Source organism: Pedobacter kyonggii, assembly GCF_004310665.1.
Classification (GTDB): domain Bacteria; phylum Bacteroidota; class Bacteroidia; order Sphingobacteriales; family Sphingobacteriaceae; genus Pedobacter; species Pedobacter kyonggii.
Genome location: NZ_SIXF01000032.1, coordinates 1 through 57,367 on the forward strand (window position 1 = coordinate 1; position 57,367 = coordinate 57,367).

Genomic DNA, 57,367 nt, shown 5'->3' on the forward strand with positions numbered 1-57,367 from the left:
ACTAGCTATAAAGATATGATAGACTGCTTTCTAAACCTTGCTTGGGAAAACCTGCTTTAATCAGTGTGCGGCTATCTTTTAAACTGTTTATTAATAAATACTTGCGGCAAATTTAACGACCGCTAATAGGAGGATATAGCTAAGTTTTTATACTTTTATAAAAAAAAGCTTCTGAGAGGCGTTAATTTAACTAAATAGAAACCGCAAATTCTCAGGACAGGCAACTTCTTTTGCCCATAAAAAAAGAAAAAGCTTCCAAAGCCACTTGAAAAAGGGTTTTATTCATAGGAGGTTTATTTCACAACGGATTGTGATTCTTTTGCTGCTGAAAACTTACATTTGAAAAAAGAAAAGAGATGAAAAAAATAATATTTGTATTAGTTCTTGGTGTATTTGTAGTTGCTGCAAATGCTCAAACTGCTCCTAAAAAAGCTGAATCAGCAAAAGTAATCACCAAACAAACGGTAGATATTGCTTGTGGCGAATGTCAGTTTAAAATGAAAGGTAAAGACTGCGAGTTAGCAGTGAAAATAGATGGCAAATCTTATTTTGTTGATGGAAAAGGTATTGATGATTTTGGTGATGCCCATGGCGAACATGGTTTTTGCAATGCCGTGAGCAAAGCAGAAGTTACCGGCGAAATTGTAAATAACCGTTTTAAGGCGAAAGAAATAAAGTTGTTGGCGGTTAAGAAGTAATGGTTTTACCGCAAAGAACGCAAAGCTTTTCGCAAAGTGACGCAAAGCTAGATTAACCTATGCACCCAACTTTGCGTTCTTCGTGCCTTTTTCTCTGTGCGCTCCGGTTAAAAAAGCAGGCTATTCAAATTCCTTTCCCAAACCCTGTCTTAAATCGAAAAGTAACCATTGTTTGCTTTTCACATCTGCCTGTCTGGTTTTTAATAACTGGATAAAATCTTTCACACCGATTTCTTCATTCCCGTTACCGTGGATCAATACAATACTGCCCGTATTAGGCTGTTGTCCTTTGGCAAGCCAGGCATCACTGCCAATAGGAATTAATCCGTAGTCCTCGATCTTTTCTACAATGGTCTTATCCGATACCAAACCGGGGAAACGGAAAAATACAGATGGGGTTAAACCATTTTTGAGCATCAGTTTTTCATTCTCCAATACTTCCACATCTAAATTGGTTCCAGGTGCCAATAGAAAGTTTTCAGCTAAGGGCAACTTATTTACTTCGTGGTTGTAGGTATGGTTTACCCAGGTGATATTCAGCTCTTTTTTCTCTACCAGACTTTTAAGCCAGTTCAGGTCATCCTGATGTTTCAGCATCCATTTACCAGAAACAGAAATCGCGAGTGGGGCAGGTTGCTCTATCTTTTTAAATTCATCGAAAACAGACTGGAAAATAATTCTATCCAGGGCTTTATGCGATGGACAAAGATCGATCGTTAAGGCAATGCCCTTTTCGTTCGGAATGGCATGATCAATCCCTGCATTTTGAAGTTGTAGATCTTTAGCGGCCGCGGCTTCTATTGATTTAACATAGGCTATGTTTTTGAAAATCGCCAATACATTCTGGAACTGTAAGCCGCTTGTGGTATAATTACTGGCAAGATCTACTTTGGTATCTAAAGTTTTTGGATTCACCAGCAATAAATATTTTTGATTATTTGCTAAAAAACTTCTGATTGCAATCAGCTTCTCATTAGCGCGGGCGGCTGTAGCAAAGTTCACCTTGTAACGCTTGATATCATCAAAATTCTGTGCAAAAATTTTAACATCAAAAAAGCAAATGGAAAAAATAATGAGGAGCAAAGATTTAGATAGCTTCATATTTCCTTATTTAAAATCTTTCTAATTTAAGGCAAATCCATTATCTTTACAAACATCGCCATGAACAAAGAAAAAGTAAAATTATGGTTTAAGCGGGTGGGGCTAGTTGGGTTTTTATTCTTCCTGATTAAAGGATTAATATGGCTCGTGGTGTTCTATTTTATTGGCAAAAACGTCACTTAAATTGGTTCATTTGTTCACTGGTCATTAGTTCATTAATCCGCGCAAACTGCATAAAGCCACCGTCGTGCTGATTTCTCTTAATGTTCTTAATCTCTTAATGGTGAAGAAATCTACCTAAATGTAAACAGCATATTCGCTAAGAAATTCCAAACAAAAACAATTACAATCGCGAAGAATTTGGCTACGTAAAAATTGGTGCCGTTTTTCCTTTGGTGAAACAGGTAAATAATAAACGTATTTAATCCTAAACCAATTAAACTCACTACCAAAAATTTACTAAATTCTGTTCCCCAATGCGTATTGGTGCTTTCGAAAGTCCAAACCCGGTTAATCAGGTAATTATTGGTTACAGCTAAAGTAAAGCCAATGGCATTGGCAATGTATTTGTTTATTTTGATTTTCTCCTTACACAACCAGGTTGCACCAAAATCTATGGCCATCCCAAGGAAACCTGTTAATCCAAATTTTAAGATGCGGGAAAATAAATCCATGTCAATGTATTTTAACCAGATAAAAGTGCTCTAAAACCTGTGGGCGTGTTTTCACGTTTAAAAATTTACCCGTTAATTTCGTGGTATGAAAATATTCAAACGATTTTAGAATTTCAGCATGGTACTCGCTTTTTAGTTTTGCCAATTCCTGCTCTGGAATGTATATAACCAAGTCTTTTAGGCTTTTTGATTTGTCGAGATCTGTATAATTATGGAAATATTTTACTTCCCCAGGGGCATAAAAATCAAAAGAGAAGGCATCTATATAGTTTAATACTGCAGGTTTAGCCGTGGGATAATTTTGCTTTAACCAATTACCGGCCTGCATACCTGATTGATATTTTAAAAGGGCCGGGTAGAAAAAAATGAAGAGAAATATCATTAATCCAACTGATAAAAATGCACTTCTGGCAATGATGGCTTCCAATAAAATGCCTTTAAACAACAAGAATGCGATAACGAGAACAACGATCAGAATCCCGATAATTAAATATGGGTTTTCAAATCCAAAGAAAAAGGCTAAGACAGAAAGTAAAGCAATAACCAAAATGAAAATGATATTCTGTATAAAAAAGAAGGCTTTTAAACCTTTGCTGCCAAGCTTCCTTAAATACAAGGCTGTGATGATCGAAAACTGAGGAAAGATGATCAGGATATAATGCGGCAACTGAAATTTAGAAAGCGAAAAGATCAGAAAAGTAACCGCTGCACTTGCCCAGATCATAATGCTTTCGGGAGCTAAAGCAATTCTATTTTTTCTTTTAAACAGATTTACAACGGCCGTATAAAATAATACAGACCAGGGGAGAAATGCCCAAAGGGTGGTATGCAAGAAGAACGAAATATCCCCTTTACCTTTAATTGGCCCATTGTTAAAAAACCGTCCAAACTGGCTGTCCCAAAAGAAAAATTTTAAACCCGAAACACCTGTTCTCTCGAAAACAATTTTTTCGGGATGCATATCGAATTGCATGTAAAGCGAATACAGCTCGGGGGTAATAAAAACAAAAATTAAAAGGATAGCGACATACCATTTTGGTTTTATAAGTTGCTTGTATTGTTTTGTAAACAACCAATAGATGATAAAGCCTGCAAATACAGGAATCAGTACAAAAATACCTTTGATCAATATCGCACACGCCGCAAAAAATGAGCCTGCTACAATGTGCCAGAAAGAATTTTGATGTGCTTTATAATAATGGTAAATAGATGCTAATGTAAAGGTGGTAATATAAATTTCGGCCCTAACATCAAAAGTAGAGGTGATGATATGTAATGCACTTAGGAAAATTACCACACTGATCAATCCGGTTTTTTCATCGTATATATCTTTGGCTAATTTGTATAAATACCACGCGCCCAGTAAACCGAACAGAAATGATGGTAATTTATAGGCGAAGGATGAGATTCCGAAAATTTTAAAGGATGCTGCAGAAATCCAAAATGTGAGGTGGGGTTTATCCAGCCAGTCGGCCCCACGGCCATAAAGATTAAACCAATCTTTAAACAGAATAATGTTTTTAGACATGGAAGCATACAATGCACCATCGGGCTCCATCACGCCACTAAAAAGCGCTGGTATACTCGCAATTGCAAGTAAAACGATCAGGAATTTATATAGGGTTGTATCTTTTAAGTTCATTTATAAGAAGCAAATATGAGCAAAAAAAAGTCAAATTTTTTCAAGGTTTAAGATTAACAAAGGCAAAGCCTTATCTTTGCTACATGACAAAGTTATCGGTTAATATCAATAAAATTGCTACACTCCGCAACAGCCGGGGTGGTAATAATCCTGATCTGGTTAAAGTTGCATTAGATTGTGAACGTTTCGGTGCGCAGGGAATTACCGTGCATCCACGCCCTGATGAACGCCATATCCGCTACCAGGATGTTTACGATTTAAAGGCTGTTATTGCTACAGAATTTAATATTGAAGGAAATTGCAAAGAAGATAAATTTGTTGATCTGGTTTTGGCCAACAAACCTGCCCAGGTTACACTGGTGCCTGATGCCGAAGGTCAGATTACCTCTAACCACGGTTGGGATACAGTTAAACATAAAGACTATCTGAAAGAAATGGTTGCTGTTTTCCAAAAGGAAGGCATTCGCGTTTCTATTTTTGTAGATCCAGTTGTGGAGATGGTTGAGGGAGCGGTAGAAACCGGAACGGACCGGATTGAATTGTATACCGAGGCTTACGCACATAATTATTTTGCCGATCGCGAAAAAGCCGTTATAAGTTATATTGCTGCGGCACATCATGCCAACAAATTAGGCTTGGGAATTAATGCGGGGCATGATCTCGACTTACACAACCTACATTATTTTGCACAGAGCATCCCAGGTTTATTAGAAGTTTCTATTGGTCATGCGCTGATTAGCGATGCGCTTTATCTGGGCTTGGAAACTACCATTCAGAAATATTTACAACAACTGGTTTAGTTTTTAACCGCAAAGTACACTAAGAAGTGCACAGAGAAACAGAGCCTCTGCGTACTCGGTGAAAAACTCTTTTTCTCTGTGGTTAGATAATGTACATATGTTAAAAGGAATTCTCCTTGTTTTTTTTGGTGCCTGCAGTTTTGGTATCCTTTCTACTTTTGTTAAACTGGCTTACCACGAAGGTTATACGCTGGGTGATGTTACAGGAGCTCAGGCTTTCTTTGGTGCCGTAATTTTATGGGTGCTATTTTTCTTCCAAAGCAGAACCGCTGGTTATAAAGCCAAAGCAATCGTGATAAAAACTCCTTGGTGGAAAATGGTGCTGGCTGGAACATGTACAGGCCTGGTAAGTATATTCTATTACCAATGCGTAAAGCTTGTGCCCAACTCAGTTGCGATTATTCTGTTAATGCAGTTTATCTGGATGAGTATTTTAATAGAATACCTAATCTTTAAAAAGAAACCAACGGGCTTGCAGCTTCTGGCTATTTTATTGGTTTTAGGCGGAACGGTTTTGGCCAGCGGAATGGCAGAAACAAGTATCAGGAGCATGGATTTAAAAGGGATTGGTTTCGGTTTATTGGCTGCAATTTCTTATGCAGGCTTTTTGCTGTTAAGTGGACGGATTGGAAATGAATATGCTCCACTGCAAAAAAGTGCCTTGATGATTACCGGTGCCTGTATATTGATCTTCATTATTTTTCCGCCAACATTCTTGTTTAATGGTGCTTTAAATGGTAGTTTATTAAAATGGGGATTGATTATCTCAGTTTTTGGTACGGTTATTCCGCCTTTATTCTATGCAGAAGGCGTGCCCAGAATCGGAACAGCCATAAGTTCGATACTAAGCGCTGCAGAGTTACCTGTTGCCGTAATGATGGCGGGTTTTGTCTTACAAGAGCAGGTATCGTTTTTAAGGTGGGTTGGCGTTGTAGTAATTTTATCAGCGATGGTTTTGCCGAATCTGAAATATTTAAAAAAAAATAATCTCGTTTTTACCACAAAGTACACAGAGTGAAGGCGCAGAGGGCACAAAGCCGGGCTATTATTTTTAACAATTAAGGATGTAAGGTGCTTGAAGTCTCTGTTTTCTCTGTGAAAACTTAGTGCGCTCTGTGGTTTATATTGGTTCTATATCAAAAAATTAAATATCTTTAAAAAGCATAAAGCATATACACATGAAAAAACTTACTATTTATATTTTATCCTTTATCATCATCGGATTAGCCGCATGTAAAACCAAAACTACCATCAATCAGGACGAGGCTGCTGAAGTAATTACCGATTATTTAAAAGCCAATCCCGAATATAAAACCGCTAGGTTTAATTTTGGGGAGATCAAATTCAACAGCACAAACGATATGTTCGAGCTTGGGAAATATAAATCCTTAGCGAGTAAAGGCTTGGTGACATTAGATTTGAAAACAGCTAAAAAGAAGTTCCTTTCAAAAGATAGTAGTTTCGTTTACCAAATTACCTTAACCGATAAAGCGAGCCCATTAGTTTTAAAGCAAGATGGCGATAAAGCGACGGTAAAAGTTGTTGAATATGTTTTAGCAGATGAAAAACCTGTAGATTTTGCTCAGGTAAACTCAAGTACTGCAAAGGTTACCGTATCACTTAAAATGACTACTACTGATTTTGAACCTTTTGATAAAGATGCCAATAAAAACAGCAACTTCATTACCAAAACTTATAAATTAAAATTGAGTAAAGATGAGGGCTGGAAGGTGCAGAAGTAGATTTAAAGACTAAAGACCAAGGATAAAAGTGTAATACCTATTGCGCCCTGCAACATCTATTTCTTGTAGGGTCAGAAGTTTTTAAACCCGACAGCAGTAGAAATCCTTTTTGTTTGCATCAACCTTCAATATCAGCATGACAAGGGAGTAACAAAAAGATTGTAGCGGATGGCGGGAACACACTTGAATTTTAGCACGGCCATTGCTTTCCAACTAATAAGATATACGAAAATTAATTACGAATTCTTTTTCTGAAGATAGGTTTTAAGCTTCTTAAAAAAATCTACTTTTTTAGGCCTTTCCTTACCGTTATGGGTTAAATTGTTGTCGTAATGGTTTAGCAATTCTGCAGCGTAATCTTTTTGAGGTTGACTACCCGACTTTAATACCTCGATAAACCGAATGGCATTGTGATTTAATGTACTGTTAAATGAAACGGCATAATACTCGCTACGTTCAGTTGGATTTCTATTATTGTTGATTTCCGCTGCACCGTTTTCTGCAAAGTAATCGGCGTGAAGAATAAGCGGGTTTATTTTTTTCAATCTCTTCGTACCTTTGCGCTCATTCCGCCATGGATGTTCTTTTTTATAAAGCTGTGCAAGAAGAAAATCTTTTTTCCAAAGGGTAATCTGGTGCGACATTAAATAATTTGACGCCTCATTATCGATCTCTGCAATATTAAATCCTTCGATAAAATTAGTGGTTTCTTTAGTTTTGTAAACACTAGAACTGTGGAGTTTTACCTGTTGCCAATCGTTTTTAATTGCCTGTTCGAACAGCGCTGTAAAGAACATAGGATTTACGGGTTTACTTAACCACATATCTTCCTGGAAGTAGAGCACATATTCTTCGTCTATATTACCTAACAACGTTACCAGGCGATCGGCCCATTCGCCTTTGCCCGATTTGATGTTCGTAAAGCCATTCACATCAGCGTTTTTTGCTTCTGTAGCGAAATAATAATTGCAAGGTATTTTAAAATCCCAGTTTTCTGAGAAAGTGTAATCAAAACCTTTATAAAGAAATTCATAACTATCGCAGGCATGAACTAAAAGTGCGACGTTATTTTTGCAAGTTGACATAAAAGAACACAGGTAAGTAGGTTTCAAATTTACGAAAATGCTTTTTTCTTTCCTTAGGTAGCTGATATTTTACGTTGCAGCTGCTTATTGTTTCGGCTCAGCAGGATGCAAAAAGATTGAAGTTAAACCTGGCGACAAACTTAAATTTCGGGACAGCCATTGCTTTCCTAATAATGAATTATTCAAATAAAAATGAACAAACGTTTGTCTTCTTGTTTGTGCACAAAATCTACCTATTTTGTCGCTTTTGAGTATAAATAGGACACCTTTTTTACACTGATTGATAGTGAAATACAGCTTCGTTTTTGCTACCTTTGCACGCAAATTTATTATTCATACCGCATGAGCTTAAATATCCATTACAAGGAAGATTTTCAAAATCGTCATATTGCACCAAATGAGGCAGATACAGCCGAAATGTTGCAAGCTGTTGGCGTAAATTCTATCGATGAGCTGATTGAACAAACTGTTCCGACGGCAATTAGGTTAAAACAACCTTTAAACTTGCCTGCAGCAAAATCAGAAACTGAATATCTTGGTGCTTTAAAACAAACTTCATTGTTGAATAAAGTTTTCAGAAGCTTTATCGGACAGGGTTATTATGATACCATTACCCCAGGTGTAATTTTACGTAATGTATTCGAAAATCCAGGATGGTACACACAATATACACCATATCAGGCAGAAATTGCACAGGGCCGTTTGCAGGCTTTGTTAAATTTCCAAACCATGGTTATCGATTTAACCGGAATGGAAATTGCCAATGCATCTTTATTGGATGAAGGCACTGCTGCTGCAGAGGCGATGTTTATGCAATATAGCTTGCGTAAAAATCAGGCGGCTAAAAAGTTCTTCGTTTCGGAATTGCTTTTCCCTCAAACGATCGATATTTTAAAAACACGTGCTAATCCTTACGGCATTGAACTGGTGATCGGAAGTCATTTAGATTTCGTAGCTACTGAAGATTTCTTTGGTGCAATTGTTCAGTATCCTGCAGGAAACGGTGAAGTTTTCGATTACAAAGACTTCGCATCGGCATTGCACAATCAAAATATTAAATTAACTGTAGTTGCCGATATTTTAAGCTTAACCTTGTTAACGCCTCCAGGTGAGTGGGGAGCTGATGTGGTAGTAGGTACTACACAACGTTTAGGTATACCAATGGGTTTTGGTGGGCCGCATGCTGCATTTTTTGCGACTAAAGAAGAATATAAACGTAACATCCCTGGTCGTATTATCGGTGTAACCATTGATAGTCACGGCGATTATGCTTTACGTATGGCTTTGCAAACCCGCGAGCAGCACATTCGTAGAGATAAAGCAACATCAAATATCTGTACTGCGCAGGCATTATTGGCCATTATGGCTGGTTTTTACGCAGCTTATCATGGTCCGAAAGGATTAAAAGCAATTGCAGAACGTACACATGGTTTGGCTATCAGCTTAGCTTCTACGTTAAAAGGTTTAGGCTTTGAACAGTTAAATTCTGCTTATTTCGATACGATCCGTTTCGATTTAGGCGATTTAAAAGGTGGTATCCACTCAGGATGTATCGATAACGAAATCAACTTAAATTATGTTGGTAATGTTGCCACCATTTCTTTCGATGAAACCAGCACTTTCGAAGATGTAGCGTTAATTGCTAAAATCTTTGCTAAAGTAAAAGCTATAGCGGCCGATCAGGTTGAAGTGGTAGAAAATGTAGACACAGTTATCCCTGCGTCATTACAACGTACTTCAGCTTATTTAACACACCCAATCTTTAATCTGCACCATTCAGAACATGAAATGTTGCGTTATATCAAATCATTAGAAGCAAAAGACTTATCTCTTTGCCACTCGATGATTGCTTTGGGTAGCTGTACCATGAAATTAAATGCTACAGCCGAGATGATTCCGGTTACCTGGTCTCACTTTGGTCGCATCCACCCGTTTGCACCTGCCGATCAGGTATTGGGTTACTATTCTGTTTTTAACGAACTGGATAAATGGTTAAGTGAAATTACCGGTTTTGCCGCAATGAGTTTACAGCCAAATGCTGGTGCTCAGGGCGAATATGCAGGTTTAATGGTTATCCGCGCTTATCACCACGATAGAGGCGATTTCCACCGTAATGTGGCGTTAATTCCTGCTTCGGCACACGGAACAAACCCTGCTTCTGCTGCAATGGCCGATATGAAAATTGTTGTAGTAAAATCTTTAGAAAACGGTAATATCGACGTTGAAGATTTAAAAGCGAAAGCAGAATTACACAAAGACAACCTATCGTGTTTGATGGTAACTTATCCATCTACTCACGGTGTGTTCGAAGAAAGCATTATCGAAATCTGCGAAACCATTCACGCTAATGGCGGACAGGTTTATATGGATGGTGCTAACATGAATGCACAGGTAGGTTTAACAAGTCCGGCCAATATCGGTGCCGATGTTTGTCACTTAAACTTACATAAAACTTTCTGTATCCCTCACGGTGGTGGTGGTCCTGGCATGGGCCCAATCGGTGTGGCAAAACACCTGGTTCCTTATCTTCCGGGTCATGCAGTGGTTGATATTGATAAAGGAAAATCTATTTCGGCTGTTTCATCTGCACCATGGGGTTCGGCTTCGATCCTGATTATCTCTCATGCTTATATTGCCATGATGGGGGCTGAAGGATTAACCAACGCTACCAAATATGCTATTTTAAACGCAAACTACATGAAAGCGCGTTTAGAGCAACATTATCCAGTGCTTTATTCAGGGGCTCAGGGGCGTTGTGCACACGAGATGATTTTAGATTGCCGTTCGTTCAAAGCTTTCGGAATCGAAGTAACTGATATTGCTAAACGTTTAATGGATTACGGTTTCCATGCACCAACGGTTTCGTTCCCGGTTGCGGGTACCTTGATGGTTGAGCCTACAGAATCAGAGCCTAAACACGAGTTAGACCGTTTCTGTGATGCCTTAATCGCGATTAAAAACGAAATTACCGCTGTAGAAAACGGTACTTTAGATAAAATAGATAACCCATTAAAAAATGCACCTCATACGGTTTCGGTAATTACCGCTAACGAGTGGGATCATGCTTATAGCCGTCAAACAGCTGCGTTCCCACTTCCTTACGTGTTAGAACGCAAGTTCTGGCCATCAGTTGGTCGTGTTAACGATAGCCATGGTGATAGAGCATTAATCTGTGCTTGTCCGCCAATTGAGAGTTATTTAGAAGAGATAGTTCCTTAAGGTTGAGGGTAGAAAGGTAGAGGGTTTAAGGTTTTCCTTTCCATCGCCTTAGTCCAAATGCCTAGGTTTGTGTCCTCACAAACATTTTGATCTGCAAGTTTTATGAATTAGTTTCATAAAGCTTGCAGATTTTTTTTGGAAATGAATGTCACTTTTCCATCGGAGGCAGCAGCCCTGCCACTCGCTTCAATCTTTTTGTGGATTCCCCATTATCGTCATTACAAAGAGGAACAACGAAGCAATCTTTACAGTGGTTTGTGCAGTGTAACCACAAAAGAAATTCCTACGTCTAAGGACATAAACAAAAAATATACGATGAAGATTTTTTTTAAACTCACGGTGATATTCGTCCTGGCAGCTACTTCGGTGCTTGCGCAAAATCCAGAACCTAAGATAGACAGTTTGCTCAATAATTTGTTTAAAGATAAAAATGGGCCAGGGGGTGTTTTTATGATAGCAAAAGGAGGGGTGCCAATATATCGGAAAGCTTTTGGAAAGGCCAATTTGGAACTTGCATTTGATATGACACCTGAAAATGTATTTCAGCTAGGTTCTTTAACCAAGCAATTTACAGCTGTAGCAATTTTGCTTTTAGAAGCACAGGGGAAATTAAATACAGCGGATCCTATTGCTGAATATATTCCCGACTACCCTTTTGGGGATGAAATTACTATTCACCATTTGTTAACACATACTTCCGGTATAGCTGATTTTACAAAGATGAAATCGCTCCCGGAAATTGCTCAGCAGGATTTGACTCCAAAACAAGTGGTCGATTTCTTTAAGAATGAACCAAGAGCCTTTAAGCCAGGAGAGAAATTTGAATATAATAATGCTGGCTATGTAATTCTAGGTTATGTTATTGAGCTGGTTTCCGGACTTTCTTACGAAAATTTCATCACCAAAAATATATTTGAAAAAGCAGGTATGATCAGTTCGCGCTACGCCAGCGATATTGCCATTATAAAGCACCGGGCCTATGGTTATCAAAAAAAAGAGATCGGATACCAAAATAAAAAGAATATCAGTTTTAATATTCCCTTTTCTGCAGGCTCACTAATGTCTACAGTTGATGATATGCTAAAATGGCAAAATGTCTTAAACCAAAATTTAATTCTTAATGTCGCTGTTCTTAATAAAGCCTTTAAAAAGTATAAATTAATTAATGGCGATAATATTGACTATGGTTATGGTTGGCATTTAAAGGAAATTAACGGAATTGCTGTGAGGGAGCACGGTGGGAGCATTTTTGGATTTAAAACTATGAGCGTTTACTTTCCTAAAGAAGATATTTTAGCAATTGGATTAAGTAATTGCGATTGTAATTCTCCAACGCAAGTTACCAGAGATATCGCATTTTTAGTTTTGGGAGCGCGAAGAATAAACAAAAAATAGATTAAACCATGCTATAATAATGCAGTCAATAGAATGACTTTAAATAAATCCGAATATTTTTGAAAAAACTTAACATAGGTCAATAACAGTAAATCGGGAGTTAGTCTATATTTGTATCAAATTTTAAAAAACCAGAAAATGAAATTAAAAATTAGCTCAATTTTTTTATTAGTGGCAGTAGTAGCATTGTCAGCTTTTAAAAACCCTACTAAACCAGTAACTTATACTGTAGATGCAGCAAAGTCAACCATTACTTGGGTTGGTAAAAAAGTAACCGGTTCTCACAACGGAACTGTAGCTTTACAATCAGGTACCTTAGCCGTTAACGGTAAAAGTGTAACTGGCGGTACATTTGTAATTGATATGGCTTCAATTAAAGATGCTGATGGAAGCGCTAAATTAGAAGGTCACTTAAAAGCAGACGATTTCTTCGGTACAGCTAAATTCCCAACTTCAACTTTCGTAATTACTAAAGTTGCTGGTTCAGGTGCAAACGTAACTGTAACAGGTAATTTAACCATTAAAGGCATCACTAAACCATTAAGTTTTCCTGCAACTGTAACAGTTAATGCAGATGGTACAGCTTCGGCTTTAGCAGGTAAAATCGTTGTTGATAGAACTAAATATGACATCAAATATGGTTCTAAATCATTCTTCGATAGCATTGGCGACAAAGCAATTGATGATAACTTTGAATTAGCTGTTAAATTGGTAGCTAAAAAATAATTATTTCCGTCTCAGAAAAGGAGAGCTCAGGCATTTGTCTGGGCTTTTTTTGTTTAACCGCAAATAGTGCTAAGTTTTTACCACCGAGTGCATCGAGTTTTACACAGAGGAGCACTGAGACTCTATAGCTATAAGCATCCAGCTCTGTGTGCTTTTGTGTCTTTCTCCATGGCCTCTGTGGTGGTAAAAAGATTCTCTTTTGTTTAACCACAAAGAGCGCTAAGTTTGACGCGAAGGAGCACGAAGTTTTTATCACCGAGCCACTGAGTTTTACACAGCGTTTTAAGTTTAGATATGCACCCAGCTCTGTGGTCTTTGTGTCTTTTCTTTGTGATCTCTGTGGTAAAAAGAAACTCTGCGTGCTTTGCGCTTCTTCTTTGTGCGCTTTGCGGTAAAAAACGAGTGGGCTTATCTAATCCTAAATCCGCCTTCAACAGCATCAACAAAACCAGTTGCTGCGCTTTTGCCATGGTAGAACAAACATTCCCAGTTTTCTTCGGCTGCTCTTTTACCAAACTCCTTGCGTAATTCCATTGCCTTACGGCCATCGAAATCATATTTGGCAATAAAGTTTTTAACCAGTTCTTCAGGTTCAGGCAGTACATCGCCACCAAAAAATATCTTTTGTTTACCTTCGGTTAAAAGGAAAACCTGGTGGTTGGGACAGTGTGCACCTGTAAATTCGTAAGCAATGGTTTCATCCAATACGCCATCACCCTCTACAAATTTTAATTGTGCATTGCGTTGTACAAAATCGAAAATATCGGTATGGTAAGAAGATGAAGTGCTGCTAAATGCCGTTTCCCACTCACCACGGTTAATTATATATTCAGCATCAGGGAAACTTAATTCAACTTTATCGTTGCCCTGTTTATGGATCATGCCCCCAGAGTGGTCGTAGTGTAAGTGCGACATTAACACTTTGGTTACATCAGTCGGATCAAAACCAGCGTTGCGGATGTTTTTGTGCAAAATCAGTTCGCCATGGTCGTCACTAAATCCTAAACCCGTATCAAAAAGTACGAGGTCGTTCTTCAGCTCAACCAAAAAAGGCTGAACGTTAATGAATAGCGATGCGGGTCTGTCTTTAAAATGATGTACGGCGGGGTCGAAAGGAACAAATTTCTTTGTTGCATCAACAGAATAGGTACCTTCGAATAGGGTGTGGACTTGCAAAATGTAGATCTTTAATGTTTCTACAAAGGTAACAATCTAAACTTGAGTATTTGTTTTGGTAAAAGCTTGGATACTTCCTTTTTTTGTAAAATATGATGCTTAAATTTCCAGCATGAATTTTCGAAGTTTAATTCTTCTGCTGGGTGTAAATTTTTCTACACAGTTAAAAGCACAGCAAAAACCAAACATAATTATTGTATTGACTGATGATATGGGTTATGCCGATATTTCGTGTTATGGAAGTCCGCTGATCAAAACACCATTTTTAGATGGAATGGCCGCCAAAGGTATAAAAGCTACAAACTTTGTTACCACTTCACCAACCTGTACGCCATCAAGAGCATCATTGCTCACTGGAAGATATTGCAGCAGGATGGATTTGCCATGGCCGATTGGTCCGGGCGATAAACGTGGCATACCTGAAGATGAAATTACTATTGCACAAATGCTTAAACAATCAGGCTATGCAACCGCTTTGGTCGGTAAATGGCATTTGGGCGATCATGGTGTTTCGCTGCCAAATAAAAAGGGTTTTGATGAGTTTTATGGCCTTTTATACAGCCACGATTATAGAGCACCTTACGTTAAAACCGATACAACGATCAAGATATTTAGAAATACCAAACCAGAAATCTATAAACCGCACGATAGCATTTTAACGAGTTCTTACACCCGCGAATCGATCAAATTCATTAAACAAAGTGCTACAGCTAAGAAACCATTTTTTCTCTACCTGGCGCAAAATATGCCACATTTGCCTGTTGCTTTTGCGGCACAGAAAAGTAGAAAAATACCTTCGGCAGGCGGCGAACTTGGCGATGTGATCGAAGATATGGACGCCGGTTTAGCTGCAATCTGGAAACAGGTTGTCGCTTCAGGACAGGTAGATAATACCATTTTTATCTTCACAAGCGATAACGGTCCGTGGGTTAATGCACCACAGCGAATGTATGAGGATGGTTTTACCAAATTTTACCATGTTGGCTCTGCAGGAATTTTTAGGGGTTCGAAAGGGATCTCTTACGAAGGTGGCCATCGAGTTCCATTTATTGTGTATTGGAAAGGGCATACCCTTAACAATAGCCAGTTAACCCAGCCCATTTCAAATCTGGATGTTTTTCCTACACTGGCTGAATGGACTAAAAGTAAATTACCTCAAAAAGTGTATGACGGGGAATCTATTTCAGCCTTGCTAACCAGTAAAAACAACACTAAACCTCACCGCCCGATTTATTACCACAATTATGTTTTAGAAGGTGTAAAAGATGGCGACTGGAAATTGAGGATTACCAAAAAAGACAATAAAGAACTTACAGAGCTATACAATTTATCGTGGGATCCGGCAGAGCGCGTAAACTTAATTGATGATGCGAAATATGCAGATCAGAAAGCACATTTGATAAAGCTTTATCAGGAGTATCCCGGAAATTCCAAGTAAAATATAAATTTTGTTTTTGGAGGTTTTGCTCATCACTCCATCAAAGAATGCCAGCATCATATCCAATTAAAATGTATATTTACTGTTCGGAGACAGAATAAATGGAAAAAAGATGGGTGCTGGCATCAGATTGCAATGATGCTGCGATAACAAAAATAGCAGAACAACTTAATATAGATCGCTCACTTGCACAAATACTCGTACAGCGGAATATTTGTGATTTCGATCAGGCCAAAGATTTCTTCAGGCCAGATCTTGACCATCTTCACGATCCTTTTTTAATGAAGGATATGGATGTTGCTATTGCCCGCATCGAAACCGCATTGTCCAATCACGAAAAAATACTGATCTATGGCGATTATGATGTAGATGGTACAACTTCGGTTGCACTGGCTTTCAGTTTCTTTTCGCAGCTCACCAAAAACATCGAATATTACATTCCCGATCGCTATCTGGAAGGTTACGGAATTTCTACCGTAGGGATTGATTATGCCAATGAAAATGGATTTTCTTTGATTATTGCCTTAGATTGTGGAATAAAATCTATCGATAAAATTGATTACGCCAATACCCTGGGCGTTGATTTTATTATCTGTGATCACCACTTACCGGGAGACGAATTACCTCAAGCCATTGCGGTTTTAGATCCTAAACGATCAGATTGCCCCTATCCTTTTAAAGAGCTTGCCGGTTGCGGCATAGGCTTCAAGCTTGCGCAGGCTTATGCGCAAAAACATCAGCTTCCGAAAGAAACCTATCTGCAATATTTAGATTTAGTGATGGTAAGTATCGCTGCTGATATTGTTCCGGTAGTGGGAGAGAATAGAATTTTAGCCTATTATGGATTAAAAAAATTAAATACCAATCCATGCGAAGGTTTGCGTGCCCTGATGGAAGTGTCGGGCAAAACCGAAAACTATAGTATTACCGATGTGGTTTTTACCTTAGGTCCGCGGATTAATGCCGCCGGAAGGATAGACCATGCTAAACATGCAGTTGCCATGTTGCTTTGCCAGGTAGATGGAAACGCATTAGAACAGAGTGAACTGATTAACCTTAAAAATACTGAGCGTAAAACCTACGATCAGGACATTACCCGAGAGGCTTTGGCTTTAATTGGTGAAAGCGATATCCTGATCAACAAAAAAACGACCGTTGTATTTAACGAAAACTGGCATAAAGGGGTAATCGGGATTGTGGCCTCGCGTTTAACTGAGAAATATTATCGCCCAACAATCGTATTAACAAAATCTAACGGACATGTAGCAGGTTCTTGCCGATCGGTAGTTGGTTTCGATTTGTACGAAGCTTTAAGCGGTTGTGCCGATTTACTGGACCAATATGGGGGGCATAAATTTGCCGCAGGTTTAACCATGCAGCAGCATAATGTAGATGCCTTTGCTGATAAGTTTGAAGAAATTGTATCGGCCAGTATTACAGAGGAGTTGCTTACGCCTATGATCAGGATTGATGCCGAAATTGAGCTGGCGCAGATAGACGGTAAATTCTATCGCGTTTTATCGCAGATGGGACCCTTCGGACCAGAAAACATGGCGCCTATTTTTGTTACTCACAATGTATATCTTGCACAGCACGCCATGGCTGTTGGTCAAAATCATTTAAAAATTAACATAAAACAACAAAATTCGCCTATTTTTGAAGGCATTGCATTCGGGTTGGCAGAATTTCAAAATCTTTTACAACCAAAGGTACCGTTTTCGGTTTGTTATACGTTAGAGGAAAACGTGTGGCGTGATAAGAAACGTTTGCAATTAAATATTAAAGGAATAAAAGTTAATTAACTATAAAATAAATCGTCATGCTGAACTTGTTTCAACATCTAATTAGAAGGTCCTGAACTAAATTCAGGATGACGAAGCAATCAATATATGATATTAAGAGCCGAAAATCTGGTTAAAAAATATAAGCAACGTACCGTTGTAAATAATGTTTCTTTTAATGTAAGCCAAGGGGAAATTGTTGGTCTTTTAGGCCCCAATGGAGCCGGAAAAACAACTTCCTTTTACATGATTGTTGGTTTAATTAAACCAAATGAAGGCCGTATCTTCTTGGAAGAAGAAGATATTACCGAAGATCCGATGTACCGCAGAGCTCAAAAAGGAATTGGTTATTTAGCCCAGGAAGCATCTGTTTTTAGAAAACTTACCGTAGAAGATAATATCCTGGCCATTTTGGAAATGAGCAAATTGACCAAGGAAGAACAGCGCGATAAACTCGAAGAACTGATCAACGAGTTTAGTTTACATAAAGTGCGTAAAAACCGTGGTGATTTATTGTCAGGAGGTGAACGCCGCCGTACCGAAATTGCACGTGCTCTAGCCGCCAATCCTAATTTTATCTTATTGGATGAACCTTTTGCAGGGGTAGACCCAATTGCGGTAGAGGAAATCCAAAGTATTGTTGCCAAACTGAAACATAAAAACATAGGGATCTTAATTACCGATCACAACGTACAGGAAACACTGTCGATTACCGATAGGGCATATCTGCTTTTTGAAGGTAAAATTTTGGAACAGGGTGTTCCAGAGGTGTTGGCCGAGAATCAGATGGTAAGAAAAGTTTATCTTGGATCGAACTTTGTGCTGAAACGTAAGAAATTTGATGTTTAATATTAACCAATTCTTGTCCCGTTTTTCGGGAAAAAAGATGATAAACACAGCTAAAACTATTTCAGGTAAAGAGATCGGATTATTGTTGCAACAAAAACAACAGTATCTGTGTTTATCTGTCAACAGCGGTGGTAAAAATCAGCTGTTTATTTTTTAATATGGCATTTGTAAATTCAATTTTTACCTGGTTAATGAAAAAGCGGATCCACCAGATCGAGCTTTTTATGAAATATCCGTACGATGTTCAGGAAGAGTGGTTCCATAACTTGATTGATAGTGCCGAAAATACCGAATGGGGCAAACTGTACGATTATAAATCAATCTTAACCCCACAACAATATCAGGAGCGTGTTCCAATCCAAAACTACGATACACTAAAGCCCTACATTGAGCGTATGCTTAATGGCGAACAGAATATTCTTTGGCCATCTGATATCAAATGGTTTGCAAAATCATCAGGTACCACAAGTGATAGAAGTAAATTTATCCCGGTTTCTCAGGAATCGCTAGAGGAGTGTCATTTTAAAGGTGGTAAGGATATGCTTTCCATTTACTGCAATAACCGTCCCGATAACCAGATGTTTACCGGGAAAGGTTTGGTTTTAGGTGGAAGCCATCAGGTTAACCAGTTGAACGAAGATTGTTTTTATGGCGATTTATCTGCGGTGTTGATCAAAAATCTGCCCATCTGGGCCGAATATTACCGCACGCCCGATATGTCTATCGCATTGATGGATAATTACGAAATTAAGATGGATAGAATGGCTGAAGCCACCATCAACGAAAATGTAACCAGTATTTCGGGAGTGCCCACATGGACCATCGTATTGGCCAAAAAAGTACTCGAACTTACTGGGAAGCAAAATTTACTGGAAGTTTGGCCAAATCTCGAGCTGTATATTCATGGTGCAGTAAACTTCGCACCCTATCGCGAACAGTTTAAACAGCTCATCCCATCCGATGAAATGTATTATCTGGAAACTTATAATGCATCCGAAGGATTTTTCGGAATTCAGGATCAGGATCATTCAGAAGAGATGCTGCTGATGCTAGATTATGGTATTTTTTATGAGTTTGTGCCAATGGAGAATATCTGTGAAGAAAACCCAAAGGCATTAATGCTGGGTGAAGTAGAACTGCATAAAAATTACGCCATTGTTATTTCTACAAATGGTGGCTTATGGCGCTATATGATTGGCGATACCATTCAATTTACCTCGCTTTCGCCCTACCGTATAAAAATTACCGGACGTACCAAACATTTCATCAATGCCTTTGGCGAAGAAGTAATCATTGACAATGCAGAACAGGCCTTAACCAAAGCTTGCCAGGAAACCGGTGCCGAAATTAAAGATTATACCGCCGGGCCAATTTACTTCAAGGATGAAAAAGCTGGTGGGCACGAATGGATCATTGAATTTGATAAACAGCCCAATGATTTTGAAAAGTTTGTAGATATTATGGACAACACACTACGTGCGGTGAATTCCGATTACGATGCCAAACGTTTTAAGGATATGGCCTTAGCGCGCCCTATGGTACACAATGCACCTGCAAATACCTTTTACAACTGGTTAAAAGCAAAAGATAAACTGGGCGGACAACATAAGGTGCCACGCTTGGCCAACGAGCGTAAATACGTTGATGATATTTTGGAGATGATGAAGTCTGTATAACTAACAGATCAATTTCTCAAGATTATGCCGTGACAATTATGGTGCTTTTGGCCGTTAATTTGTAATATAGTTAACTATGAAATTGAATAGGGAGAAAATACTGGGTTTCTTTAAAAAATCGCAAAGCAAAGCTTCAGTAATCTTAGGTGATAAGGCCAAAGCCAGCAGTACGATTAAAGATGCACTGGGAAAGGCAGTGACCAATAAAGGTGACCTGGAAGGTGTTTGGTCGAAACTGGTGTTGTTGTTTGCTGTATCAAAAGATTATGTGAACGGCGATTATACCGAAATTCCGAAAAGATCGATCATTGCTATTTTGGGTGGTTTGGTCTACTTCTTGTCTCCGGTAGATGTGATCCCTGATTTTGTGCCGGTTTTAGGTTTTGTTGATGATATCTACATCTTAAACCTGGTGTATAGGCAAGTGCTTAAAGATCTGGAAAAATATAAAGTTTGGAAAGATGCACAGATCAAATTTATTGGCGATATAGATGGCTCAACCGCAACATAGTTTTCTCGATTGGGTTGGAGAGCATCTTTTTACCTGCCCATTTAGAACCCATTTTGGATTTGATTGCCCGGGCTGTGGCTTTCAGCGTTCGGTTTTGGCTTTATTTCGGGGCGATTTAATCGCATCATTTAAGTTTTATCCTGCAACAATTCCGCTGATTTTTGTCGTGCTGTTTACCATTGTCCACCTTAAGCTCGATTTTAAGTTTGGGGCGCAGCTGATAAAAATCGTTTTCGCAAGTGTTGCAGTAATTATTTTAATCAATTACATTTACAAAATATACACTCACCAATTGATCTAAATATAGCTATGTCAGAAGAACAGGAAACCCCTCAAGAAAATAAACCAATTGATCTTTCAAAAGATAAAAATCAAGAACCTGCACCATTTCAGCCGTTAGGTAATGGTCCGGTAACCCCGCCACCATTTCAGCAACCGCCGCCATTTGGACAGTTTGGAGGAGGAGGTTTTGGTCAGCAGAATTTGCCAAACTCCACAGCTTCGCTAGTATTGGGTATTTTAGCTATACCAGCATGTTGCTTTTATGGGATATTTGGATTGATTTTTGGCGTAATTGCTTGGATATTAGGCGCAGGTGATATGAAAAAGTATCAGCTTAATCCAAGTTTGTACACCGAATCATCGTACAAAAATGCTAAGGCAGGTAAGATCTGCGGGATGATTGCGACGATTTTAAGTGCATTGATGGTGCTTATGTTTATACTTATCATTGTAGGTGTGGTTGCAAATCCACATATGTTTGAGAATTTTTTAAGAGATCTGAAATAGGCTGAATTTAATTTTACCTTAAAAATATAAATCGAATGGTGCATGCCATTCGATTTTCTTATTTTTGTAGGATTGAAATTGTAAATAAAAAACTAAGATAATGTATCCAGAATATTTAGTAGAGCCAATGCGTAAGGAATTAACTAACGTGGGTTTTCAAGAATTAAAAAACGCAGAAGACGTAGATCAAGCTATTAAAGGCGAAGGAACTGTGTTGGTAGTAGTAAATTCGGTTTGCGGTTGCGCAGCAGCAAATGCTCGCCCAGCTGCCAGAGCTGCAGCAGCACACGAAAAACACCCTGATAAATTGGTTACTGTTTTTGCAGGAATGGAAAAAGAGGCGGTAGATCAGGCAAGAAATTACATGATGCCTTTCCCTCCATCTTCTCCGGCAATGGCGTTATTTAAAGATGGTAAATTGGTTCACATGATCGAGCGTCACCAGATTGAAGGCCGTCCGGCACAAATGATTGCTGATAACCTGATCGGTGCTTTTGAACAATACTGTTAAAAATTGATTACACAGATTATTGAATTACACCGATAAGAAGGTGATTTAAATGATAATGAGATGGTGAATGGGAACATTCACCATTTTGCGTTTATGAGTTTCGTTAATTTGTCATCCTGAATGCAATGAAGGGTCTAAGTAGCCGATATACAGGCAAATAACTATATCTATTTTATTGAATTTAAGGTGCTGTGTGTCCAGTTAGAGATTCTTCACTGCGTTCAGAATGACAACGCCCTTATCTGTGTAATCACCTAAAATCCGAAAATCTGTGGTTACTAAAAATCCTTATTCAGTAATTTCTCTAATTCTCCAAACGAAACATTCATCCTTACCCTACCTTGTTTGGCGTACGATATTTCCCCGGTTTCTTCTGATATAATTACTGCAACGGCATCGGTTGTTTCAGAAACGCCAATGCCCGCTCGGTGCCTTAAACCAAACTGTGAGGGTAATTGGTCGTTATCTGTTAAAGGCAGAATACAGCTCGCACTTTTAATTTTGTTTTCAGAAATAACCACAGCGCCATCATGCAGCGGACTGTTTTTCTGAAAGATACTTTCCAGTAAACGTTTCGATATTTTAGCGTCAACAAGTTCACAGCTATTGGCAAAAAACTGCTCATCGTAAAATTTAACGAATACCATTAATGCTCCTGTACGCGTTTTCTTCATGCTTTTACAGGCATCAATAATTGGTTTTATACGGGTTAAATTATTCCTTTCAATTTCTTTTCTACCAAATAAATATCCCCACCAGGCCTTATTCTTTTGTAAAAAAGCATTTTTCCCGATCAATAAGAGAAAACGCCTGATCTCTGGGTGAAAAATTACAATCAATGCAATAATCCCCACACTCATAAATTTCTCTATTATGGCCGTGAGTAATTTCATATGCAAAGCATCAACAATATGATAGAATATTGCGATGATGAGCATTCCAACCAGTAGATTAACAGCTAAGGTGTTGCGGATTAGCGTATACACGTAATAGATTAATAGTGCTACGAGCACGATGTCTACCACATCGGTAATGGTGAATTTTACGAAATCAAAATCTAATCCTTTCATTAGTGGCAAGATAGCAAAACGGTTTTCAGTTTACAAGCAAGATAGGTTAACTGTTTAAATTGGTTGAAAAGAGGTTAACTGTTTAAACTGGTTATTAATGATCGTCACCCTGAACTTGTTTCAGGGTCTTTATCGGGAAAACAGATGCTGAAACAAGTTCAGCAGGACGAATTTAGTGTGAAGTTGCAGCCTTGTGCCGATTTTATATAGGATCAGGGCTAAATAACAAATAGCTTGCACCTGCATTAATCTAGCATCCCAACTAAATGCACACATTCTACCGCTTCCTTAACATCATGTACCCTTAAAATACCTGCACCTTTCTGTAGTGCAATCGTATTGAGTACAGAGGTTCCGTTCAGCGCTTCAGCAGCCGAATTGCCGAGTGTTTTGTAAATCATTCCTTTACGCGAGAAGCCTACTAAAATGGGGAGTTTGAAAATTTTAAAAGCTTCCAATTGGTTAAGCAGCTCATAATTATGTTCGATTGTTTTTCCAAAGCCAAAACCAGGGTCAATAATTACGTCGTGAACATGAAGTGCCCTAAGCGCCGCAACTTTTTTCGCCAGGTAATCAATTACTTCCAATAACACATTGTCATAAACAGGGTTTTGCTGCATATTTTGGGGCGTACCCTTCATGTGCATAATCATATAGGGTACCTGTAATTTAGCCACAGTTTCGAACATCTGGTCGTCCATATCTCCTGCGGCAATATCATTAATGATGTGCGCACCAGCCCGAATCGTTTCCTCCGCTACTTTGGCCCTGAAGGTATCGATAGAAATAACCGCTTCGGGAAATGTTTTTACTAAACTTTCTACCACAGGCACTAAACGGTCAACCTCTTCATTGGTAGAAATATCTTTTGCTCCTGGTCTGGATGAGTATCCGCCTATATCAATAAATGTAGCACCTTCATTAAGGAATTGAGCTCCTTTAGTTAAAGCTTCGTCTATTGATTTTGTGCGGCTACTGCTGTAAAAAGAATCGGGGGTTATATTTAAAATACCCATCACTTTTGGGCTGCTTAAATCGATAAGCTTACCTTTAATGTTTAAGCTTTGTTTGGGCTCAAAAAAGTTTTTTTCTGCCATAATAAACCCTTTCGGGATTTGGGTTTCGCTTTAAAAATGTATCTTTAGCTTTTGTTTTTTCACGACAAAAATACACTAAAAACTAAATAATTATTGGCTTTGGCACAAACAAATACCTCTACCGAATTTGATGAAGTGATTGCAGTTTGCAGATCATTATTTTTAAAAAAGACTAAAGATTATGGCACTGCATGGCGGATTTTAAGACCAAGTTCGATAACCGATCAGATCTTTATCAAAGCACAACGCATCCGTACCCTCGAAGAAAAGAAAGTAAGTAAGGTAGGAGAGGGCGTAATATCTGAATACATCGGGATTGTAAATTATTGTATTATAGCCATGATGCAGCTCGAACTGACAGAAAGTGATCCGAACGAGATGCCTTATGCCGAAGTTGAAAAAAGATTTGAAGAAAAGGTAACGGAAACCAAAGATTTAATGTTTGCTAAAAACCACGATTATGGTGAGGCGTGGCGCGATATGCGCATTAGCTCGTTAACCGATCTGATTTTGATGAAAATTTTTAGGGTAAAACAGATAGAAGACAACGAAGGGCAAACCCTGGCTTCGGAAGGTGTTAATGCGAATTATCAGGATATGTTGAACTATTCGGTTTTTGCACTGATTAAACTCGGCGTTAAATAAATGGCGTAATAGCCTTTAAAAAAAAGATACATACAGATGCGAAACATACTTTTAAGATTTTCCAGGATTTTTGTTGGTGCTTTATTTATATTTTCAGGATTAATAAAGGCAAACGATCCACTTGGTTTTGGCTATAAACTACAGGAATATTTTGAAGTTTTTCACATGAATTTCCTGAGTGGAATGGCCACTGGTATTGCCATTTTACTTTGCACTTTAGAAATTGTTCTCGGTGCCTTATTGCTATTGGGTTTCTGGAGTAAAAAGGTAGCCTGGGGTTTATTGCTTCTTATTATTTTTTTTACCCTGCTAACATTTATATCTGCAACGTTCAAAGTAGTGACCAGTTGTGGCTGTTTTGGCGATGCCATTCCGCTTACCCCATGGCAGTCGTTCAGTAAAGATCTGATCCTTTTAGCACTTATCATTGTTATTTTCTTAAACAAGAACCTGATCCAGCCTTTATTTAAAAAAGAAACTACCCAAAGAAATATTGCCATTGTAGTAACGGTTATATCTTTAGGTTTTGGTTTGTATACTTACAATGTTTTGCCGATTATCGATTTCCTGCCTTATAAGGTCGGTGCACATCTTCCATCATTAATGGTGATTCCTCCGGGAGAAAAACCAGATGAATTTGAGATCATGTATCACTTAAAGAACAAGAAAACCAATGAAGAGAAAGATATGAGCGATAAAGCCTATCTTAAAACAGAGATCTGGAAGGATAACAATTGGGAAATTATCGGTGAACCGGCAAAAAGGCTGGTTAAAAAAGGTTTTGAACCTAAAATTAAAGACCTGAACATTACAGATGCTTCGGGTACCGATTATACCAAAGAACTGATCGAAAACCCTTATTATAATTTGATCTTTGTAGCCTACGATCTTCATGCTACAAACGAGGCCGCTATTGGTAAACTAAACGCCTTGGCTTTAAACGCTACGCAGCAGTTTAATATCCGGACAGTATTGCTTACTTCCAATTCGGCTCAGGATGCACAGGCTTTTATCAAAAAAAACAACCTGTTTTCGGAGGTTTTTTATGCTGATGCCGTACCTTTAAAAAGTATGGTAAGGGCAAATCCTGGTGTTTTATTGATGAAGAACGGCGTGGTAATCAATAAATGGCATTTTCACAACGTACCCACTTTCGACCAGCTCAGTCGAAAATATTTCGATAAATAAATATGATCGGATACGCACTAAAAAAACTGATGTATGGGCTGCTGGTAATGGGCGGTGTAATATTGGTTGTTTTTGTGCTGTTTAATATTTTACCTGGTGACCCTGCACGGATGACGATGGGACAAAGGGCTGATGTGCAATCGCTCGAAGCCGTTCGCAAAGAATTTGGCTTAGACCGATCCAAACCTGTTCAGTTCATTTTATACATTAACGATTTATCGCCAATTAGCATTCTGGATAACGATAGTACCAATCAACAAAAATATCATTACGCAAAACTGATGGCCTTTGATAATAAGGTGCTGGTGATAAAATGGCCTTATCTCCGTAGCTCTTACCAGACCAAACGTGATGTAACAGCTATACTTTCCGAAACGGTACCGAATACTTTTATCCTGGCTTTAACAGCGATGATTTTCGCCACAATAATCGGTGTGTTTTTGGGTGTTTTATCAGCCGTTTATAAAGATTCGTGGATCGATAAATCGGCCAATGCATTTGCCATTCTGGGTATATCAGCGCCTTCTTTTTTTGCAGGGATTATTATTGCCTGGCTTTTTGGCTTTGTGCTGAGCAATTTTACAGGTCTAAAAATGAGCGGCAGCTTATATTCTTACGATCCCTTTAATGGTGAGGTATTAACCTTAAGAAACCTATGGCTGCCAATGATTACCCTTGGTTTAAGACCTTTAGCGATTATTGTACAGTTAACCAGAAGCGCAATGCTGGATGTTTTGGCGCAGGATTATATCAGGACCGCAAGAGCCAAAGGCTTAAGTAGAAATGCCATAATTTATAAACACGCTTTAAAAAATGCTATGAACCCAGTAATTACGGCCATTTCAGGATGGTTTGCCTCATTGCTGGCGGGGTCTTTTTTTGTAGAGTACATTTTCGGTTATAACGGATTGGGCAGAACAACAGTAACCGCTTTAGAAATGTCTGATTTTCCGGTGGTGATGGGTTCTATTCTTTTTATCGCTTTCGTATTTGTGGTCATCAACATTCTGGTTGATATTTTATATGCCTATGTTGATCCTAGGGTTAAATTAAGTTAAACCATGCGCGAAGAAGAAATTATAAATTATACTGAACTCGCCGATCAACGCATCATCGAAATATTTAAGATTGCAACAATCGATATGCCCGATGCAGAGCGATTGTTTAGCCATGTGCTTAATGCGCAACATATATGGGCGCAACGGATTTCAGGCAAGAAGCCACTTTATGGTGTTTGGGATGTTCATCATAAGGGAAACTTTGAGCGTATTGCTACTGAAAATTTTAAGTTGATCAGGGCGGTACTGCAAGACAATCCTTTAGATAAAAAGATTCAGTACAGTAACTCACAAGGTGTTCAGTACGAAAACCGATTAGATGAAATTTTATTTCATTTATTTAATCATTCTACTTATCATCGCGGACAGGTTGTAACTTTATTGAAAAAAGAAGGTTATACCCCACCTGTAACCGATTATATTATGTTAAAACGTGACCAGTTGCTGTAGATTGGTTAAAATAGAAACACACATGAAGATTTTCCTTGTCGGATATATGGGCTGCGGCAAAAGTACAAAAGCTAAACAGCTGGCACATCGTTTAGAATGCCCTGTGATTGATCTGGATGCTGAAATTGTTTCAAAAACAGGTAAAAGCATTGCCGAATATTTTGCAGAATATGGAGAAAGTGGATTTAGGGATTACGAAAGCGAAATGCTTAAAACCTTCGATTATCCTGAAACCTGCGTGGTAGCTACTGGAGGCGGATTGCCATGCTTTTTCGATAATATGGAATGGATGAATGCAAATGGTGAAACCGTTTACCTGCAAATGGAGCCAGCTGCATTGGTATCACGTTTACATAACCGTCAAAAACGTCCGTTAATTAAGGATTTAGATGATGAACAGCTTTTAGCATTTATTAAAGAAAAACTCGAAGAACGTGATCCTTTTTATACCAAAGCTAAGTTAATTGTAGATGCATTTGATCTGGACGGAGAAAAACTAGAGGAGGCAATTAGAAGCAGAAATTAAGGGCCATTTTCTCGAATTTATTTCTGTTGCATAAATAACCATTCAAATAAACCAGGCTCTTTGTAGGCAAGACTCCAGCTAGCATGTTTAACGTTTGGGTATTCTGTATATTTAGGATTACCACCATGTTTTTTTAAAGCCTCGATCATTATCCTCGAATATTTAACATTATTCACATCATCTAAACTTCCATGAAAAGCCCAGAGTGGAATGTTACAGATAGACTTTGCTTTTGATGTATCAGAGACCGAACATATAGGAACAGCTGCTGCAAATAAATGAGGATTGCGTGTTAAAAAATCGATTGAACCTTCTCCACCCATAGAATAGCCGGTTATGTAAATGCGCCGCTTATCAATAGATAACTCTTTTTCTAGTTTAATCAAAAGGTTATTTGTTAATTGTGCACTAACTGTAGGCTCGGTGGTTGCCTGTAGGCCTGTAGGGAAATTAGGGAATTTAACCCATACATCTTTTCTAGCACATTGTGGAGCCAAAATAAAACATTTATATTTCTTTCTTCCGCTAGCATTGGTTAATGCTTCTGGTACCCCTACTAATTGCGATTTATTATCATTTCCACGTTGCCCAGCTCCATGTAAGAAAAGTACAATGGGGTATTTTTTCTTTTTGTTATAATTTTCAGGGTATAAAATTCGGTAAGGAAGTGTATCCTGATCAGCTACATATATTTTTTCATCAAATGTATTACTGGTCTGTGCTAAAAGTTCCGAATAGCCAACGAAAATTAATAATAGCAGGGCAAAACTTATTTTCATAACCTAATATAGCTAAAATTGAAGGCAGTTGTTTTTAATGGATCTCGTCATCAATTATTTTTGCTGACAGTAAGGCCAACGGAATTCCACCACCTGGATGTACGCTACCTCCACAGAAGAATAAATTTTTTATCTTCGAACTGAAATTAGGATGCCTTAGAAACGCAGAAAACTGATTGTTGGAACTATTGCCATACAGCGCACCTTGATAAGAACCGGTTTTGCTTTCGATGCTTCTGGGGTCTAAAATCTGCTCACAGATAATATCTTTTTCAATATTTCTGTTTAACAATCGACTGATCTTTTTGATAATATTTGTCCTGGCTTCTTTTATCAACACATCCCAGTTTTGACCGTTATTAGCCGGAACGTTTATCATTACAAACCAGTTTTCACTGCCTGCAGGCGCATCTCCTCTAATGTGTTTGGCGCTGATGTTAATGTATACTGTTGGATCGCTGCTAATGGTTTTATCTTTCCAGATGGCATTAAACTCCTTTTGGTAATCCTCCGTAAAAAAGATATTGTGCAAGCCCATATCGCTGTAATTCCCATCCATACCCCAGTAAAAAATCAAAGCAGAGCTACTTCGTTCCTGGTTTAATAACTTTTTAGGTTGAGCTATGTTTTTAAGCAGATTTTTATAGGTAAACCAGATGTCGAGGTTCGAAACAACAACATCAGCCTTATAGATCTTATCGTTAACTTTTACGCCCTGTACTTCGGGTTTACGTTCATTGGAATATATAATTTCTTCAACTTTTTGGTTGTAATGAAACCTTATTCCTAATTCTTCTGCCAATTTTACTAAGGCAGCAACAATACTATACATCCCGTTTTTTGGAAGAAAAGCTCCATAATGGTATTCGAAATGTGGAATTATATTCAATGTGGCCGGTGCCTGATAGGGATCGGAACCATTATAGGTGGCATAACGGTTAAAAAGCTGCGCTATTCTATCGTCCTTAAAGAACGATCGGTTTGCTTTTGCCTGTGTTCTAAACGCATCAATCTGGCCAAAGCGGAATATAGACTTTAAGGTGTCCCAGTGCAGGTAGCTTTTAATTTTATGCAGACTTCTTTCCAAAAATACACGGTGGGTAGCTTCATAAATGGTTTGACTTTTGTTTAAATAGCGCTCAACCTCTTTTGCAGTTGAATCTGTTTTTTCTTCTATTTCCTTAGCAAATTTATCCAGATCTGCGCTCGCATTTAATCTCAAACCATCTTCGTAAAAATAACGGCAAATTTCTTTTAGTTTTTGATATTCGAAATAATCTTCAGGGTTTTTACCTGCCAGTTTAAAGAGCTCATCCACGTACTGGGGCATGGTAAAAAGGCTTGGTCCGGCATCAAACCTGAAACCATTCATTTTTATTTCTGCCAGTTTGCCTCCTGGTTTTGAATTAGCTTCAAAAATATCAACCTCATAGCCCTTTACGGAAAGGCGGATTGCCGATGCAATGCCTGCAATTCCGGCGCCGATAACTATTGCTTTTGGTTTAGGCATCAATCTATTTCAACTCCTCTAAATATACCTTCGTTTGTTTTTCGATCTCGTTGGTCGCAAATTTAATGGACGAACCAACTCTTGTAGTTTCGGATTTTACGGGCATTTTGTTTATCGTTGCCAAAGCATCTGTGTACCATTTGGCCCACACTTCGATAATGTGTTTCTCATCCGTTATGGTTTTCCCTTTTGCAATTTCTTTTTTGCTCAGTTCAAATTCAGTTTTTAAGCGGGTTAAAGCATCTATTTTGACCTGCGAAACAGTGGCTATCGCAGTATTTTCATCTGCAGAAATTAAAGTATAGGCAGCAGTTAAACCACTTATCCCAACATTTTTCATTTCAGTTGGCGAAACTTTATCAATCCTATCATTGTCCGTGTGGTAGAACACATCGGTAAAGTGCCACATCAATAACCCGGGGATTTTATTTTGCAAGAATGGTGTATGGTCGCTACCACCTTCGAACGGATTATAATTAACCGTCCAGTTGGCAAATTTCCCCTGTGTTTTGCAAATATCGAAAATGAAATCGTTAAAATAATGAGGAAAAAGATCTTTTTCGGTAACATCACCAGCACCCCATTCAGTATGTTTATCTGCTCCCCTTGTCCAGATGGCCGATGGATCTGGCATTTTCTCAATCAGGAAAGAACCGCCGGTTTTTTTAGTGTCCTCACCAACCATATCCAAACTCATTCCCCACATAATGCCTTTGGCCCGGGTGGTATCTTCGGTAATATATCTTCTTGTTGATACAATTTCGTCACCCCATAAAAAAGTAAGGGTGCGCTTTGGGCTTATCTTTTTTGCTTGATATAATGCTGCTGTTAATCTTGCCATTTCGGCTAATGTACCAACGCCGCTTGCATTATCGTTTGCACCAGGCTCCTGAACATGGGCACTGAACACAAAACGTTCATTAGGGTTTACACTGCCTCTAACATTTGCTACTATGGTTAATTCTTCGGAGGTATAAATTTTAGTCTGAATATTTACTTTCAATTTGGTCTCGCCTTTTAAGCAGGCCGCTTTTAACTTTTCTTTGGCAGCATAAGATAAAAGCAGTGTCCATACCTCACTATTGGCTTTCATGCTCCCAAACTGGATAGAAGTTTGGTGTACCTCTGGTTGAGTATAATTTGGCATCGAATAGCCCAGCACACCAATGGCTCCCGCTTTTGTGGCTATTTGAAGTAAACGTGATGGACTGTTCTCAGAAAATAGGATTTTCCCTTTCAGATCCATTTTTTCTATTTCGGCAGGTAATACGTTGGCAATGTAAACCACATTAGCCGTAACACCTCCTGCAACTGTTGATCCGCAATTGATTGGAATCATGTTGCGGTTAGTTTTGTAAGAAATGAGCGGTTGTTTTTCGCCAACAATATCAATATTGGCATCAACGGGCTCCCAGGTGCTGTTTTTCATCGCTCTTTTTTCGATGCGATAAGTTAAAGGAGCTTCAAACTCATTCTGTCTCTGCTCTATAAAACCGGCCTTTTTAAGAATATTTTCTACATAATGGATACTGGCATTAAAGCCTGTGTTACCGGGTACACGGAAGTATTTTTCTACAAAAGCAGTGGTTTCGTAGGCGTTTTTTTCTATGAAACCAGCCCGCGTTAGTTTGAAATATTCATCTGTCGAATTTTGTGCATAACATCCCAATCCCGCAAAAAGCAGTACAAAAAGTATCTTCGTTTTCATTATCGTTAGTAAAAGCGAAAGATACTAAGAATATTTAATGTTGTTTAGGCGTACCGCTTGCCAGTTTTGCGTTTCAACCCCTCATCAACCGATAATGGGCCTGAACCTACTACCCAAAACATAATGAGCAGAAACAGCACCAATACCGAAAACCACAATTCCGAATTCGGTGTGGAGAAACCCGGTGTAAGGTTAACAAAAAATACGGCAAACAATAAGATTGGAATCTGAATTACAACAGCAAAGCGGGTAACTAAGCCTAATGTAATTAAAACACCCCCAACCAAATGCGCAAATGCAACAACATGAATGGCGACACTGATGAGCATGCCCGAAAAACCAAATACGTTGTTTTGTGTAATCATATTCTGAAGAACCGAAGTGTCGCTAACAAAAGAAACACCTTTTCCAAAAATGATCAGGCCAAGTACAATCCGAAGATAGTCCAGCCATTTTGAGTGATGAACATCTCCCCAATGTTCAATTTTACGGATAACGTTCATAATGAACCTCCATTTTTATGTGAATGATACTTTAAGTTACGGATTTTTATTTAGTTATCAAATAAGGAACTGAAAATCAATAGATCGCAATTGTAATTGTTGTAAAAGGAGTGGTTTAACCATTTGATGTAAAATTAACATAAAATTAATTTATACCGTTTTGGTTTTTGGTATGAATTTAGTATTATTGCTTAAATAGATGGTTTTTTTATCATGAGCAAAGAAATATTAGAGTTTTCTGTACTGGTAGATGAAAAATTTGACCTAAAATTTAATTGGTTAGATGGCTTTTGGGGCGCGGCATTTAAATTTTTTGGAAAATAATTTTAAATCGAAAAATATGCTAAATCAGTCGTTTTTGACTGAGCGAAAAAATATTGCCTAATCTTTCTGGTAAATCATTTATCTATCTGGATCATTTATTCTACTTTGGTATTTAGCTTTTCAGTTATTTATATTCATTCTGATTTTTGCATTTCAGCTTTAGTGTTTAGCCTTTGGTCTTTCCTCTTTCAGCTTTTAGCCTTATCTTTGCAAAATAATGAGTAGAAGAAAACCTGGTACGGTAACCATTGTTCCAAACGTACATATAATCGATATTGCTGAAGAAGGAAAAGGTGTTGGCAAAGCTGACGAATTGGTCATTTTTGTTGATAAAGCCGTTCCGGGTGATGTGGTGGATGTTCGGTTGACCAAAAAGAAAAAGAATTTTGCTGAAGCAATAATCGATCAGCTTCATGAAAAATCGGCATTGCGTACTGATCCTTTTTGCCCTCATTTCGGAACCTGTGGCGGTTGCAAATGGCAGCATATGGGTTACGATTCTCAATTAAAGTTTAAACAGAAAAATGTTGAGGCGGCTTTACAGCGTTTAGGTAAAATAGATACCTCAGGAACTGAACCGATTTTAGGCTCAGAAAAAAACAGATATTACCGTAATAAATTAGAATTTACTTTTTCGAACAAACGTTGGTTAGAAAAAACCGATGTAGAACGCGATGAAGATTTTGATATGAACGCACTGGGTTTTCACGTACCACTGCGTTTCGATAAAATTTTAGATATCGAGCATTGTTATCTACAGGATGAGCCTTCTAATTCGATCAGAAACGCAGTACGTAAATATGCTTTAGAAAATGGCCTGTCGTTTTACGACCTGCGTAACCATGAAGGCGTTCTGCGTAACCTGATAATCCGTACTTCCAGCACAGGAGAGGTGATGGTTGCGGTGGTATTTGCTTACCCGGAACAGACACAGGTTGATGGTTTGATGGGTTTTCTTCAAAATGAGTTTCCACAGATTACCTCTTTGCTGTATATCGTTAACCAAAAAAAGAATGATACCATTTTCGATCAGGATGTGGTGGTTTTCTCTGGTCGCGATCACATTTTCGAAGAAATGGATGGCATCCGCTTTAAAATTGGAGTGAAATCTTTTTATCAGACCAATTCTGAGCAGGCCTTCGAATTATATAAAATCACCAGAGATTTTGCCGGATTTAAAGGCGATGAGCTGGTTTATGATTTATACACTGGCGCCGGAACGATTGCAAATTTTATTGCCAAAAACGTAAAGCAGGTGGTTGGGGTAGAATATGTACCAACCGCTATTGAAGATGCAAAGTTTAATTCAGCGTTAAATGGCATTGATAATACGATTTTCTATGCTGGAGATATGAAAGATATTCTTACTTCAGAATTTATCCTGGCGCATGGTAAGCCAGATGTGGTCATTACTGATCCGCCGCGCGCTGGTATGCATGCCGACGTAGTACAGAGATTGTTTGAAATGGAGTCTGAAAAGATTGTTTATGTAAGCTGTAATGCTGCCACACAGGCAAGAGATTTAGAGTTATTGAAAGAGAAATACGATGTGGTGCGCATTAAACCTGTAGATATGTTCCCGCATACGCAGCACGTGGAGAATGTAGTATTGTTAAGGTTAAAGGCGTAAGGCAAAAAGTTAAGACTATAGCCTTAAAATCAAATATTAAACCTTATATCTTAAACCATAAACCTTTTACCTTAAAATGGATAGAGAAGAATTATTAGGCGCAACGCCGGAAGAGAACGGAACACCACAAAAAAAGCAGGAAAGTCCGCTGGTAAGTTTAGAAAAAGACTTAGCATTTTATGCTGATGCGATTAAAGAAGTAGCAATAGAGATTATGGTTGAAGGCATTTCAGCCCACCCAATTTTTATTGCACATCAACATGAGGTGAACATTGGCGAACTTATCTTAAACAAAGAAGAACTCAATACCGATTGGACTATACAAGCTTCTACTTTAGAAGAATTTGTAGAAAAAGGAATCATCAGCAAAGAGAAAAAAGAACCCTTCTTAAAAGTGTATAAAAAACCGGAAGATTTTATGTGCGTATTCGTAATTGTTCCAGAAGGGGCCAACTTTATTTATTATCCCTATAAAAAAGGTAGGGGGTAGAAAGACTGAAGGTTTAAGGTTTCCTCGTCACAGCCTTTAATGACCTGAATCGGTGTAATCATTTCATCTGTTAAATCGTTTATAAAAAAAAACGCCGCTTTGTATCCACAAAGCAGCGCATTATTATTAACTAAACTAAACTTTTAATTTACGTGGTGCACATCTCCACTTTTTGAGCTTGATGTTTTCTTAAGTGAAGCATTTCCCTTATAACTTACATCACCACCACCGCTTGCACTGGCCTCGAGGCCTTTATTTACATAAAGATTTACATCAGAACCACCAGAGGCCTGCACCTTTGCATAATCTGTAATTAATTCGTACGCGTCGATATCGCTACCTCCACTAGATTGGATGGTCATATTTTCTGCTTTGCCTTTTAAATCGAGATCGCTGCCACCGCTTGATTGAATAGATAAATCGTTGCAAACAACCGTTAATTTTAAATCCGATCCTCCTGAAGAGCGAATAGCAAGCTTATCTGTTTTAATTTGGTTTTGTGTAAAAACATCCGATCCTCCCGATGCCGCAAGGGCATTTAATGTTTTAAAACTTACATAAGCTTTAATGGTGCGGTTTTTAAACATGCCGCTCCAATTGATGCCGTCTTTAAACTTTATGGTAACATTGCTGCCGCTCTGCTCAACAACAATATCTTTTAATGTTTCCGAATCAGATTTTATACTCACGCTTTCGCTACCGCCCTGGGTGAGGTATAAATCTATACCACTGCTTACCCCAATGCTATTAAAGTTTTTAACCGTGAAACTTTTAGTTTCTTGTGCCTTGGCCATATAGCTGGTTATGATGATAAACAAAATGGCGGATGATTTGATAAGGGTTTTCATAGTCGTTTTTTCGTTAAATGATTCTGAAGCTATCATTACGTAGCATTTAGGCAACAATGACTTCGATTTTGTGTTTTGGTTATAGATTAGACGCATCTCTGATGAAAACGTTGCAAACAATCGAAATTATTTTTCAAATAGTTTGAATTTCATCCTTAAAATCGTTCTTTTTGTATTCAATCCTTTTTATACAATGGCATCGCAATTACTTATTCTCAACAAGAAACAAATTCAGCAGAAAATAGATCGTATCGCTTATCAGATTTTAGAAGATAACCTGAATGAGAAAGAAGTGGTGCTTGCCGGTATTTGGGACCGTGGTTACAAACTAGCGCTAAGATTAGAAAAAGTGCTTAAAAAGATTTCGGGCTTTAAATTAACCTTATTGCGTATCGACCTGCAGAAAGAAAGCAGCAAATTGGTTGCTTCGACAGATCTGGATGAAAGCCATTGGAAAAACAAGGTGATTATTATCGTTGATGATGTGTTGAACAGCGGTAAAACGCTTGCTTATGGTTTAGGCGTTTTCTTAAATACCCCACATAAAAAAATCCGCACAGTAGTTTTGGTTGATCGAAGCCATAAAATTTTCCCTATTGCCACCGATTTCGTTGGCCTTGAACTGGCTACCATCTTAAAAGAACATGTAGATGTGGTAATGGATGTGGAAGGTGAAGAAGATCGGGTTTATTTGAGCTAAGTTGTTGCTTTATAGTAACGACTTTTGAAATAAATAATCTGTAATTGCTTTAAGTATTTTTAATATTTTCAATTTATTTCGGGTTATGAGTGAAAATTTCGTTATCATTCCAAAAACGGATAAAATAATCCTCTACTCATTATTCTCCCTACCATTAATATTTCTTATTGTCGTGTTTTTCTCAGGGCTTTTTGGGAAAACAAGAAAAGAGTTAATGCTGGAGGATTGTTTGTCAGAAAATTTTACAGGCAGGGTAGATTCTTTATTTTGGGATAAGCAAAATCATAATGTAAAAACGGCTATTTTGAGTAATGGTTATAGATATCAAATATTTCCTAATTGGGAATTAAAAATTAAACATGGTGATTCACTGTCTAAAAAAATTAAAACTCTTCATGTAGAGTTATTTCGAAATCATAAAAGAGTTGATGTTTTAGACTATAATCAGCAAATTAATAATTTCATAGAATAACCTCCATATTTGCAATTCACCTCAATTTTTTGCAATTTCCCGAAATGTATCAGCCCAGAAAAAATAATTTGATCTTCAGCTTTTTCTCCTGGTACATCCAGTTTATCATCAAAAAAGATTTTTCGGCTTTTAAATATGGTGAGGTGGAAATTAAACAAGATGCTGCTATATTGGTTTTGGCCAATCATTTTAGCTGGTGGGATGGTTTTTTCCTCTTTTACATCAACAAAAAAGTATTTAAGAAACAATTTCATGTTCTGGTGAATGCCGAAAACTATACTAAAGTTGGTTTTCTAAAGTATCTTGGTGCTTTTGCTGCCGAAAATAAAGGCAAAGATGTTTTAGAAACCCTGAATTATGCAGGCAAACTGTTAGATAACCCCCAAAATTTGGTGCTTGTATTCCCTCAGGGTAAATTATACTCGAATCATCTAAAAAATATCAGTTTCGAAAAAGGCGTGATGCAGATGATCAATGCCAGTCAGAAAAAAATCAATATTATTTTTGCCGCCACCTTTATTGATTTTTTTGCGAAAAGAAAGCCCTCAGCCTATACTTACTTGCAGCATTGGGAGAATGAAGAATATGTAAGTTTGCAATTGCTGAAAAGTGCCTATAATAAACATTACGATCAATCGGTTGTTAAACAAACTCAGCTAATTGGATGACAATTTTTATTTACGCCGTTTTAATTTTCCTGGTGATCAGATTTTCGGTTACTGTTTTCAATTTCCTTTCTAACCCTAAGTTGCCGAGAGTGGTTAAACACTATCATGATAAGGTTTCGATCCTAATTCCTGCAAGAAACGAAGCAGCGGATATTTTAGAATTGCTCGTTTCAATAAAAAATCAGGATTACACCAATTATGAAGTTATTGTTTTGGATGATAGCAGCGATGACAATACTTTCGGTATAGTCGAAAATTTTTGCCGTACGAACCCGCAATTTAAAGTGGTAAGCGGTAAAGCGCTGCCTCAAAACTGGCTGGGGAAAAATTATGCCTGCCACCAGCTTAGCGAATTGGCTACGGGGAAATATCTTTTGTTTATCGACGCAGACGAATCAGTAAAAAGAGGATTGATCAATAGCCTGATCAACCGGATGGAAATAGGTGGCCTGGCTTTGTTAAGTGTTTTTACCAACCAAACTATAAAATCGATAGGCGAGTGGTTAACGGTGCCCTTAATGCATTTTATATTGCTAAATTTATTGCCCTTGCGATTGGTTAAACTTTCAAAAAAACCGGCATTTGCAGCGGCAAGCGGACAGTGCATGTTTTTTAATGCCAATAATTACAAAGAAAACCGTTGGCACGAGCGGGTTAAACGCCAGGTTGTAGAAGATGTGGAGATTATGAAGTTGGTAAAACATGAAAAACTGAATGCCGAAGCCCTTTTGGCCAACGGACTGATCTATTGCAGGATGTACAAGAATTTAGGAGAAGGCTTAAACGGTTTTAGTAAAAATTTACTGGCAGGTTTTGGTAATAACATCATAATATTATTACTTTACCAGCTTTTGGTAACTGTAGGGCCAGTAATTTTAATCTTAAACTTTAATATTGCTTTACTTGTATTACCATTAACTTTAATAGTATTAAGTAGAATGATGATCTCCTATTTATCGGGACAAAATGTTTTAATAAATCTGATTTTACATCCCTTACAGATGTTGTTCTTCTTAATAATTTCATTCATTTCTATAAAAAAACATATTTTTAAAACGAGCACATGGAAGGGCAGAACGATCAAAACGATTTAAAGGTTAAAAGGATTGCAGTTGCGATAATTGTCGTTTTTCACATGGTTGGTTTGCTTGGCTTTTTAATTCCAGTTGCCCAGCCTTATTTTATCAAACTGGTTCCCTTTCATTTGTTGCTGATGTTTGCTGTAATTGTTTTTTCGTACAATGCCGATGTGAAACGTTTATTGTTGCTGGTTTCGGGTGTATTTCTCTGTGGTTTTTTAGTCGAGGTATTGGGCGTACATACGGGAAAGATATTTGGTAGTTATTATTACGGCGATACATTGGGATATAAAGTTGCTGCAGTTCCGTTATTGATGGGTGTAAATTGGGTAATCCTTATTTTCAGTGTTGGACAAATGATGAAAAGTATGAAAATCAGACATAGTATTCTGGCTTCTGTCCTTGGCGCTTTTATATTGGTAGGTTTCGATTTCTTTTTGGAGCCTGTAGCCATGAAATTTAACTACTGGCAGTGGGACTGGCATGAAATCCCTGTTCAGAATTATGTGGCCTGGTTTATTGTTTCGGTAATTTTGTTAAAGTTTTACTATGCTTTGGGCCTAAAGCAACAGAAATATATTGGTACTATAATGTTTGTTTCACAGCTAATCTTTTTTGTTGTCTTATACATGACAACCGGAACAAATATTTTTGCTTAATTTTGTAAGGTTATTTAATTAATTTTATAATATGGAAACACTAATCGTACAGCCTAAAAATAAAAAACAGCTTTTGGCAGTTGAGGCCGTGTTACAAGCATTGAACGTAACTTTTAAAAAAGAGAAAGGCTACAGTCCTGAATTTATAAATGAAATAGCTAAAGGGGAAGAAGATGTAAAAAATGGACGTTTAACAAGGGTTAAGGATGTTCAAAATATATGGAAAAGTATTTTGTAGACATTACGGATCAGGCTAAAAAACAATTGGCTGAGATCCTTAAGTCAGGAGATAAAGCTTCCATTAAAAAACTCCAGTAAATTTTATAGAATTAAGTATTCATCCGGCATCAGGCGTAGGTAAGCCTGAAAAGTTAAAATTTGAATTTTCTGGCTATTGGTCAAGACAAATAAATAAAAAAGATAGATTAGTCTATAGAATCGATGAAGAGATTATTACTGTATTTGTAATTTCTGCAAAGGGACATTACCACGATAAATAACTAATCCTGAGAAAAAATGAGTAATTTAAACTTAGAGGTCAACATCGATAAATCATCAGGCTTTTGTTTTGGCGTAGTATATGCCATAGAAATGGCCGAAGATATTCTGGATAACGAAGGTTATTTATATTGCCTAGGCGATATTGTGCATAATGATGAAGAAGTAGAGCGTTTAACCAATCGCGGATTAAAAATTATCGATCACGAAGTGTTAAAAAACTTAAGAGACGAAAAGGTTTTAATTAGAGCTCATGGTGAGGCGCCCTCAACCTATCAACTGGCTTTAGAAAATAACCTGACTTTAATAGATGCTTCATGCCCTGTTGTGCTGAAATTACAGAACAGGATTAAAAATTCGCATGATGACGATGAGCAAGTACTTATTTTTGGTAAGCATGGGCATGCCGAGGTAATCGGATTACAAGGCCAAACAGATGGTAAGGCAATTGTTTTTCAGGATCTGTCCGAGCTGGATAATGTAGAATTGCCTGCTAAATTTACCCTATATAGCCAAACCACTAAAAGCACCGATAAATTCTATCACATTAAAGATGAATTATTGAGCCGTGGTTATGAAGTTAAGGCCAACGATACCATTTGCCGGCAAGTATCTAACCGTTACGAAGAGCTGGAAGATTTTGTAAGTCATTATGATAAAATCGTTTTCGTATCAGGCAAGAAATCGTCTAATGGTAAAGTGCTCTACGATGTTTGTAAAAAACACAACGATGATTCTTATTTCATTTCGAATGTTGAAGAGCTAGATCAAACTTGGTTTAATGAAAACGATAAAGTTGGCATCTGCGGTGCTACATCTACACCAATGTGGCTGATGGAAAAGGTTAAAGCCGCTTTGGAAAAATACTAGATTTATCAAGAGAGGCGTCACCCTGAATTTAGTTCAGGGTCTATACATCGAGTAAAGATGCTGAAACAAGTTCAGCATGACGAAATAAATAAAAGCCATTGAAAACTATAAAACCACATACCGGAATTCTGGTTGCGTTAACCGTAATTGTTTGTTGGTTTGTTTCTCTTTATTTCTTGCTTACATGGAATTTTGCCTGGAGCAATCCCTTGGTTTATCTGATGATTATTGTTCAGATGCATTTGTATACTGGTTTGTTTATTACAGCCCACGATGCTATGCACGGAACGATATCGCCGAACAAAAACGCAAATAATGTTATTGGCTATCTTTCTGTTTTTCTCTACGCAGGCTTTTTTTATAACCGTTTGTATGCGAAACATCACCAGCATCACCGTCATGTACATACCGAAAACGATCCGGATTTTGCACCACATGGCTTTTGGAAATGGTATTTCCGTTTCATGCTAAATTATGTCACGATAATTCAATTGGTAATTATGGCGATAGCTTATAATGTGTTGAAAATCTGGATTGATGAAAAGAACCTGTTGTTGTTTTGGGTATTACCATCCTTATTAAGCACTTTTCAGCTATTTTATTTCGGAACCTATTTGCCGCATAAGGGAGAGCACGATAATGAATATCATTCTTCTACCTTACGGAAAAATCATTTTGTTGCCTTCATCACCTGTTACTTTTTTGGTTATCATTTAGAACATCATCAAAAACCAGGCATGCCCTGGTGGCAACTGTATAAAGCAAAAGATTGATTTTATCCGTGATGTTGGATGTTACCATTTGACACTAACTAGTTTCCTAATAATATTTTACTTGTTCAAATTGCCAGATAGTAAAATCTACAGCATGCTGATGAATTCACTGACTATTGCTCGATAGCCTATGGAAGTATGAAATAATATTTTTTGACTAAAAAATGTTTGCAATCACATTTTAAGCATAGGGAAAAAACAATAAAAAGGCGATATTTGCGCCACGAAACATATTCTTTATAGATGAGCAAAAAGGGAATTTTACTGGTAAATTTAGGAACACCTGATAGTCCGGCAACGGCAGATGTGAGAAAATATTTAGATCAATTTTTAATGGACGAGCGGGTAATCGATATCCCTAAGTTAAACAGGACATTATTGGTTAAAGGTATTATTGTTCCTTTCCGTAGCCCTAAAACAGCTAAATTATATAAAGAAATCTGGAACGAAAATGGTTCACCGCTTTTGTATTACAGTAGGTTACAGGCTAAAATGCTGCAAGAAAGATTGGGAGACGATTATCATGTAGAACTTGCCATGCGTTATCAAAGTCCGTCAATCGAATCGGCGCTGACAAACTTAAAAGCAGGTTTGGTAGAGAGCATTCAGGTTATCCCGATGTTTCCTCAATATGCCTCTGCAAGCACAGGCTCGGTAATGCAATTGGTAATGGAGCTGGTGAGCAAATGGCCAACGGTTCCACCAATATCGTTTGTTAATTCATTCCATGATAACGAACTGATGATTAAAGTTTTTGCAGAAAATGCTAGAAAACATCAGGTAGAAAGCTACGATCACGTGTTGTTTAGCTTCCATGGCTTACCTGAGCGTCAATTGCTAAAGTGCGATCATACTGGAAGTTACTGTTTGAAAAGTGCCGATTGCTGCCAGACATTAAATGATACCAATAAATTCTGTTATTCTGCACAAGGACATGATACGGCCAGATTAATTGCCAAAGAATTAAATCTGTCAAAAAATCAATATACCGTTTGTTTCCAATCGCGATTAGGTAAAGAGCCATGGGTACAGCCCTATACTACCGATGTGCTGAAGAAATTAGCTGGCGAAGGCAAAAAACGTCTTTTGGTTTTTAGTCCTGCTTTTGTGGCCGATTGTTTAGAAACGCTTTACGAAATCACGGTAGAGTACCATGAAGAGTTTAAGGCTTTAGGTGGCGAACATGTTCAGCTGGTTGAAAGTTTAAACGATAGTCCTGTGTTTATCGAGGCTTTGGCCGGAATAGTTAAATAGTTTAGATATGGCGAGCTTTATTATTTTAATGGGCGTTTCTGGAAGTGGTAAAACAGTAGTTGGTAAAGCTTTGGCCCTGAGAATAAATGCTGAATTTATAGATGGGGATAACCTGCATTCGCAACGTAATGTAGATAAAATGGCTGCCGGAATTCCACTAACAGATGCTGATCGTTTAGATTGGCTACAACTGATTGCGAAAGTTGGCCGTGAACATGTTGCTCATGGAGCAACATGCATTATTGCCTGTTCTGCACTTAAAAAATCTTACCGTGATCTGTTGAGAACTGATAATGAATCAATCCGCTTTGTTTATTTAAAAGGAAATTTCGATTTAATCCACGATCGGATTGCTAAGCGATCTCATCAGTACATGCCTTCCAGTTTATTGAAAAGCCAGTTTGAAACATTGGAAGAACCTCAGGCTGATGAACAAGATGTGATAGCGGTTTCGATTGATCAGGGTATTCCCCAAATTGTGGAAGAAATTGCTAAGGCTGATCTGATTTCGTAATCATCGAAATAATCTGATCGGTTGCCCCTTTTTTATCTGCAACATATTTTTTGGCTTGCGCTGCGGCATCTTCATTTTTGGCAAATCCCTCAAAAGCACCAATCAATTCCTCAACAGTAGAAATGCTTTTGGCTGCACCTATGCCAATTAGATCTTTCGCCTCCTGAAATTTATCGTATTTCGGGCCGAAAATTACAGGCAAACCAAACGCTGCAGCTTCTAAAGTGTTATGTATTCCTGTTCCAAAACCGCCACCAATATAGGCCACATTTCCGTATTGATAGAGAGAAGAAAGCATGCCGATGTTATCTACGATGAGCGTTTGGTGTGCGGCGTTTGGCGTTTGGTTAGACGAACTGAAAATTGAAAACCGCACGCTGCCAACTGAAAACTGTTTCTCGATACTTTCGATGTGGCTTTCGTGGATCTCGTGTGGCGCGATAATAAACTTCCAGTTAGGGTATTTTTCAGGTAAAGCCGATAATATTTTTTCATCTTCAGGCCAGGTACTTCCACAAACTAATGTGGGGAAGTTGCCGATAAAGCTTTCAATCAGGCTAAGCTGTTTAGGCGATTGCGCATTTTCGTAAACACGATCGAAACGGGTATCGCCATTTATCGTGACATTATTTAACCCGATCGATTTTAAAAGATTTTTACTTTCTTTATTTTGCACAAAAAAGTAAGTGACAGATTTTAGAATATTGCGGTAAAAGCCACCGTACCATTTAAAAAATGCCTGACTTTCTCTAAAAATGCCAGAAATCACATATAAAGGAATCTTGCGGTCTTTTAATTCTTTAAAATAGAAATGCCAAAATTCGTATTTGGTAAAAATGGCCATTTCAGGATTGATCATATCAATAAACCGCTTCGCATTGCCAGCAGTATCAATGGGAAGATAAAATACATCTGCCAAGGCATAATTTTTCCGGATTTCGTATCCCGAAGGGGAAAAAAAAGTAACTACGATTTTTTTAGCTGGATAAAGCGATTTTAGTTTTTCTAAAACGGGTCGCCCTTGTTCAAATTCGCCTAAAGAGGCAAAATGAAACCATATATGCTTTTCGTCCAGATTAATTTTCTGGGTAATTTGTGTATAAGTATTTTTACGGCCATTTATAAACAGTTTAGCCTTAGGATTGAATAATGAAAACATCCTGATGAGCAAAGTGTAAAGCCGAATTCCGATTATGTAAAGCAAAAGCATTGGTGTAATTTCATATCTTCGTGCCAAGATAAAACGAATATATTTAAAAAGCTTAGAAATATATGGAGTCCTCACGATTTGGCCTATCGTTCAGCGTAATAAATAGACGGGTCACGATCGCTCCAAGAAGCTAAAAACAAAATTAACAGATGAAGATAGCCGTTATTGGTACCGGATACGTAGGTTTAGTTACCGGAACCTGTTTAGCCGAAACAGGAAATGATGTAATATGTGTTGACATTAATGAAGCGAAAGTAAAGCAGATGCAGGCTGGTGAAGTGCCAATTTATGAGCCTGGTTTAGATCTTTTGTTCCATAGAAATATAGAACAGGAAAGGTTAACTTTTACGACAAATCTTGCAGATGCTGTAAAAGATGCGCAGATTATTTTTATGGCTCTGCCAACGCCTCCAGGTGGAGATGGCGCTGCCGATCTTTCTTATATTCTGGGTGCTGCAAAGGATATTTCAAAACTGATTACCGAATATAAGGTCATCGTAAATAAATCAACGGTTCCGGTTGGAACGGCTGATAAGGTAAAGGCTGTTTTTGCCGAAAATACTTCGATTGAAGTAGATGTGGTATCCAATCCTGAGTTTTTAAGAGAGGGTGTAGCGGTTGACGATTTTATGAAACCTGATCGCGTGGTTTTAGGAACTAAAAGCGAAAGGGCGAAAAAGCTGATGACTGAACTATATGGTCCTTATGTACGTCAGGGTAACCCAATTCTTTTTATGGATGAACGTTCTTCTGAATTGACTAAATATGCGGCAAACTCTTTCCTCGCCACCAAAATTACCTTCATGAACGAAATCGCAAACCTTTGCGAACTCGTAGGTGCTGATGTTGATTCGGTAAGAAGGGGCATAGGCTCTGATGACCGTATCGGTAAACGTTTTCTTTTTCCAGGGGTAGGTTACGGCGGTTCATGTTTCCCGAAAGATGTTCAGGCACTGGTAAAATCATCTGATGATTATGCCTACGATTTTCAGATCTTGAAATCGGTAATGGAGGTTAATGAAAGACAAAAAACAATCCTGGTTGACAAAGTGCTTAAATATTACAAAGGCGATATTAAGGCTAAACATTTTGCACTTTGGGGGCTGGCCTTTAAACCAGAAACCGACGATATCCGAGAGGCACCTGCCTTATATATTATCGATGCGCTGGTTAAGAACGGCGCTACAGTTACCGTTTTCGATCCAGAGGCGATGACAAATGTTAAAAACGTTATCGGCGATCAGGTAAATTATGCTAAAAACCAATACGAAGCTTTAGAAGATGCTGACGCCCTGTTGATTGCAACAGAATGGTCGGTTTTCCGTAACCCTGATTTTGAGAAAATAGACAACATTTTGAAAAATAAAGTGGTTTTCGACGGTCGAAATTTGTACGATTTGCAAAAAATGATCGATCTTGGCTATTATTATAACAGCATAGGTAGAAAAGTAATAGATTAAAATGGGTCAGAAGAGAATATTGATTACAGGTGCAGCGGGATTTTTAGGTTCGCACCTTTGTGATCGTTTTGTGAAAGAGGGTTATCACGTTATCGGAATGGATAACCTGATTACAGGCGATATGGCAAATATCGAACATCTGTTCAAACTGGAGAATTTCGAGTTTTATAACCACGATGTTTCTAAATTTGTTCATATTCCTGGTAAGCTTCATTACATTTTACACTTTGCTTCACCTGCAAGTCCGATCGATTATCTTAAAATCCCAATCCAGACACTTAAAGTAGGTTCGTTGGGTACGCATAACCTTTTGGGTTTGGCTCGTAATAAAAATGCAAGGATGCTGATTGCCTCAACTTCTGAAGTATATGGCGATCCAAATGTAAATCCTCAGCCAGAGGAATATTGGGGCAATGTAAATCCGGTTGGTCCGCGTGGGGTTTACGATGAGGCCAAACGTTTTCAGGAAGCTATCACCATGGCCTACCATACTTTTCATGGTTTAGAAACGAGGATTGTGAGGATTTTCAATACTTATGGGCCTAGAATGCGCCTTAATGATGGCCGTGTTTTACCTGCTTTTATCGGACAGGCTTTAAGAGGCGAAGATTTAACTATCTTTGGCGACGGAAGTCAGACACGTTCTTTCTGTTATGTCGATGACCTGATTGAAGGAATTTACCGTTTATTGATGAGCGATTATGCACAGCCGGTAAACATTGGTAATCCGGATGAAATCACTATCAAACAGTTTTGTGAGGAAATTATCAAGCTTACAGGTACCACGCAGAAAATTGTTTATAAAGAACTTCCACAGGATGATCCTAAACAGCGCAGACCTGATATTACCAAAGCCAGAGAGATATTGGGATGGGAGCCAAAGGTAGGCCGTGCTGAAGGATTGAAGATTACATACGAATATTTTAAATCATTGCCTGCAGAGGCTTTGGAGAAGATAGATCATAAAGATTTTACCACATTTAACCGTTAAAATGGCAAAAATATTAGTTACTGGTGGAACAGGATATATAGGTTCGCACACAGCAGTAGAGTTACATAACGCAGGATACGAAGTCGTAATTGTAGATAACCTTTCTAACTCTAACATCAAAATTTTAACCCAGCTTCATGCCATCACTGGCAAATGGTTCGATTTTCATGAAATTGATCTACAGGATGATAGAGCAGTTCAGGAATTTGCAGAAAACCATACCGATATTGATGGAATTATCCATTTTGCAGCATCAAAAGCTGTTGGTGAATCGGTAGAACAACCCTTAAAGTATTATAAAAACAATTTTTACGGTTTAATTAACCTTTTAACTTCGTTTAACAGGAAGATAAATTTTGTGTTTTCTTCATCTTGTACCGTTTATGGTCAGCCAGAAACTTTACCGGTAACCGAAGCCGCACCAGTACAGAAAGCCGAATCTCCATACGGGAATACCAAACAGATTGCTGAAGAAATATTGGCAGAAACTGCTGCAGTAACTCCTAACCTGAATGTTATCGCTTTGCGTTATTTCAATCCTGTTGGCGCGCACGAAACCGCTTTAATTGGCGAATTGCCAAATGGTGTTCCTGCCAATCTTGTCCCTTTCATTACCCAATCGGCTATTGGCAAACGTGGGCAGATTACGGTTTATGGCGACGATTACAATACTCCTGATGGTTCTGCCATCCGCGATTATATCCATGTGGTTGATCTGGCAAAGGCACATGTTGCAGCGATTAAAAAACTGGAAGAAGGAAATCCTAACGGTAATTACGATGTTTTCAATATCGGTACCGGTAAAGGCTCTTCAGTTTTAGAAATTATTGCAGCTTTCGAAAAAGTGAACGGAGAGAAACTTGAGTATAAAATCGGTCCAAGAAGGGCAGGTGATATTGTTCAGATTTATGGCGACGTTCAAAAATCGAATAAAGAACTGGGCTGGAAAGCGAATCTTGATATCAATGAGATGATGCGCTCTGCGTGGGAGTGGGAAAAATACATCAAGGCTAACCCTTTTTAAATGAAGTTGTCGGAGCACAAGGATCTAAAAACTGCCATTACAGAATTGCCTGTTAAAGAAAAAGACAAGCTATTGCTGCGTTTGGTGGCCAAAGATAAAGTGCTTACAGAGCATCTTCATTATAAATTATTAGAAGATGAAACCGATTTGGAAGATCGGAAGGAGAGGATTAAAGCTGATGTGGAAGAACAGATTCTGGAACTGAAAAAACTAAATGCCAAAGAGGCATTGGTAAAGGTTCGGAAGATGATCACCTCGGTTAATCATTTTTATAAAGTGACTAAAGATCCGGTTGGTGAGGTAGAATTGAAACTATTTATCCTCAATGCCATCCCTTTTGATTATAAGAAATCAATTTTTGGTTATCGCGATTTTATGATGCTTTTCAGTATATTTTACTTAAAAACTGTCGCGGTAACCATAAATAAATTCAAAAAACTGCACGAAGACCTGCAGTTTGATTTAAGTGAAGACTTAAATAATTTGCTCGATAAAATCTATTCCTCTAAATTAGCTGGGGCAGCAGAGGCAAGCAATTTGCCAAAAGAGATAAGTTAAAGCTATGATATATCATTATGTTCGGATTATTTAAAAAGAAAAAAATAGCACCCGAATTTAATTTCTCTGGTATCGGCACAGATATGCACTCGCACATTATTCCGGGGATTGATGATGGTGCACAAACACTTAAAGATTCTTTCCTTTTGGCCAAAAAATTTAAAGCTTTGGGTTATAAGAAGCTGATTGCCACGCCGCACATCATGGCCGATTATTTTCGAAATACGCCCGATACCATTAACCGTGGCCTGGATATATTGAGAAAAGGATTGCAAGAAATCGAACTGGATCTGGAAGTTGATGCTGCTGCAGAATATTATCTGGACGAAACCTTAGAGAAAAAAATCAGACAGAAAGAGGTTTTAACTTTTGGTAATAATTATCTTTTGTTTGAATTATCTTATATAAATGCCCCTCAGAACCTGATCGATTTTATAAAGATGATGCAGGATGCTGGGTATAAGCCTGTATTGGCGCATCCTGAGCGTTACCCTTACTACTACAATTCTTTCGAAAGCTATCATCAGATCAGAGAAACCGGCTGCCTGTTGCAAATGAACGGCATTGCTTTAACAGGTTATTATGGCGCTGGCGCAAAAAAAGTAGCAGGAGAAATGGTCGAAAATCATATGGTCGATTTTGTAGGCAGTGATATGCACCATTTAAAACATGCCGCAGCGCTCGAAGACAGCCTTAGTACGCCTTTTATGCAACAACTGCTTACCCAATCTCAATTGAATAACGCATTGCTTTAAGCCCAATCCCCTAAAGGGGACTTTACCTTACTGACTGTAATAGCAATCTTTTTAAAAAAACGTTCTTTAATTTTGTTAGTTAAATAACTTTAGACAGAATTAAACGAAAGGTAAAATATAGATTTACCGTTGCTGTATACTCCCTGCCTTTAACTCCCCTTTAGGGGCTGGGGGTTACTCGTACCTCAAGGCCTCCACAGGATCTAGTTTTGATGCTTTTTTTGCAGGATAATATCCAGATAGAATTCCCACAAATACACATAATACAAAACCACCAATAATAAACAGCCAAGGGATTAAGAATGCACCACCCATTGCCAGGGAGATCAGGTTTCCTAAAACTATTCCCAGAAAAATACCTAAAGCACCACCCATTAAGCAGATTACTACGGCCTCGATTAAAAACTGGCGGCGAATTACCTTAGGGTTTGCGCCAATGGCTTTACGGATACCAATTTCGCGTGTACGTTCAGTAACTGAAACCAGCATGATATTCATTAAGCCGATGGAGGCTCCAATTAAGGTAATAACTCCAATAGCAACACCACCAATAGCCACAAAGGCCAGATTTTCGAATAAAGTTTGAGCGATAGCATCACTCTTGGTAATCTCGAAATTATTGGTTTCGTTCACCTTAACCTTGCGGATATTTCTGAATAGCGCAGTAGATTCGCCAATAATGTTTTCCTGCATCTCATTGCTGGGTACCATTACCGTTATGGTATAAGATGGATTTGCATTGGCGTTAATCTGTTTGGCCTTAAGCAAAGGTACATAAACAGCCCTATCTCCGCTAAAGCCCATACTCGATCCTTTTTTCTCTAATATGCCAACAATTTTAAAACGGTTATTACCTACGTTGATCAGTTTGTCTAACGGATCGGAGTCTTTAAATAATTTTTCAACTACTTCGCCGCCAACAATACAAACATTGCTTCCGAGCTGTATTTCAGAAACACTAAAATTTCTTCCCTGTGATAAATTTAGACCTTGTGAAGCTAAACCGTTTTCGTCTATACCCTGAACATTAATATTTGGATTGGTTTTTAAACTCCCGTATTTTATGGTAGAACCACCGCTGGCAAAAACACTTACGGCAACAGTTGCAGGCGTATTCAGACTATCTTTAAATTTGACAGCATCTTCGTAGCGGATGGCTTTAAAAGGTTTTGGGCGTTTGCCATTCCCAATTCTAATTCCTGTACCGCGGTTTCTGATGGTAAAAGAGTTGGCTCCCATACTACTGAAAGCATCGGTCATACTTTTCTTTACAGCATCAAGAGTGGTTAAAATCCCAACCAAAGCCATTAATCCAATGGCAATAATTAAGGCGGTAAGCATAGTACGCAAGCGGTTCGCTTTAATAGATTCTAATGCCAGTCTGATGTTTTCTCTGTAATTCATTTATAGTAAGTATCAAGTATCGGATCAAGTATTGAGTATCAAGTATTAAAATGGGATAAACCTTATACCCTATACCTTTTACCTTCAACCTCTATGGGTAAAAATAAAAAAAGTCCCGATGTTTAGACAAGGGGACTGCACTATATGTTACAATAATATTTTATTTATGCCGAGAAACTCGTACCACAGCCACATGTGCTGGTTGCATTAGGGTTAACGAAAGTAAAACCACGTGAATTTAATCCATCCTGCCAATCGATCATCATGCCCATTAAGTACATCTGGTGCGCTTTGTTCATAAAAACTTTAATGCCATCTATAAAAAATTCCTGATCGCCATCTTTTTTCTGATCAAAACCTAAAACGTAATTCATGCCGGCACAGCCGCCACCTTCTACGCCAACACGTAATCCATAATCTTCGCTGATCTCCTGCTGATCCTTTAATTTATATAACTCTTTAGCTGCTCCTTCAGAAAAAGTAACTGGTGCAAATGCTGTATCAACTGTTGTGCTCATGTTATTTAAATTTTATCTGTTACAAATATAAATAATAATGCACATTTTTGCTTTTAACGGTCTGTTAATATTACCGTAATTAAACAATACTTATGAATACCCAACAAATTTTAGTTGATATAGTGATCTTATTTGCAGGCATTTTCATTGCGTTAATGGCTGTTTATTATATTTTAAAGAGCGATATCCAGCGTTTTTTTAACTTAAAAACCATCGAGCTGAACAAAGAAAGCCGGGCACACATTTTGCCTTTGCGCTTACAGGCGCACGAGCGTTTAATCATATTTATCGATCGTATTAACCCCGCAAATTTGCTTGTGCGCCTGCACCAACAGGGAATTGCCATTGCTACGCTGCAAGCTGGTGTTTTAAATGAAATCCGTTCGGAGTACCAACATAATATTACGCAGCAGCTGTATGTAGATAGTGTAACCTGGAATGTGGTTCGTAAATTAAAAGACGATACCATTGCCATGATTAACAATGCAGTACAAGGTTTGCCTGCCGATGCAAACGGAATTGAATTGAGTAAAGCAATTTTACAGCACATGGCCGGTATAGATGAAAATCCCTACGATTTAACCATTGAACTGATCAAAAAGGATATTCACCAACTTTTTTGATGAGGTTAACTGGTTAATTGTTTAAATCGGCTAGCTGTAAATCCTTGGAATCGAATAATAATTTTTAGTTAGGCTGTTAACCAATTAACCAGTTTCAACAGTTAACCAACTTTGCTGTACTAACGAACCAATGACCATTGAACTAACCAATTATGAGCGAGAAAAAGCACACCACCGCCTCAGGTATTGAAATAAAAGCACTGTATACCGAAGCGAGGCCAATGGAAGAGTTGCCAGGAGAATTTCCTTTTACCAGGGGAATCCAGAAGGATATGTACCGCGGTCGCTTGTGGACGATGAGGCAGTATGCAGGTTTTTCAACTGCTGAAGAATCAAACAAGCGTTATCATTATTTATTGGCTCAGGGAACAACGGGTTTATCTGTTGCTTTTGATCTTCCAACGCAGATTGGTTATGACTCTGATCATGAAATGGCCGATGGAGAGGTGGGCAAGGTGGGCGTGGCTATCGATTCGTTAAAGGATATTGAAGTTTTATTTGATGGTATTGAGCTGAAAGACATTACTACTTCGATGACGATCAATGCAACGGCTTCAATTTTATTGGCCATGTATATTGCGCTGGCAAAAAAACAAGGTGCAGATTTAAAACAGATTTCGGGAACAATACAGAATGATATCTTAAAAGAATATGCTGCAAGAGGCACATATATCTATCCGCCAAAGCAATCCATGCGTTTAATTACCGATATTTTTGAGTTCTGTAGCTACGAAGTGCCGAAGTGGAATACCATTTCTATATCTGGCTACCATATTCGTGAAGCTGGATCAACCGCTGTACAAGAACTTGCTTTTACATTGGCCAACGGTAAAGCCTATCTAAAAGCCGCTTTAGATAAAGGCTTAGATATTAATGTATTTGCGAAGCGGTTATCGTTCTTCTTCAATTGCCATAATAATTTCTTTGAAGAAATAGCGAAATTTAGGGCCGCAAGGCGGATGTGGGCGAAAATTACCAAAGATTTGGGTGCTGCAGATGAAAAAGCGCAGATGTTAAGATTTCATACCCAAACCGGAGGCTCAACTTTAACGGCGCAACAGCCTTTAAACAATGTAATCAGAGTAAGCAATCAGGCTATGGCTGCCGTTCTTGGCGGAACTCAGTCCTTACATACCAATGGCTATGATGAAGCGCTTTCACTTCCGACCGAATCGGCTGCAAAAATTGCTTTACGCACCCAACAGATCATTGCCTTCGAGAGCGGTGTTACCGACACCGTAGATCCATTGGCTGGATCGTTCTTTGTAGAAAGCTTAACCGATGAAGTAGAGGCTGCTGCCTGGGCTTATATCGACCGGATAGATGCGATGGGTGGCTCGGTTAATGCCATTGAAAGCAACTATATGCAAAATGAGATTGCTGATGCAGCTTATCAATATCAAAAAGAAATCGAAAACGGCGAAAGGATCTCGGTAGGTGTAAATAAGTTTACCCAGGAGGAAGAAGGTCTGACGGAGGTTTTAAATATTGATGATTCAATCCGCAAACTGCAATCTGAAAAACTGGAATATTTAAAAGCGACCCGCGATAACGATGCCGTAGAAAAAGCATTGCAAAGCTTGCAGGAGGCGGCTAAAGGCGAAGACAATCTGATGCCGTTGATTATAGATGCCGTTGAAAAGTATGCTACACTCGGCGAAATTGCTGATGTGTTTAGGAGGACTTTTGGCGTTTACTAAGTAAACTAAGCACCCTGATCCTTTGCTTTATTCCAGATTAAAATTAAAGGTATTTTGCTTTTAATGAAACGATGATAAAATGAACAGATACTTCGTTCATTCATCTTAAAATAACAGGGCTAAAGTGTCGTAAAATTCATACAAAAACAAAACATAATGAAATAATAAAAAATCAATTTAAACGATTGACTTAAATTAATATTAATTTACTTATCTTATAGCTTTGATTTTCAGTTTATTCGAGATTAAAAAAGACTAAAACGCTTAACTAGTACCTAAAATGGCTTAGATTTTGCTTTTTCAACAGCTATTCGAAGTGAAGAGGGTTTATTAATGTTAAATAATGGTTAATGTGGATAACCAGTGTTAATAAATAGTTATCAACATAAAAAATTGAGGTTAAGTATGCTACTATATTCCTTATCAGTATGTTACGATTTATTTGAAATTTTTGTTTAAAATGTTGATAATTTTCTCAATATTCGTAGTCCCTAAACGGACCATCCCTTTAATTCGAATAGGCACTGTAAACCAATAAATTATAGAAATCGCAATGGAAAAAACTTGTACAGAAGTATGGAAGAACTGTCTTCAAATTATTAAGGATAACATTCCGAGCCAAAGTTTCAAAACCTGGTTCGAGCCAATAACAGCCCTTAAATTGGAAGGTAAGGTTTTAACTATACAGGTGCCAAGTTTGTTCTTTTACGAATGGCTTGAAGAACATTATGTAGGCTTGCTACGCAAGACTGTAAAAAAACAACTTGGAGAGGATGGCAGGTTGGAATATAACATCGTTGTAGATAAATCATCAAACAGCGGTAATCCTTATACTACCAATATGCCCTCAAATGGAAATGGAGCGGAGGCAAAGGTACAATCGATGCCGATTCCGGTTTCCATTAATAAGGATATTAAAAACCCATTTATTATCCCTGGATTAAAAAAATTAAATGTTGATCCACAATTAAACTCTAACTATACTTTCGAAAATTATATTGAGGGAGATTGCAACCGCTTGGCGCGTTCTGCAGGTTACGCTGTAGCTGCTAAACCAGGTGGCACATCTTTTAACCCTTTAATGATTTACGGTGGAGTAGGTTTGGGTAAAACACACCTGGCGCAGGCGATCGGCAACGAGATTAAACGCAGCATGCCAGATAAATTGGTGATCTATGTAAGCTGTGAGAAGTTTTGCCAGCAGTTTGTAGATTCATTAAAAAACAACACCATTAACGATTTCGTTAACTTTTATCAGGCAATGGATGTGATCATTATGGATGATGTACACAACTTTGCAGGTAAAGAAAAAACACAGGATATTTTCTTCCATATCTTTAATCACCTACACCAATCGGGCAAACAGGTAATTTTAACATCTGATAAAGCACCGAAAGATTTAGCTGGTTTGGAAGAGCGTTTGTTAAGCCGTTTTAAATGGGGTTTATCTGCAGATCTACAGATCCCTGATCTGGAAACGCGTATTGCTATTTTAAGAAAGAAAATGTATGCTGATGGTATTGAGTTACCGGGCGAGGTGGTAGAATATGTGGCACACAACATTGATAACAATGTGCGTGAGTTAGAGGGTGCTATGGTATCTCTTTTGGCACAGGCTACTTTGAATAAAAAAGAAATCGACTTGGCGCTTGCTAAGCAAATGTTGAAGAACTTTATCAAAAATACTTCTAAGGAAATTTCAATGGAATATATCCAGAAATTGGTTTGTGAATATTTCGAGGTTCCCGTTGATATGGTTAAATCGCAAACACGTAAACGCGAAATTGTTCAGGCACGTCAGATTTCGATGTACCTTTCTAAAAGCCATACTAAATCATCTCTGAAAACGATTGGTGCTTTCTTCGGTGGCCGCGATCACAGTACCGTAATTTATGCTTGCCAAACAGTAGAAGATTTAATTGATACTGATAAAAAGTTTAAAGCTTACGTACACGATATCCAAAAGAAATTAAAAATGAGCTAAACTAAGTTCAGAAACAGAAAGATAGAAGGGTTTAAATAAAATCTTTCGTTTATGTTCAAAAGTTTATGCAAAAAATAAAGGTCCGATACTTTGTCGGGCCTTTGTTTTGATGTGACTTTTTAAAATATTTAAAGTTTTTCTACTTCAGCTAAGCCATATAATAAGGCAGCAACATGCAGCGCCTGAGCTATTTTATTTTCCTCAATCAGTTGCCTTATTTCCTCAATAGTATATTCTTCAACATTTAATATTTCATGTTCATCTAAATGCTGTTCATGCGTTTTAATACCACCTGTTAAGAAGTAGGTAAAGGTTCTGTTGTTTGATGTTGCAGGGTTAGGATAAAGCTCGGCAATAAGTTTGCAGGTTTTGAAACTGTAACCTGTTTCTTCTAAAAGTTCACGTCTAACAGCAAATTCAGGTGCTTCATCACCGTCAATTACACCACCCGGAACTTCAAGCGAAATAATATCGGCTGCATGGCGGTATTGGCGCACCATGATTATTTTTCCTGCTTCTGTAAGTGCAATCGCATTAACCCAGTTTGGATACTCTAAAACATAATAATCGTCTTTTATAATGCCATCAGGAAGTTTAACTTCGTCTACCCTTAAGGTAGCCCACTTTTCTCTTACTAAATATTTAGAGGCAAGCTTTTGCCACTTTTCTATAATCATTATTTTATTTATGTTAATTGAATTACTCCTAACTGAGGTACTGTTGTATCGTTTTCTGACGGTGCAAATTTACCAAATGTACGATCTTGTGCCGATCTGACAGGTATTGGTAGATTAAATTCAGTTTTGGCGCAATAATTTGGTTTCTATCGGCGCTTGTACCTAATTCATAATATAAGAATTCGCTCAGGGAGTCGAGTTTTTCGGGAGGGAGGTTGCCCTCGGTTAACCAATTTTCAAAAACCGAAAACTCTTCATTTTCCAGAATCTCTTTTGGCAATTCAAAGCCCCCTTCCATCGTTTCATCAAAAAGTTGATTGGCCTCGGCCAACTTGCCTTCTAACTTTAAGCCCATAATACGGGCTAAAACCTGTGCAAGTTTCTGTATATCTGCTGTGATTAAATCTCTTCTGTACATTATTGTTGTAATGTTCTAATCTGTTGGAAAGTTGTTTGTAGTCGGAGGCCCGGGGTCGGAAGTTTATAGTCAGTTAACCAATTTATACAATTAAACGGTTAACCCATCACCAGATGACCTACCAGCTTCCGCTGCTTCCGCCACCACCAAAGCTTCCGCCGCCAAAACCACCGAATCCACCGCCACCAGAAGAACCGCCTCCCCAGCCACCGCTGCTTCGGCCACCACCGCCACCGCTTCCAAAAAGCATAGCCCAGAACAAAGCGTTAGATGCACCCCGACCGCCAATTACTTCGCTACCGCCTCCGCCACCTTTCCTCATGATAATGATGATTACAATTACAATAATGATAATAATCACAATACTGCCACCTCCGCCACCTTTCTTTGAAGAAGTTTTAGAATTATCATTTTTATATTCGCCTTTCGTATATTTTATAATCGAAGTAGTACCTTCATCTAAGCCGGCAAAATAATTTCCTGCCCTAAAATTGGGTTTAATGTCGTTATCAATAATACGCTTGGCATAAATATCGGGCAATGCGCCTTCCAAACCATAACCTGTTTGGATAGAGATTTTTCGATCGCCAACGGCCACAACGATCATAATACCATTGTTTTTGCCACTTTGGCCTACTCCCCATTTTCGGCCCAGCTCTACAGCGTATTCGTTAATATCATAATCGCCTACCGATTTTAATATCGCGATAGCAATCTGTGTTGATGACGAATCATTAAAAGCCACTAATTTAGTTTCCAGTTGCTGCTTTTGATCGGCAGATAGCACATTAGCGTAATCATTAACCAAGGTATTGGGCTTCTCGGGAAAATCCTGTGCAAAGGCGAAAGTGAATAATAAACTCAGTATCGAGAAAAGGAATATTTTCTTCATCTCTTATTTGTGCTCTAGGTTATCCAT

61 protein-coding genes (1 of these 61 cut by a window edge) are annotated in these 57,367 nt (G+C 38.2%); 42 read left to right on the forward strand and 19 right to left on the reverse strand.

The features are described 5' to 3' along the window. Window positions 1-356 precede the first annotated feature (356 nt). Window positions 357-698, forward strand: coding sequence for a DUF6370 family protein (locus EYS08_RS21490; RefSeq protein WP_131032040.1), 342 nt, complete (start codon window positions 357-359; stop codon window positions 696-698). 120 nt (window positions 699-818) lie between these two features. Here the strand turns inward: EYS08_RS21490 and EYS08_RS21495 are convergent, their stop codons facing one another. The 3 genes from EYS08_RS21495 to EYS08_RS21505 all read right to left on the reverse strand — a co-directional run bounded on the left by EYS08_RS21495 (window position 819) and on the right by EYS08_RS21505 (window position 4,115). After that, on the reverse strand, window positions 819-1,799 hold the full coding sequence (locus tag EYS08_RS21495; protein ID WP_131032041.1) for a polysaccharide deacetylase family protein: 981 nt from the start codon (window positions 1,797-1,799) through the stop codon (window positions 819-821). A 293-nt stretch (window positions 1,800-2,092) separates the two neighbouring features. After that, window positions 2,093-2,473, reverse strand: coding sequence for a GtrA family protein (locus tag EYS08_RS21500; protein ID WP_131032042.1), 381 nt, complete (start codon window positions 2,471-2,473; stop codon window positions 2,093-2,095). A 1-nt stretch (window position 2,474) separates the two neighbouring features. Next, entirely contained in the window at window positions 2,475-4,115 is a 1,641-nt protein-coding gene (locus tag EYS08_RS21505; RefSeq protein WP_131032043.1) for an ArnT family glycosyltransferase, read from the reverse strand. Window positions 4,116-4,198: 83 nt separating this feature from the next. Between EYS08_RS21505 and EYS08_RS21510 the strand changes: the two genes are divergently transcribed. The 3 genes from EYS08_RS21510 (at window position 4,199) to EYS08_RS21520 (ending at window position 6,657) form a co-directional block, all read left to right on the forward strand. Then, complete coding sequence (locus EYS08_RS21510; RefSeq protein ID WP_131032044.1) at window positions 4,199-4,915, forward strand: pyridoxine 5'-phosphate synthase; 717 nt, start codon at window positions 4,199-4,201, stop codon at window positions 4,913-4,915. A 97-nt stretch (window positions 4,916-5,012) separates the two neighbouring features. After that, a complete protein-coding gene (locus tag EYS08_RS21515) occupies window positions 5,013-5,933 on the forward strand; it encodes an EamA family transporter (protein WP_131032045.1) in 921 nt (306 codons plus the stop codon). 160 nt (window positions 5,934-6,093) lie between these two features. Further along, window positions 6,094-6,657: a hypothetical protein gene (locus EYS08_RS21520; protein ID WP_131032046.1), complete on the forward strand. Its 564-nt coding sequence runs from the start codon at window positions 6,094-6,096 to the stop codon at window positions 6,655-6,657. Between the two features lie 236 nt (window positions 6,658-6,893). Here EYS08_RS21520 and EYS08_RS21525 read toward each other — a convergent pair whose 3' ends face one another. Then, window positions 6,894-7,742: a hypothetical protein gene (locus EYS08_RS21525; protein WP_131032047.1), complete on the reverse strand. Its 849-nt coding sequence runs from the start codon at window positions 7,740-7,742 to the stop codon at window positions 6,894-6,896. Between the two features lie 342 nt (window positions 7,743-8,084). On the opposite strand from EYS08_RS21525, the gene gcvP reads away from it, so the two are divergent. From gcvP to EYS08_RS21540, 3 genes are all read left to right on the forward strand, one after another. Beyond that, on the forward strand, window positions 8,085-10,961 hold the full coding sequence (gcvP, locus tag EYS08_RS21530) for an aminomethyl-transferring glycine dehydrogenase (protein WP_131032048.1): 2,877 nt from the start codon (window positions 8,085-8,087) through the stop codon (window positions 10,959-10,961). Window positions 10,962-11,102: 141 nt separating this feature from the next. Further along, window positions 11,103-12,356, forward strand: a complete 1,254-nt coding sequence (locus EYS08_RS21535; RefSeq protein WP_244216013.1) for a serine hydrolase domain-containing protein — start codon at window positions 11,103-11,105, stop codon at window positions 12,354-12,356. Window positions 12,357-12,494: 138 nt separating this feature from the next. Next, the gene (locus tag EYS08_RS21540; RefSeq protein WP_057931152.1) at window positions 12,495-13,082 is read left to right on the forward strand and encodes a YceI family protein; all 588 of its coding nucleotides are present in this window, start codon (window positions 12,495-12,497) and stop codon (window positions 13,080-13,082) included. Between the two features lie 408 nt (window positions 13,083-13,490). On the opposite strand, the gene EYS08_RS21545 is transcribed toward EYS08_RS21540, so the two are convergent. Then, entirely contained in the window at window positions 13,491-14,258 is a 768-nt protein-coding gene (locus EYS08_RS21545; protein WP_208745926.1) for an MBL fold metallo-hydrolase, read from the reverse strand. Window positions 14,259-14,370: 112 nt separating this feature from the next. Between EYS08_RS21545 and EYS08_RS21550 the strand changes: the two genes are divergently transcribed. The 8 genes from EYS08_RS21550 (at window position 14,371) to EYS08_RS21585 (ending at window position 21,813) form a co-directional block, all read left to right on the forward strand. Next, on the forward strand, window positions 14,371-15,696 hold the full coding sequence (locus tag EYS08_RS21550) for a sulfatase-like hydrolase/transferase (RefSeq protein WP_131032050.1): 1,326 nt from the start codon (window positions 14,371-14,373) through the stop codon (window positions 15,694-15,696). A gap of 101 nt (window positions 15,697-15,797) precedes the next feature. Beyond that, window positions 15,798-17,498: a single-stranded-DNA-specific exonuclease RecJ gene (gene recJ, locus EYS08_RS21555; RefSeq protein WP_131032051.1), complete on the forward strand. Its 1,701-nt coding sequence runs from the start codon at window positions 15,798-15,800 to the stop codon at window positions 17,496-17,498. Between the two features lie 87 nt (window positions 17,499-17,585). Further along, window positions 17,586-18,326: an LPS export ABC transporter ATP-binding protein gene (gene lptB / locus EYS08_RS21560; RefSeq protein WP_131032052.1), complete on the forward strand. Its 741-nt coding sequence runs from the start codon at window positions 17,586-17,588 to the stop codon at window positions 18,324-18,326. 158 nt (window positions 18,327-18,484) lie between these two features. Beyond that, on the forward strand, window positions 18,485-20,002 hold the full coding sequence (locus tag EYS08_RS21565; protein ID WP_131032053.1) for a GH3 auxin-responsive promoter family protein: 1,518 nt from the start codon (window positions 18,485-18,487) through the stop codon (window positions 20,000-20,002). A 76-nt stretch (window positions 20,003-20,078) separates the two neighbouring features. Then, a complete protein-coding gene (locus EYS08_RS21570; RefSeq protein ID WP_131032054.1) occupies window positions 20,079-20,513 on the forward strand; it encodes a YkvA family protein in 435 nt (144 codons plus the stop codon). Further along, a complete protein-coding gene (locus EYS08_RS21575; RefSeq protein ID WP_131032055.1) occupies window positions 20,494-20,814 on the forward strand; it encodes a DUF2752 domain-containing protein in 321 nt (106 codons plus the stop codon). Before EYS08_RS21570 ends, EYS08_RS21575 begins: the two co-directional genes overlap by 20 nt. Before the next feature lie 8 nt (window positions 20,815-20,822). Next, window positions 20,823-21,302: a CCC motif membrane protein gene (locus EYS08_RS26150; protein ID WP_208745927.1), complete on the forward strand. Its 480-nt coding sequence runs from the start codon at window positions 20,823-20,825 to the stop codon at window positions 21,300-21,302. A gap of 100 nt (window positions 21,303-21,402) precedes the next feature. Further along, entirely contained in the window at window positions 21,403-21,813 is a 411-nt protein-coding gene (locus EYS08_RS21585) for a BrxA/BrxB family bacilliredoxin (RefSeq protein ID WP_029275606.1), read from the forward strand. Between the two features lie 278 nt (window positions 21,814-22,091). Here EYS08_RS21585 and cdaA read toward each other — a convergent pair whose 3' ends face one another. Together cdaA and folP are read right to left on the reverse strand one after the other, a co-directional pair. Then, on the reverse strand, window positions 22,092-22,883 hold the full coding sequence (cdaA, locus tag EYS08_RS21590; RefSeq protein WP_029275607.1) for a diadenylate cyclase CdaA: 792 nt from the start codon (window positions 22,881-22,883) through the stop codon (window positions 22,092-22,094). A 245-nt stretch (window positions 22,884-23,128) separates the two neighbouring features. Beyond that, window positions 23,129-23,980 (reverse strand): dihydropteroate synthase, encoded by an 852-nt coding sequence (folP, locus tag EYS08_RS21595; RefSeq protein WP_131032056.1) that lies wholly within the window; start codon window positions 23,978-23,980, stop codon window positions 23,129-23,131. 99 nt (window positions 23,981-24,079) lie between these two features. On the opposite strand from folP, the gene EYS08_RS21600 reads away from it, so the two are divergent. From EYS08_RS21600 to EYS08_RS21620, 5 genes are read left to right on the forward strand one after another with little or no spacing between them, the layout of a single operon-like run. Then, a complete protein-coding gene (locus EYS08_RS21600; protein WP_131032057.1) occupies window positions 24,080-24,625 on the forward strand; it encodes a DUF1599 domain-containing protein in 546 nt (181 codons plus the stop codon). A 36-nt stretch (window positions 24,626-24,661) separates the two neighbouring features. After that, a complete protein-coding gene (locus tag EYS08_RS21605) occupies window positions 24,662-25,813 on the forward strand; it encodes a BT_3928 family protein (protein ID WP_131032058.1) in 1,152 nt (383 codons plus the stop codon). Between the two features lie 2 nt (window positions 25,814-25,815). Then, a complete protein-coding gene (locus EYS08_RS21610; RefSeq protein ID WP_131032059.1) occupies window positions 25,816-26,871 on the forward strand; it encodes an ABC transporter permease in 1,056 nt (351 codons plus the stop codon). Window positions 26,872-26,874: 3 nt separating this feature from the next. Further along, entirely contained in the window at window positions 26,875-27,321 is a 447-nt protein-coding gene (locus EYS08_RS21615) for a DinB family protein (protein WP_131032060.1), read from the forward strand. 22 nt (window positions 27,322-27,343) lie between these two features. Then, a complete protein-coding gene (locus EYS08_RS21620; RefSeq protein ID WP_131032061.1) occupies window positions 27,344-27,847 on the forward strand; it encodes a shikimate kinase in 504 nt (167 codons plus the stop codon). 17 nt (window positions 27,848-27,864) lie between these two features. On the opposite strand, the gene EYS08_RS21625 is transcribed toward EYS08_RS21620, so the two are convergent. From EYS08_RS21625 to EYS08_RS21640, 4 genes are read right to left on the reverse strand one after another with little or no spacing between them, the layout of a single operon-like run. Next, window positions 27,865-28,626, reverse strand: coding sequence for a carboxylesterase family protein (locus tag EYS08_RS21625; RefSeq protein WP_131032062.1), 762 nt, complete (start codon window positions 28,624-28,626; stop codon window positions 27,865-27,867). 34 nt (window positions 28,627-28,660) lie between these two features. Then, window positions 28,661-30,136, reverse strand: a complete 1,476-nt coding sequence (crtD, locus tag EYS08_RS21630; protein WP_131032063.1) for a 1-hydroxycarotenoid 3,4-desaturase CrtD — start codon at window positions 30,134-30,136, stop codon at window positions 28,661-28,663. 4 nt (window positions 30,137-30,140) lie between these two features. Next, complete coding sequence (locus tag EYS08_RS21635) at window positions 30,141-31,844, reverse strand: M28 family peptidase (protein WP_131032064.1); 1,704 nt, start codon at window positions 31,842-31,844, stop codon at window positions 30,141-30,143. A gap of 44 nt (window positions 31,845-31,888) precedes the next feature. Continuing rightward, window positions 31,889-32,347 carry a DoxX family protein gene (locus EYS08_RS21640; protein WP_057931136.1) on the reverse strand — a complete coding sequence of 153 codons (459 nt, stop codon included), beginning with the start codon at window positions 32,345-32,347 and terminating at the stop codon, window positions 31,889-31,891. Window positions 32,348-32,560: 213 nt separating this feature from the next. On the opposite strand from EYS08_RS21640, the gene EYS08_RS21645 reads away from it, so the two are divergent. The 3 genes from EYS08_RS21645 (at window position 32,561) to EYS08_RS21655 (ending at window position 34,791) form a co-directional block, all read left to right on the forward strand. Beyond that, window positions 32,561-32,671, forward strand: coding sequence for a hypothetical protein (locus EYS08_RS21645; protein WP_029275619.1), 111 nt, complete (start codon window positions 32,561-32,563; stop codon window positions 32,669-32,671). A 217-nt stretch (window positions 32,672-32,888) separates the two neighbouring features. Further along, the gene (rlmD, locus tag EYS08_RS21650) at window positions 32,889-34,301 is read left to right on the forward strand and encodes a 23S rRNA (uracil(1939)-C(5))-methyltransferase RlmD (protein WP_131032065.1); all 1,413 of its coding nucleotides are present in this window, start codon (window positions 32,889-32,891) and stop codon (window positions 34,299-34,301) included. A gap of 76 nt (window positions 34,302-34,377) precedes the next feature. Then, entirely contained in the window at window positions 34,378-34,791 is a 414-nt protein-coding gene (locus tag EYS08_RS21655) for a hypothetical protein (RefSeq protein WP_131032066.1), read from the forward strand. 143 nt (window positions 34,792-34,934) lie between these two features. Here the strand turns inward: EYS08_RS21655 and EYS08_RS21660 are convergent, their stop codons facing one another. Next, a complete protein-coding gene (locus EYS08_RS21660; RefSeq protein ID WP_131032067.1) occupies window positions 34,935-35,639 on the reverse strand; it encodes a head GIN domain-containing protein in 705 nt (234 codons plus the stop codon). 193 nt (window positions 35,640-35,832) lie between these two features. On the opposite strand from EYS08_RS21660, the gene EYS08_RS21665 reads away from it, so the two are divergent. From EYS08_RS21665 to EYS08_RS21715, 11 genes are all read left to right on the forward strand, one after another. Continuing rightward, entirely contained in the window at window positions 35,833-36,339 is a 507-nt protein-coding gene (locus EYS08_RS21665) for a phosphoribosyltransferase family protein (protein WP_029275623.1), read from the forward strand. A gap of 85 nt (window positions 36,340-36,424) precedes the next feature. Next, a complete protein-coding gene (locus EYS08_RS21670; RefSeq protein ID WP_244216012.1) occupies window positions 36,425-36,811 on the forward strand; it encodes a hypothetical protein in 387 nt (128 codons plus the stop codon). A gap of 44 nt (window positions 36,812-36,855) precedes the next feature. Beyond that, the gene (locus EYS08_RS21675) at window positions 36,856-37,479 is read left to right on the forward strand and encodes a 1-acyl-sn-glycerol-3-phosphate acyltransferase (protein ID WP_131032068.1); all 624 of its coding nucleotides are present in this window, start codon (window positions 36,856-36,858) and stop codon (window positions 37,477-37,479) included. Next, window positions 37,476-38,573: a glycosyltransferase family 2 protein gene (locus EYS08_RS21680; protein WP_131032069.1), complete on the forward strand. Its 1,098-nt coding sequence runs from the start codon at window positions 37,476-37,478 to the stop codon at window positions 38,571-38,573. Before EYS08_RS21675 ends, EYS08_RS21680 begins: the two co-directional genes overlap by 4 nt. Continuing rightward, on the forward strand, window positions 38,543-39,217 hold the full coding sequence (locus tag EYS08_RS21685; RefSeq protein WP_131032070.1) for a carotenoid biosynthesis protein: 675 nt from the start codon (window positions 38,543-38,545) through the stop codon (window positions 39,215-39,217). Before EYS08_RS21680 ends, EYS08_RS21685 begins: the two co-directional genes overlap by 31 nt. Window positions 39,218-39,248: 31 nt before the next feature. Then, a complete protein-coding gene (locus EYS08_RS21690) occupies window positions 39,249-39,455 on the forward strand; it encodes a DUF2683 family protein (RefSeq protein WP_131032071.1) in 207 nt (68 codons plus the stop codon). 97 nt (window positions 39,456-39,552) lie between these two features. Then, entirely contained in the window at window positions 39,553-39,717 is a 165-nt protein-coding gene (locus EYS08_RS26375; protein WP_244216014.1) for a Txe/YoeB family addiction module toxin, read from the forward strand. 16 nt (window positions 39,718-39,733) lie between these two features. After that, window positions 39,734-40,585, forward strand: a complete 852-nt coding sequence (locus EYS08_RS21700; protein ID WP_131032072.1) for a 4-hydroxy-3-methylbut-2-enyl diphosphate reductase — start codon at window positions 39,734-39,736, stop codon at window positions 40,583-40,585. 98 nt (window positions 40,586-40,683) lie between these two features. Continuing rightward, window positions 40,684-41,358 carry a fatty acid desaturase gene (locus EYS08_RS21705; protein WP_131032073.1) on the forward strand — a complete coding sequence of 225 codons (675 nt, stop codon included), beginning with the start codon at window positions 40,684-40,686 and terminating at the stop codon, window positions 41,356-41,358. A gap of 243 nt (window positions 41,359-41,601) precedes the next feature. After that, window positions 41,602-42,612: a ferrochelatase gene (gene hemH, locus EYS08_RS21710; protein ID WP_131032074.1), complete on the forward strand. Its 1,011-nt coding sequence runs from the start codon at window positions 41,602-41,604 to the stop codon at window positions 42,610-42,612. Window positions 42,613-42,619: 7 nt separating this feature from the next. Then, on the forward strand, window positions 42,620-43,126 hold the full coding sequence (locus EYS08_RS21715) for a gluconokinase (RefSeq protein WP_131032075.1): 507 nt from the start codon (window positions 42,620-42,622) through the stop codon (window positions 43,124-43,126). On the opposite strand, the gene EYS08_RS21720 is transcribed toward EYS08_RS21715, so the two are convergent. After that, on the reverse strand, window positions 43,104-44,363 hold the full coding sequence (locus EYS08_RS21720) for a 3-deoxy-D-manno-octulosonic acid transferase (RefSeq protein WP_317130088.1): 1,260 nt from the start codon (window positions 44,361-44,363) through the stop codon (window positions 43,104-43,106). The genes EYS08_RS21715 and EYS08_RS21720 overlap by 23 nt on opposite strands. 122 nt (window positions 44,364-44,485) lie before the next feature. Between EYS08_RS21720 and EYS08_RS21725 the strand changes: the two genes are divergently transcribed. The 5 genes from EYS08_RS21725 to EYS08_RS21745 are packed head-to-tail and all read left to right on the forward strand — an operon-like array spanning window position 44,486 to window position 49,124. Further along, entirely contained in the window at window positions 44,486-45,796 is a 1,311-nt protein-coding gene (locus EYS08_RS21725) for a UDP-glucose dehydrogenase family protein (RefSeq protein ID WP_131032076.1), read from the forward strand. Window position 45,797: 1 nt separating this feature from the next. Next, window positions 45,798-46,787, forward strand: coding sequence for a UDP-glucuronic acid decarboxylase family protein (locus tag EYS08_RS21730; RefSeq protein ID WP_131032077.1), 990 nt, complete (start codon window positions 45,798-45,800; stop codon window positions 46,785-46,787). A gap of 1 nt (window position 46,788) precedes the next feature. Beyond that, window positions 46,789-47,811 (forward strand): UDP-glucose 4-epimerase GalE, encoded by a 1,023-nt coding sequence (gene galE, locus EYS08_RS21735; protein ID WP_131032078.1) that lies wholly within the window; start codon window positions 46,789-46,791, stop codon window positions 47,809-47,811. Then, window positions 47,812-48,369, forward strand: coding sequence for a hypothetical protein (locus tag EYS08_RS21740; protein ID WP_131032079.1), 558 nt, complete (start codon window positions 47,812-47,814; stop codon window positions 48,367-48,369). Between the two features lie 17 nt (window positions 48,370-48,386). Then, the gene (locus EYS08_RS21745; protein WP_131032080.1) at window positions 48,387-49,124 is read left to right on the forward strand and encodes a tyrosine-protein phosphatase; all 738 of its coding nucleotides are present in this window, start codon (window positions 48,387-48,389) and stop codon (window positions 49,122-49,124) included. Between the two features lie 174 nt (window positions 49,125-49,298). Here EYS08_RS21745 and EYS08_RS21750 read toward each other — a convergent pair whose 3' ends face one another. After that, window positions 49,299-50,528 (reverse strand): ABC transporter permease, encoded by a 1,230-nt coding sequence (locus EYS08_RS21750; RefSeq protein ID WP_131032081.1) that lies wholly within the window; start codon window positions 50,526-50,528, stop codon window positions 49,299-49,301. Between the two features lie 164 nt (window positions 50,529-50,692). Beyond that, window positions 50,693-51,046, reverse strand: a complete 354-nt coding sequence (locus EYS08_RS21755; protein ID WP_057931114.1) for a HesB/IscA family protein — start codon at window positions 51,044-51,046, stop codon at window positions 50,693-50,695. Window positions 51,047-51,138: 92 nt separating this feature from the next. On the opposite strand from EYS08_RS21755, the gene EYS08_RS21760 reads away from it, so the two are divergent. From EYS08_RS21760 to dnaA, 3 genes are all read left to right on the forward strand, one after another. Beyond that, complete coding sequence (locus EYS08_RS21760) at window positions 51,139-51,669, forward strand: DUF7935 family protein (RefSeq protein WP_131032082.1); 531 nt, start codon at window positions 51,139-51,141, stop codon at window positions 51,667-51,669. Window positions 51,670-51,821: 152 nt separating this feature from the next. Next, window positions 51,822-53,369 (forward strand): acyl-CoA mutase large subunit family protein, encoded by a 1,548-nt coding sequence (locus tag EYS08_RS21765; RefSeq protein WP_131032083.1) that lies wholly within the window; start codon window positions 51,822-51,824, stop codon window positions 53,367-53,369. A 553-nt stretch (window positions 53,370-53,922) separates the two neighbouring features. Beyond that, window positions 53,923-55,353 carry a chromosomal replication initiator protein DnaA gene (dnaA, locus tag EYS08_RS21770; protein ID WP_029275646.1) on the forward strand — a complete coding sequence of 477 codons (1,431 nt, stop codon included), beginning with the start codon at window positions 53,923-53,925 and terminating at the stop codon, window positions 55,351-55,353. Window positions 55,354-55,481: 128 nt separating this feature from the next. Here dnaA and EYS08_RS21775 read toward each other — a convergent pair whose 3' ends face one another. The 4 genes from EYS08_RS21775 to EYS08_RS21790 form a co-directional block, all read right to left on the reverse strand. Continuing rightward, a complete protein-coding gene (locus EYS08_RS21775) occupies window positions 55,482-56,030 on the reverse strand; it encodes an NUDIX hydrolase (RefSeq protein WP_208745928.1) in 549 nt (182 codons plus the stop codon). A 28-nt stretch (window positions 56,031-56,058) separates the two neighbouring features. Next, complete coding sequence (locus EYS08_RS21780) at window positions 56,059-56,448, reverse strand: hypothetical protein (protein WP_131032084.1); 390 nt, start codon at window positions 56,446-56,448, stop codon at window positions 56,059-56,061. 118 nt (window positions 56,449-56,566) lie between these two features. After that, window positions 56,567-57,340 (reverse strand): TPM domain-containing protein, encoded by a 774-nt coding sequence (locus tag EYS08_RS21785; protein ID WP_131032085.1) that lies wholly within the window; start codon window positions 57,338-57,340, stop codon window positions 56,567-56,569. A gap of 3 nt (window positions 57,341-57,343) precedes the next feature. Beyond that, window positions 57,344-57,367, reverse strand: the 3' portion of a protein-coding gene (locus EYS08_RS21790) for a TPM domain-containing protein (RefSeq protein ID WP_131032086.1). Its footprint extends 420 nt past the window's final position; only the last 24 of its 444 coding nucleotides appear in the window; its start codon lies beyond the right edge, outside the window; the stop codon is at window positions 57,344-57,346.

Bases quoted from the DNA above. Each gene is read 5' to 3' on its own strand.
- EYS08_RS21490 (WP_131032040.1), top strand. From the start codon at position 357: ATGAAAAAAATAATATTTGTATTAGTTCTTGGTGTATTTGTAGTTGCT.
- EYS08_RS21495 (WP_131032041.1), bottom strand. From the start codon at position 1,799: ATGAAGCTATCTAAATCTTTGCTCCTCATTATTTTTTCCATTTGCTTT.
- EYS08_RS21500 (WP_131032042.1), bottom strand. From the start codon at position 2,473: ATGGATTTATTTTCCCGCATCTTAAAATTTGGATTAACAGGTTTCCTT.
- EYS08_RS21505 (WP_131032043.1), bottom strand. From the start codon at position 4,115: ATGAACTTAAAAGATACAACCCTATATAAATTCCTGATCGTTTTACTT.
- EYS08_RS21510 (WP_131032044.1), top strand. From the start codon at position 4,199: ATGACAAAGTTATCGGTTAATATCAATAAAATTGCTACACTCCGCAAC.
- EYS08_RS21515 (WP_131032045.1), top strand. From the start codon at position 5,013: ATGTTAAAAGGAATTCTCCTTGTTTTTTTTGGTGCCTGCAGTTTTGGT.
- EYS08_RS21520 (WP_131032046.1), top strand. From the start codon at position 6,094: ATGAAAAAACTTACTATTTATATTTTATCCTTTATCATCATCGGATTA.
- EYS08_RS21525 (WP_131032047.1), bottom strand. From the start codon at position 7,742: ATGTCAACTTGCAAAAATAACGTCGCACTTTTAGTTCATGCCTGCGAT.
- gcvP (WP_131032048.1), top strand. From the start codon at position 8,085: ATGAGCTTAAATATCCATTACAAGGAAGATTTTCAAAATCGTCATATT.
- EYS08_RS21535 (WP_244216013.1), top strand. From the start codon at position 11,103: ATGAATGTCACTTTTCCATCGGAGGCAGCAGCCCTGCCACTCGCTTCA.
- EYS08_RS21540 (WP_057931152.1), top strand. From the start codon at position 12,495: ATGAAATTAAAAATTAGCTCAATTTTTTTATTAGTGGCAGTAGTAGCA.
- EYS08_RS21550 (WP_131032050.1), top strand. From the start codon at position 14,371: ATGAATTTTCGAAGTTTAATTCTTCTGCTGGGTGTAAATTTTTCTACA.
- recJ (WP_131032051.1), top strand. From the start codon at position 15,798: ATGGAAAAAAGATGGGTGCTGGCATCAGATTGCAATGATGCTGCGATA.
- lptB (WP_131032052.1), top strand. From the start codon at position 17,586: ATGATATTAAGAGCCGAAAATCTGGTTAAAAAATATAAGCAACGTACC.
- EYS08_RS21565 (WP_131032053.1), top strand. From the start codon at position 18,485: ATGGCATTTGTAAATTCAATTTTTACCTGGTTAATGAAAAAGCGGATC.
- EYS08_RS21570 (WP_131032054.1), top strand. From the start codon at position 20,079: ATGAAATTGAATAGGGAGAAAATACTGGGTTTCTTTAAAAAATCGCAA.
- EYS08_RS21575 (WP_131032055.1), top strand. From the start codon at position 20,494: ATGGCTCAACCGCAACATAGTTTTCTCGATTGGGTTGGAGAGCATCTT.
- EYS08_RS26150 (WP_208745927.1), top strand. From the start codon at position 20,823: ATGTCAGAAGAACAGGAAACCCCTCAAGAAAATAAACCAATTGATCTT.
- EYS08_RS21585 (WP_029275606.1), top strand. From the start codon at position 21,403: ATGTATCCAGAATATTTAGTAGAGCCAATGCGTAAGGAATTAACTAAC.
- cdaA (WP_029275607.1), bottom strand. From the start codon at position 22,883: ATGAAAGGATTAGATTTTGATTTCGTAAAATTCACCATTACCGATGTG.
- folP (WP_131032056.1), bottom strand. From the start codon at position 23,980: ATGGCAGAAAAAAACTTTTTTGAGCCCAAACAAAGCTTAAACATTAAA.
- EYS08_RS21605 (WP_131032058.1), top strand. From the start codon at position 24,662: ATGCGAAACATACTTTTAAGATTTTCCAGGATTTTTGTTGGTGCTTTA.
- EYS08_RS21610 (WP_131032059.1), top strand. From the start codon at position 25,816: ATGATCGGATACGCACTAAAAAAACTGATGTATGGGCTGCTGGTAATG.
- EYS08_RS21615 (WP_131032060.1), top strand. From the start codon at position 26,875: ATGCGCGAAGAAGAAATTATAAATTATACTGAACTCGCCGATCAACGC.
- EYS08_RS21620 (WP_131032061.1), top strand. From the start codon at position 27,344: ATGAAGATTTTCCTTGTCGGATATATGGGCTGCGGCAAAAGTACAAAA.
- EYS08_RS21625 (WP_131032062.1), bottom strand. From the start codon at position 28,626: ATGAAAATAAGTTTTGCCCTGCTATTATTAATTTTCGTTGGCTATTCG.
- crtD (WP_131032063.1), bottom strand. From the start codon at position 30,136: ATGCCTAAACCAAAAGCAATAGTTATCGGCGCCGGAATTGCAGGCATT.
- EYS08_RS21635 (WP_131032064.1), bottom strand. From the start codon at position 31,844: ATGAAAACGAAGATACTTTTTGTACTGCTTTTTGCGGGATTGGGATGT.
- EYS08_RS21640 (WP_057931136.1), bottom strand. From the start codon at position 32,347: ATGAACGTTATCCGTAAAATTGAACATTGGGGAGATGTTCATCACTCA.
- EYS08_RS21645 (WP_029275619.1), top strand. From the start codon at position 32,561: ATGAGCAAAGAAATATTAGAGTTTTCTGTACTGGTAGATGAAAAATTT.
- rlmD (WP_131032065.1), top strand. From the start codon at position 32,889: ATGAGTAGAAGAAAACCTGGTACGGTAACCATTGTTCCAAACGTACAT.
- EYS08_RS21655 (WP_131032066.1), top strand. From the start codon at position 34,378: ATGGATAGAGAAGAATTATTAGGCGCAACGCCGGAAGAGAACGGAACA.
- EYS08_RS21660 (WP_131032067.1), bottom strand. From the start codon at position 35,639: ATGAAAACCCTTATCAAATCATCCGCCATTTTGTTTATCATCATAACC.
- EYS08_RS21665 (WP_029275623.1), top strand. From the start codon at position 35,833: ATGGCATCGCAATTACTTATTCTCAACAAGAAACAAATTCAGCAGAAA.
- EYS08_RS21670 (WP_244216012.1), top strand. From the start codon at position 36,425: ATGAGTGAAAATTTCGTTATCATTCCAAAAACGGATAAAATAATCCTC.
- EYS08_RS21675 (WP_131032068.1), top strand. From the start codon at position 36,856: ATGTATCAGCCCAGAAAAAATAATTTGATCTTCAGCTTTTTCTCCTGG.
- EYS08_RS21680 (WP_131032069.1), top strand. From the start codon at position 37,476: ATGACAATTTTTATTTACGCCGTTTTAATTTTCCTGGTGATCAGATTT.
- EYS08_RS21685 (WP_131032070.1), top strand. From the start codon at position 38,543: ATGGAAGGGCAGAACGATCAAAACGATTTAAAGGTTAAAAGGATTGCA.
- EYS08_RS21690 (WP_131032071.1), top strand. From the start codon at position 39,249: ATGGAAACACTAATCGTACAGCCTAAAAATAAAAAACAGCTTTTGGCA.
- EYS08_RS21700 (WP_131032072.1), top strand. From the start codon at position 39,734: ATGAGTAATTTAAACTTAGAGGTCAACATCGATAAATCATCAGGCTTT.
- hemH (WP_131032074.1), top strand. From the start codon at position 41,602: ATGAGCAAAAAGGGAATTTTACTGGTAAATTTAGGAACACCTGATAGT.
- EYS08_RS21715 (WP_131032075.1), top strand. From the start codon at position 42,620: ATGGCGAGCTTTATTATTTTAATGGGCGTTTCTGGAAGTGGTAAAACA.
- EYS08_RS21725 (WP_131032076.1), top strand. From the start codon at position 44,486: ATGAAGATAGCCGTTATTGGTACCGGATACGTAGGTTTAGTTACCGGA.
- EYS08_RS21730 (WP_131032077.1), top strand. From the start codon at position 45,798: ATGGGTCAGAAGAGAATATTGATTACAGGTGCAGCGGGATTTTTAGGT.
- galE (WP_131032078.1), top strand. From the start codon at position 46,789: ATGGCAAAAATATTAGTTACTGGTGGAACAGGATATATAGGTTCGCAC.
- EYS08_RS21740 (WP_131032079.1), top strand. From the start codon at position 47,812: ATGAAGTTGTCGGAGCACAAGGATCTAAAAACTGCCATTACAGAATTG.
- EYS08_RS21745 (WP_131032080.1), top strand. From the start codon at position 48,387: ATGTTCGGATTATTTAAAAAGAAAAAAATAGCACCCGAATTTAATTTC.
- EYS08_RS21750 (WP_131032081.1), bottom strand. From the start codon at position 50,528: ATGAATTACAGAGAAAACATCAGACTGGCATTAGAATCTATTAAAGCG.
- EYS08_RS21755 (WP_057931114.1), bottom strand. From the start codon at position 51,046: ATGAGCACAACAGTTGATACAGCATTTGCACCAGTTACTTTTTCTGAA.
- EYS08_RS21760 (WP_131032082.1), top strand. From the start codon at position 51,139: ATGAATACCCAACAAATTTTAGTTGATATAGTGATCTTATTTGCAGGC.
- EYS08_RS21765 (WP_131032083.1), top strand. From the start codon at position 51,822: ATGAGCGAGAAAAAGCACACCACCGCCTCAGGTATTGAAATAAAAGCA.
- dnaA (WP_029275646.1), top strand. From the start codon at position 53,923: ATGGAAAAAACTTGTACAGAAGTATGGAAGAACTGTCTTCAAATTATT.
- EYS08_RS21775 (WP_208745928.1), bottom strand. From the start codon at position 56,030: ATGATTATAGAAAAGTGGCAAAAGCTTGCCTCTAAATATTTAGTAAGA.
- EYS08_RS21780 (WP_131032084.1), bottom strand. From the start codon at position 56,448: ATGTACAGAAGAGATTTAATCACAGCAGATATACAGAAACTTGCACAG.
- EYS08_RS21785 (WP_131032085.1), bottom strand. From the start codon at position 57,340: ATGAAGAAAATATTCCTTTTCTCGATACTGAGTTTATTATTCACTTTC.